The sequence below is a fragment of the Companilactobacillus zhachilii genome (assembly GCF_003606365.2).
Classification (GTDB): Bacteria; Bacillota; Bacilli; order Lactobacillales; family Lactobacillaceae; genus Companilactobacillus; species Companilactobacillus zhachilii.
Genome location: NZ_CP031933.2, coordinates 1,728,720 through 1,786,390 on the forward strand (window position 1 = coordinate 1,728,720; position 57,671 = coordinate 1,786,390).

The 57,671-nt window shown below is 36.6% G+C and carries 62 protein-coding genes, 2 tRNA genes and 1 pseudogene (2 of these 65 cut by a window edge); 20 read left to right on the forward strand and 45 right to left on the reverse strand.

From position 1 onward, the window contains the following. From D1B17_RS07820 to D1B17_RS07830, 3 genes are all read left to right on the forward strand, one after another. A protein-coding gene (locus D1B17_RS07820) for a replication-associated recombination protein A (RefSeq protein WP_120142221.1) crosses the window boundary here: on the forward strand, positions 1 to 524 show its 3' portion. 781 nt of this gene lie to the left of the window's left edge; 524 of the gene's 1,305 nt are visible here — the last part of the coding sequence; its start codon lies beyond the left edge, outside the window; it ends in the stop codon at positions 522 to 524. Next, positions 514 to 792: a hypothetical protein gene (locus D1B17_RS07825; protein WP_120142220.1), complete on the forward strand. Its 279-nt coding sequence runs from the start codon at positions 514 to 516 to the stop codon at positions 790 to 792. The genes D1B17_RS07820 and D1B17_RS07825 overlap by 11 nt, the downstream gene beginning before the upstream one ends. An 87-nt stretch (positions 793 to 879) precedes the next feature. After that, the gene (locus D1B17_RS07830; RefSeq protein ID WP_120142219.1) at positions 880 to 1,353 is read left to right on the forward strand and encodes a universal stress protein; all 474 of its coding nucleotides are present in this window, start codon (positions 880 to 882) and stop codon (positions 1,351 to 1,353) included. A gap of 551 nt (positions 1,354 to 1,904) precedes the next feature. Here D1B17_RS07830 and D1B17_RS07835 read toward each other — a convergent pair. The 22 genes and pseudogenes from D1B17_RS07835 to D1B17_RS07940 form a co-directional block, all read right to left on the reverse strand. Then, on the reverse strand, positions 1,905 to 2,762 hold the full coding sequence (locus D1B17_RS07835; protein WP_120142218.1) for a helix-turn-helix transcriptional regulator: 858 nt from the start codon (positions 2,760 to 2,762) through the stop codon (positions 1,905 to 1,907). Positions 2,763 to 2,865: 103 nt separating this feature from the next. After that, positions 2,866 to 3,159, reverse strand: a complete 294-nt coding sequence (locus D1B17_RS07840; RefSeq protein ID WP_120142217.1) for a glycine cleavage system H family protein — start codon at positions 3,157 to 3,159, stop codon at positions 2,866 to 2,868. 8 nt (positions 3,160 to 3,167) lie between these two features. Continuing rightward, the gene (locus D1B17_RS07845) at positions 3,168 to 4,370 is read right to left on the reverse strand and encodes an FtsW/RodA/SpoVE family cell cycle protein (protein ID WP_120142216.1); all 1,203 of its coding nucleotides are present in this window, start codon (positions 4,368 to 4,370) and stop codon (positions 3,168 to 3,170) included. 12 nt (positions 4,371 to 4,382) lie between these two features. Beyond that, complete coding sequence (locus D1B17_RS07850; RefSeq protein WP_057892684.1) at positions 4,383 to 4,604, reverse strand: DUF2969 family protein; 222 nt, start codon at positions 4,602 to 4,604, stop codon at positions 4,383 to 4,385. Positions 4,605 to 4,616: 12 nt separating this feature from the next. Further along, positions 4,617 to 4,907, reverse strand: coding sequence for a membrane protein insertion efficiency factor YidD (gene yidD / locus D1B17_RS07855; protein ID WP_120142215.1), 291 nt, complete (start codon positions 4,905 to 4,907; stop codon positions 4,617 to 4,619). Between the two features lie 4 nt (positions 4,908 to 4,911). Then, entirely contained in the window at positions 4,912 to 5,094 is a 183-nt protein-coding gene (locus D1B17_RS07860; RefSeq protein ID WP_057892682.1) for a DNA-directed RNA polymerase subunit beta, read from the reverse strand. Positions 5,095 to 5,102: 8 nt separating this feature from the next. Then, complete coding sequence (gene mreB / locus D1B17_RS07865; protein WP_120142214.1) at positions 5,103 to 6,092, reverse strand: rod shape-determining protein; 990 nt, start codon at positions 6,090 to 6,092, stop codon at positions 5,103 to 5,105. A gap of 105 nt (positions 6,093 to 6,197) precedes the next feature. Continuing rightward, entirely contained in the window at positions 6,198 to 7,520 is a 1,323-nt protein-coding gene (gene murA / locus D1B17_RS07870) for a UDP-N-acetylglucosamine 1-carboxyvinyltransferase (RefSeq protein WP_120142213.1), read from the reverse strand. A 25-nt stretch (positions 7,521 to 7,545) separates the two neighbouring features. After that, positions 7,546 to 7,779 (reverse strand): DUF1146 family protein, encoded by a 234-nt coding sequence (locus D1B17_RS07875; RefSeq protein ID WP_120142212.1) that lies wholly within the window; start codon positions 7,777 to 7,779, stop codon positions 7,546 to 7,548. Between the two features lie 621 nt (positions 7,780 to 8,400). Further along, entirely contained in the window at positions 8,401 to 8,832 is a 432-nt protein-coding gene (locus D1B17_RS07880) for a F0F1 ATP synthase subunit epsilon (RefSeq protein WP_120142211.1), read from the reverse strand. Positions 8,833 to 8,849: 17 nt separating this feature from the next. Further along, positions 8,850 to 10,301 carry a F0F1 ATP synthase subunit beta gene (gene atpD, locus D1B17_RS07885; protein WP_120142210.1) on the reverse strand — a complete coding sequence of 484 codons (1,452 nt, stop codon included), beginning with the start codon at positions 10,299 to 10,301 and terminating at the stop codon, positions 8,850 to 8,852. Positions 10,302 to 10,321: 20 nt separating this feature from the next. Then, a complete protein-coding gene (locus tag D1B17_RS07890; RefSeq protein WP_120142209.1) occupies positions 10,322 to 11,239 on the reverse strand; it encodes a F0F1 ATP synthase subunit gamma in 918 nt (305 codons plus the stop codon). 17 nt (positions 11,240 to 11,256) lie between these two features. Further along, complete coding sequence (gene atpA / locus D1B17_RS07895; protein ID WP_120142208.1) at positions 11,257 to 12,804, reverse strand: F0F1 ATP synthase subunit alpha; 1,548 nt, start codon at positions 12,802 to 12,804, stop codon at positions 11,257 to 11,259. A 15-nt stretch (positions 12,805 to 12,819) separates the two neighbouring features. Next, a complete protein-coding gene (atpH, locus tag D1B17_RS07900) occupies positions 12,820 to 13,368 on the reverse strand; it encodes an ATP synthase F1 subunit delta (protein ID WP_120142207.1) in 549 nt (182 codons plus the stop codon). Then, complete coding sequence (gene atpF / locus D1B17_RS07905) at positions 13,355 to 13,876, reverse strand: F0F1 ATP synthase subunit B (RefSeq protein ID WP_420022532.1); 522 nt, start codon at positions 13,874 to 13,876, stop codon at positions 13,355 to 13,357. Before atpF ends, atpH begins: the two co-directional genes overlap by 14 nt. Positions 13,877 to 13,957: 81 nt before the next feature. After that, complete coding sequence (gene atpE / locus D1B17_RS07910; protein WP_010020175.1) at positions 13,958 to 14,170, reverse strand: F0F1 ATP synthase subunit C; 213 nt, start codon at positions 14,168 to 14,170, stop codon at positions 13,958 to 13,960. Positions 14,171 to 14,193: 23 nt separating this feature from the next. Then, positions 14,194 to 14,904: a F0F1 ATP synthase subunit A gene (atpB, locus tag D1B17_RS07915; RefSeq protein ID WP_120142206.1), complete on the reverse strand. Its 711-nt coding sequence runs from the start codon at positions 14,902 to 14,904 to the stop codon at positions 14,194 to 14,196. 87 nt (positions 14,905 to 14,991) lie between these two features. Continuing rightward, the gene (gene upp, locus D1B17_RS07920; RefSeq protein ID WP_120142205.1) at positions 14,992 to 15,621 is read right to left on the reverse strand and encodes a uracil phosphoribosyltransferase; all 630 of its coding nucleotides are present in this window, start codon (positions 15,619 to 15,621) and stop codon (positions 14,992 to 14,994) included. Between the two features lie 11 nt (positions 15,622 to 15,632). Beyond that, the gene (locus D1B17_RS07925) at positions 15,633 to 16,643 is read right to left on the reverse strand and encodes an L-threonylcarbamoyladenylate synthase (RefSeq protein ID WP_120142204.1); all 1,011 of its coding nucleotides are present in this window, start codon (positions 16,641 to 16,643) and stop codon (positions 15,633 to 15,635) included. Positions 16,644 to 16,645: 2 nt separating this feature from the next. Next, positions 16,646 to 17,527 (reverse strand): peptide chain release factor N(5)-glutamine methyltransferase, encoded by an 882-nt coding sequence (prmC, locus tag D1B17_RS07930; protein ID WP_120142203.1) that lies wholly within the window; start codon positions 17,525 to 17,527, stop codon positions 16,646 to 16,648. Then, positions 17,472 to 18,569, reverse strand: coding sequence for a peptide chain release factor 1 (gene prfA / locus D1B17_RS07935; RefSeq protein WP_120142202.1), 1,098 nt, complete (start codon positions 18,567 to 18,569; stop codon positions 17,472 to 17,474). The genes prmC and prfA overlap by 56 nt, the downstream gene beginning before the upstream one ends. Positions 18,570 to 18,593: 24 nt before the next feature. After that, positions 18,594 to 19,174, reverse strand: a pseudogene (locus D1B17_RS07940) (thymidine kinase). A gap of 690 nt (positions 19,175 to 19,864) precedes the next feature. Here D1B17_RS07940 and D1B17_RS07945 point away from each other — a divergent pair. Then, positions 19,865 to 21,208 carry a Mur ligase family protein gene (locus D1B17_RS07945; RefSeq protein ID WP_120142201.1) on the forward strand — a complete coding sequence of 448 codons (1,344 nt, stop codon included), beginning with the start codon at positions 19,865 to 19,867 and terminating at the stop codon, positions 21,206 to 21,208. An 87-nt stretch (positions 21,209 to 21,295) separates the two neighbouring features. Here D1B17_RS07945 and D1B17_RS07950 read toward each other — a convergent pair whose 3' ends face one another. The 4 genes from D1B17_RS07950 to D1B17_RS07965 all read right to left on the reverse strand — a co-directional run bounded on the left by D1B17_RS07950 (position 21,296) and on the right by D1B17_RS07965 (position 27,213). Beyond that, positions 21,296 to 21,916 (reverse strand): sugar O-acetyltransferase, encoded by a 621-nt coding sequence (locus tag D1B17_RS07950; protein WP_120142200.1) that lies wholly within the window; start codon positions 21,914 to 21,916, stop codon positions 21,296 to 21,298. Between the two features lie 32 nt (positions 21,917 to 21,948). Then, on the reverse strand, positions 21,949 to 22,917 hold the full coding sequence (locus D1B17_RS07955; protein WP_120142199.1) for a serine hydrolase domain-containing protein: 969 nt from the start codon (positions 22,915 to 22,917) through the stop codon (positions 21,949 to 21,951). Between the two features lie 700 nt (positions 22,918 to 23,617). Continuing rightward, positions 23,618 to 25,492, reverse strand: a complete 1,875-nt coding sequence (locus D1B17_RS07960) for an ABC transporter ATP-binding protein (RefSeq protein WP_120142198.1) — start codon at positions 25,490 to 25,492, stop codon at positions 23,618 to 23,620. Next, positions 25,492 to 27,213 carry an ABC transporter ATP-binding protein gene (locus D1B17_RS07965; protein WP_120142197.1) on the reverse strand — a complete coding sequence of 574 codons (1,722 nt, stop codon included), beginning with the start codon at positions 27,211 to 27,213 and terminating at the stop codon, positions 25,492 to 25,494. The genes D1B17_RS07960 and D1B17_RS07965 overlap by 1 nt, the downstream gene beginning before the upstream one ends. A 96-nt stretch (positions 27,214 to 27,309) precedes the next feature. Between D1B17_RS07965 and D1B17_RS07970 the strand changes: the two genes are divergently transcribed. From D1B17_RS07970 to D1B17_RS07980, 3 genes are all read left to right on the forward strand, one after another. Further along, positions 27,310 to 28,008 (forward strand): CPBP family intramembrane glutamic endopeptidase, encoded by a 699-nt coding sequence (locus D1B17_RS07970; RefSeq protein WP_120142196.1) that lies wholly within the window; start codon positions 27,310 to 27,312, stop codon positions 28,006 to 28,008. Beyond that, on the forward strand, positions 28,005 to 28,223 hold the full coding sequence (locus tag D1B17_RS07975) for a hypothetical protein (RefSeq protein WP_120142195.1): 219 nt from the start codon (positions 28,005 to 28,007) through the stop codon (positions 28,221 to 28,223). Before D1B17_RS07970 ends, D1B17_RS07975 begins: the two co-directional genes overlap by 4 nt. Positions 28,224 to 28,295: 72 nt before the next feature. After that, positions 28,296 to 28,367: transfer RNA gene (locus tag D1B17_RS07980), tRNA-Glu, on the forward strand. 136 nt (positions 28,368 to 28,503) lie between these two features. Here the strand turns inward: D1B17_RS07980 and D1B17_RS07985 are convergent. After that, a complete protein-coding gene (locus tag D1B17_RS07985) occupies positions 28,504 to 29,919 on the reverse strand; it encodes an MDR family MFS transporter (RefSeq protein ID WP_120142194.1) in 1,416 nt (471 codons plus the stop codon). A 109-nt stretch (positions 29,920 to 30,028) separates the two neighbouring features. Here D1B17_RS07985 and D1B17_RS07990 point away from each other — a divergent pair, with 109 nt between their 5' ends. Then, positions 30,029 to 30,628 (forward strand): TetR/AcrR family transcriptional regulator, encoded by a 600-nt coding sequence (locus tag D1B17_RS07990; protein WP_166806647.1) that lies wholly within the window; start codon positions 30,029 to 30,031, stop codon positions 30,626 to 30,628. Positions 30,629 to 31,109: 481 nt separating this feature from the next. Here the strand turns inward: D1B17_RS07990 and D1B17_RS07995 are convergent, their stop codons facing one another. The 3 genes from D1B17_RS07995 to D1B17_RS08005 form a co-directional block, all read right to left on the reverse strand. Next, positions 31,110 to 31,796 (reverse strand): hypothetical protein, encoded by a 687-nt coding sequence (locus D1B17_RS07995; protein WP_120142192.1) that lies wholly within the window; start codon positions 31,794 to 31,796, stop codon positions 31,110 to 31,112. 293 nt (positions 31,797 to 32,089) lie between these two features. Beyond that, positions 32,090 to 32,914: a hypothetical protein gene (locus D1B17_RS08000; protein WP_120142191.1), complete on the reverse strand. Its 825-nt coding sequence runs from the start codon at positions 32,912 to 32,914 to the stop codon at positions 32,090 to 32,092. 69 nt (positions 32,915 to 32,983) lie between these two features. Continuing rightward, positions 32,984 to 33,307 (reverse strand): VOC family protein, encoded by a 324-nt coding sequence (locus D1B17_RS08005; protein ID WP_120142190.1) that lies wholly within the window; start codon positions 33,305 to 33,307, stop codon positions 32,984 to 32,986. A 199-nt stretch (positions 33,308 to 33,506) separates the two neighbouring features. Here D1B17_RS08005 and nfsA point away from each other — a divergent pair, with 199 nt between their 5' ends. From nfsA to D1B17_RS08020, 3 genes are all read left to right on the forward strand, one after another. Then, entirely contained in the window at positions 33,507 to 34,244 is a 738-nt protein-coding gene (nfsA, locus tag D1B17_RS08010) for an oxygen-insensitive NADPH nitroreductase (RefSeq protein WP_120142189.1), read from the forward strand. A 442-nt stretch (positions 34,245 to 34,686) separates the two neighbouring features. Beyond that, positions 34,687 to 35,511, forward strand: a complete 825-nt coding sequence (locus D1B17_RS08015; RefSeq protein ID WP_120142188.1) for a helix-turn-helix domain-containing protein — start codon at positions 34,687 to 34,689, stop codon at positions 35,509 to 35,511. 80 nt (positions 35,512 to 35,591) lie between these two features. Beyond that, the gene (locus D1B17_RS08020; RefSeq protein WP_120142187.1) at positions 35,592 to 36,218 is read left to right on the forward strand and encodes an NUDIX hydrolase N-terminal domain-containing protein; all 627 of its coding nucleotides are present in this window, start codon (positions 35,592 to 35,594) and stop codon (positions 36,216 to 36,218) included. A 9-nt stretch (positions 36,219 to 36,227) separates the two neighbouring features. Here D1B17_RS08020 and D1B17_RS08025 read toward each other — a convergent pair whose 3' ends face one another. The 4 genes from D1B17_RS08025 to D1B17_RS08040 form a co-directional block, all read right to left on the reverse strand. After that, positions 36,228 to 36,746, reverse strand: a complete 519-nt coding sequence (locus D1B17_RS08025) for a P-loop NTPase family protein (protein WP_120142186.1) — start codon at positions 36,744 to 36,746, stop codon at positions 36,228 to 36,230. 146 nt (positions 36,747 to 36,892) lie between these two features. Next, positions 36,893 to 38,665, reverse strand: coding sequence for an oleate hydratase (locus D1B17_RS08030; RefSeq protein ID WP_120142185.1), 1,773 nt, complete (start codon positions 38,663 to 38,665; stop codon positions 36,893 to 36,895). 192 nt (positions 38,666 to 38,857) lie between these two features. Then, complete coding sequence (locus D1B17_RS08035) at positions 38,858 to 39,682, reverse strand: aldo/keto reductase (protein ID WP_120142184.1); 825 nt, start codon at positions 39,680 to 39,682, stop codon at positions 38,858 to 38,860. A 240-nt stretch (positions 39,683 to 39,922) separates the two neighbouring features. After that, a complete protein-coding gene (locus D1B17_RS08040) occupies positions 39,923 to 40,999 on the reverse strand; it encodes a serine hydrolase domain-containing protein (protein WP_120142183.1) in 1,077 nt (358 codons plus the stop codon). Between the two features lie 191 nt (positions 41,000 to 41,190). Between D1B17_RS08040 and D1B17_RS08045 the strand changes: the two genes are divergently transcribed. The 4 genes from D1B17_RS08045 to glyA all read left to right on the forward strand — a co-directional run bounded on the left by D1B17_RS08045 (position 41,191) and on the right by glyA (position 45,134). Continuing rightward, positions 41,191 to 41,739 (forward strand): LemA family protein, encoded by a 549-nt coding sequence (locus tag D1B17_RS08045; protein ID WP_120142182.1) that lies wholly within the window; start codon positions 41,191 to 41,193, stop codon positions 41,737 to 41,739. Positions 41,740 to 41,751: 12 nt separating this feature from the next. Beyond that, positions 41,752 to 42,660, forward strand: coding sequence for a zinc metalloprotease HtpX (gene htpX / locus D1B17_RS08050; protein ID WP_120142181.1), 909 nt, complete (start codon positions 41,752 to 41,754; stop codon positions 42,658 to 42,660). A gap of 412 nt (positions 42,661 to 43,072) precedes the next feature. Further along, a complete protein-coding gene (locus D1B17_RS08055; RefSeq protein ID WP_120142180.1) occupies positions 43,073 to 43,885 on the forward strand; it encodes a DNA/RNA non-specific endonuclease in 813 nt (270 codons plus the stop codon). 4 nt (positions 43,886 to 43,889) lie between these two features. Continuing rightward, positions 43,890 to 45,134 (forward strand): serine hydroxymethyltransferase, encoded by a 1,245-nt coding sequence (gene glyA / locus D1B17_RS08060; protein ID WP_120142179.1) that lies wholly within the window; start codon positions 43,890 to 43,892, stop codon positions 45,132 to 45,134. 50 nt (positions 45,135 to 45,184) lie between these two features. Here glyA and D1B17_RS08065 read toward each other — a convergent pair whose 3' ends face one another. The 6 genes from D1B17_RS08065 to D1B17_RS08090 form a co-directional block, all read right to left on the reverse strand. Then, positions 45,185 to 45,997 (reverse strand): hypothetical protein, encoded by an 813-nt coding sequence (locus D1B17_RS08065; RefSeq protein WP_120142178.1) that lies wholly within the window; start codon positions 45,995 to 45,997, stop codon positions 45,185 to 45,187. A gap of 80 nt (positions 45,998 to 46,077) precedes the next feature. Further along, positions 46,078 to 46,695, reverse strand: a complete 618-nt coding sequence (locus D1B17_RS08070) for a hypothetical protein (RefSeq protein WP_120142177.1) — start codon at positions 46,693 to 46,695, stop codon at positions 46,078 to 46,080. A 24-nt stretch (positions 46,696 to 46,719) separates the two neighbouring features. Beyond that, on the reverse strand, positions 46,720 to 47,766 hold the full coding sequence (locus D1B17_RS08075) for an SLAP domain-containing protein (protein ID WP_240704474.1): 1,047 nt from the start codon (positions 47,764 to 47,766) through the stop codon (positions 46,720 to 46,722). Between the two features lie 227 nt (positions 47,767 to 47,993). Continuing rightward, positions 47,994 to 49,514, reverse strand: a complete 1,521-nt coding sequence (yjeM, locus tag D1B17_RS08080; RefSeq protein WP_120142175.1) for a glutamate/gamma-aminobutyrate family transporter YjeM — start codon at positions 49,512 to 49,514, stop codon at positions 47,994 to 47,996. Between the two features lie 44 nt (positions 49,515 to 49,558). Next, the gene (locus tag D1B17_RS08085; protein ID WP_120142174.1) at positions 49,559 to 50,989 is read right to left on the reverse strand and encodes a C69 family dipeptidase; all 1,431 of its coding nucleotides are present in this window, start codon (positions 50,987 to 50,989) and stop codon (positions 49,559 to 49,561) included. Between the two features lie 8 nt (positions 50,990 to 50,997). Next, positions 50,998 to 51,324: a heavy metal-binding domain-containing protein gene (locus tag D1B17_RS08090; protein ID WP_120142173.1), complete on the reverse strand. Its 327-nt coding sequence runs from the start codon at positions 51,322 to 51,324 to the stop codon at positions 50,998 to 51,000. Positions 51,325 to 51,597: 273 nt separating this feature from the next. Between D1B17_RS08090 and D1B17_RS08095 the strand changes: the two genes are divergently transcribed. From D1B17_RS08095 to D1B17_RS08105, 3 genes are all read left to right on the forward strand, one after another. After that, complete coding sequence (locus D1B17_RS08095; protein ID WP_137432119.1) at positions 51,598 to 52,188, forward strand: Ltp family lipoprotein; 591 nt, start codon at positions 51,598 to 51,600, stop codon at positions 52,186 to 52,188. 70 nt (positions 52,189 to 52,258) lie between these two features. Beyond that, a tRNA-Gln gene (locus D1B17_RS08100) sits at positions 52,259 to 52,330 on the forward strand. A 392-nt stretch (positions 52,331 to 52,722) separates the two neighbouring features. Next, positions 52,723 to 52,995 carry a type II toxin-antitoxin system HicB family antitoxin gene (locus D1B17_RS08105; protein ID WP_120142171.1) on the forward strand — a complete coding sequence of 91 codons (273 nt, stop codon included), beginning with the start codon at positions 52,723 to 52,725 and terminating at the stop codon, positions 52,993 to 52,995. 192 nt (positions 52,996 to 53,187) lie between these two features. Here the strand turns inward: D1B17_RS08105 and D1B17_RS08110 are convergent, their stop codons facing one another. Then, positions 53,188 to 53,415, reverse strand: coding sequence for a hypothetical protein (locus tag D1B17_RS08110; RefSeq protein WP_166806649.1), 228 nt, complete (start codon positions 53,413 to 53,415; stop codon positions 53,188 to 53,190). Between the two features lie 137 nt (positions 53,416 to 53,552). After that, the gene (locus D1B17_RS08115; RefSeq protein ID WP_120142169.1) at positions 53,553 to 53,837 is read right to left on the reverse strand and encodes a hypothetical protein; all 285 of its coding nucleotides are present in this window, start codon (positions 53,835 to 53,837) and stop codon (positions 53,553 to 53,555) included. A 307-nt stretch (positions 53,838 to 54,144) separates the two neighbouring features. Between D1B17_RS08115 and D1B17_RS08120 the strand changes: the two genes are divergently transcribed. Continuing rightward, entirely contained in the window at positions 54,145 to 55,059 is a 915-nt protein-coding gene (locus D1B17_RS08120; RefSeq protein ID WP_120142168.1) for a hypothetical protein, read from the forward strand. A gap of 106 nt (positions 55,060 to 55,165) precedes the next feature. On the opposite strand, the gene D1B17_RS08125 is transcribed toward D1B17_RS08120, so the two are convergent. After that, a complete protein-coding gene (locus tag D1B17_RS08125; RefSeq protein WP_120142167.1) occupies positions 55,166 to 56,197 on the reverse strand; it encodes an SDR family oxidoreductase in 1,032 nt (343 codons plus the stop codon). A 131-nt stretch (positions 56,198 to 56,328) separates the two neighbouring features. On the opposite strand from D1B17_RS08125, the gene D1B17_RS08130 reads away from it, so the two are divergent. Continuing rightward, positions 56,329 to 56,898 (forward strand): TetR/AcrR family transcriptional regulator, encoded by a 570-nt coding sequence (locus tag D1B17_RS08130; protein ID WP_120142166.1) that lies wholly within the window; start codon positions 56,329 to 56,331, stop codon positions 56,896 to 56,898. Between the two features lie 122 nt (positions 56,899 to 57,020). Here D1B17_RS08130 and D1B17_RS08135 read toward each other — a convergent pair whose 3' ends face one another. Together D1B17_RS08135 and D1B17_RS08140 are read right to left on the reverse strand one after the other, a co-directional pair. Beyond that, a complete protein-coding gene (locus tag D1B17_RS08135) occupies positions 57,021 to 57,266 on the reverse strand; it encodes a GlsB/YeaQ/YmgE family stress response membrane protein (protein WP_120142165.1) in 246 nt (81 codons plus the stop codon). 135 nt (positions 57,267 to 57,401) lie between these two features. Then, positions 57,402 to 57,671, reverse strand: the end of a protein-coding gene (locus D1B17_RS08140; protein WP_120142164.1) for a tRNA dihydrouridine synthase. Its footprint extends 726 nt past the window's final position; only the last 270 of its 996 coding nucleotides appear in the window; the start codon falls outside the window, past its right edge; the stop codon is at positions 57,402 to 57,404.

Here is a 57,671-nt window from a genome sequence, read left to right on the forward strand (position 1 = left end):
TATATTTAGCCCGACTACTCGAAGCCGGTGACCTAACCTCCGCAATTCGACGGCTTATGGTCTGTGCGTACGAAGACGTCGGTCTAGCTAATCCGCAAGCTTGTGCCCGAGCGGTACAGGCTGCTCAAGTGGCTCAAATGGTAGGACTACCTGAAGCTCGAATACCATTGGCCGATGCCGTGATCGACCTTTGCTTGTGTCCTAAGTCTAATTCAGGCATGGTCGCTATTGACAGTGCCTTAGATGATGTTCGAAATGGAAAAGCTAATTCAATTCCTGATGACCTTAAAGATGCACATTACTCAGGGGCTAAAAAGTTAGGTCATGGTATCGGTTATAAATTTCCTCATGATTATCCCAACGCCTGGGTTGATCAGCAATATTTGCCTAATAATTTAGTTAATAAAAAATATTACCAACCAAATAATACCGGCAAATATGAACAAGCCTTGAATCTACGAATGCAACAAATACACGAATGGAAAATGAATTCAAAACGGAGTCAGAATAATTATGATAATTAAAGTTTTAATGATCTTCTTTATTATTTTTTTATTAGCCCTTGCCTACATTCTCTGGAGTCACAGTAGTGGAAAATTTCTCATTTACTCGCCAGATGAAAACCTCACATTAAAAAACGTTATGCGTTTTACCGCCGGTTTATTGATTTTAGTCGCAATAATGGGAATTGTCATTGCCTTCATAGGTAGCAAGGAAGCCAACTTTATAACTTTGTTGCTTGGTAGTTTAATTGCAGCAGCTTTTTCAATTTATTTAGCAAATATTCGTTAAATCTTAACTGATTACTGTATTTATTAGCCTGAATCAACTAAAATGAAGATATAAAAGCAGTAATATTACATTAACGGGGTGATACTTATGTTACAACAATATAAAAACATTCTCGTACCAATTGATGGTTCTTTTGAGGCTGAGCTAGCTTTCAAGAAAGCAGTTGAAGTAGCTAAAAGAAACAAAGCGGCCATTCATTTAGTTCACGTTATTGATACTAGAGCTTTTCAAAACGTTTCTAGCTTCGACTCAACAATGGTTGAACAAATCACTGAAAAAGCCAAAGAAACAGTTAAGAGCTATGTTAAAACAGCTAAAGAAGCTGGACTAGAAGATATCGACTATAGCATCGAATACGGTGCACCTAAAGCAATCATCGCAACCGACTTCCCTAAGAAGTTAGGCGTTGATTTGATCATGATCGGTGCCACAGGTTTGAATGCGATGGAAAGATTATTAATTGGTTCAGTTACTGAATACGTTACAAGAACAGCCGCTTGCGATGTCCTAGTCGTAAGAACTGACCTTGACAACAAAACAATTAAGAAACCAAGAAAATAGTTTTAGTAAAATAAATGGCATTAAAAGTAGCGATAGGGATATTTCCTTATCGCTATTTTTTTCGGTTAAAATTACCCTCTCCAGAGTTGCAAAAGATTATCCTATCTAACTAATTCATCATTTAATTCGATTACAAAACAAAATGGCAGCTAGCTATTGTTGTCCCTTGAACCAATCGAAATTTATTATTTAACCATGCCTTGTACTAGCTTATATATTTAATGCTTTTAAAAAGTATATTCTGAATTTTATTGCACGGTAACAACTAATCATTAATTCCTATCAAAAAAACTAGCCGGAAAGAGCAAGAAATTTAGGTCGCTATGCAGGTGGCGTTAGTGCTTTAGCACTTACACCACGGGACGACTTTTGAAATTCGCGTACCTTGCGAAGTTCAAAATCGAGGTTGGAGACCTTGGCTCCAACCGGTCCCCATAGCGGCCTAAATTTCTTGCTCTTGGAGGCGGCATATCTAAAAGCAACAAAAAAAGGATCAACCCCGAAGAATCAATCCTTTTTTAAGAAACGGAAATTAATAAATTGTTTTTTTATTAAAAGATATTCAAATGCATATCTTTCACTTTAGCTTTTAATTTTTCAAAAACTGGTTTATTCTCACTGATGCTTGAAATCACATAGGCTTTAATGTAGTCCTCATCGGTCTTTTGACCTTCACGAGTACCAGCATCGGCTAAGTAACAGTACATTTCATCAAGCTTGAAAAGTGTTTGTTCTTTTCTTGCGATGAAAATACCTTCGTTAGCATATTCAATTGCCTTTTGATTATCATCAAGTTTCAATGACAAATCAGCCATATTAGCATAGATCAAAATACTATCGTGATAATTTTCGTCGCCAATCTTATCAAGGCTTGACTTAATCAAGTCTTTAGCTTGATTATAATAAACTCTAGCCTCGTCAACTGACTTCTTATTAATGTAGGCTTTGGCTGTAAAGACATCGATTAAGATATCATACATGTCAACGTTAGCGATGTTAACGTTCATAGCCCGGTTAAAGTCAAAGATGGCTTTGTCATAATTTTTACTTGTGACATATTCAATCAAACCATTGAAGAAGTGAATCAATTTGATTTCTTGTTTGTTATTGACATTGATGTTTTTAAGCTTACCCAGTTTATCGCTAATGCCATCAAAATCATCTTGATAGAACGACTTCTTAATGTCACTGATGATGGAATAAATTTGACTATCGTCATTGACGATAACGAGGTTCATTGTGATACCCAGTCTTTCACAAATGCGAACCAATATTTCCATACTTGGAATCTTGTCTTTTTTTTCAATCAGGCTGACAGTTGCCTGTGTACATATGCCATCGGCCAACTCAGATTGCGAAATGCCTCTGAGTTTTCTGTAATGGCGAATCTTTTCACCTAAAATTTTCATTCTAAACTATCCCCATTCATTTATTAATTCCAAGGATAATTTAAACAGTTATTAAAAAATGTTGCAAGAAATAAGCAGCGATAAAAAGATAAATTTTAAAAATTTAATTATTTACTTCAAAGAACCATGCGTCTTTTTCAGTACCATTTAATAATTCAGGATTATCATTTAATTTATCATTTACCTTAACAATTTTCCCACTAACTGGTGATTCCAGCTCAACCACAGCCTTTTGAGCTTCAATCTCACCGCTAGACTCGCCTTTTTTGATATCAGAATCTATATCAGGTAATTCGACATATTTGACATTACCTAAAGCGTCTTGACCCTCTTTTGTTAAACCTATACGAGTTGTATGCTCGCCTTTCTTAATCCAGTAATAATTTTCATCACTCATAATAATTCCTACCTTTGTTTAAACGTACCATTTTCAAACATATAACTCTTATGATGGAAGCGCATTGACATTATCAAGCCAATACCAATCATGTTACCTAATAAGGCTGAACCACCTTGTGAAATAAATGGTAATGGGATACCTGTCAGTGGTAATAAACCGACACTCATACCAATATTTTCAAAAACGTGGAACAAAATCATCATAATAACACCAGTTGATACATAGGCATAAAATTCATTTTTAGTGTCAAAAGTAACTTGAATCATTTGATAGATTAATAAGAAATACAACAAAATTAATACACATGAACCGATAAATCCAAAATTCTCACCGATAACAGAGAAAATCATATCGGACTCACGAACAGGAACATAGACATTGGAAACATTAAAACCTTTACCAAAAAGCTTACCTGAACCAATGGCCTTCATATTCTGCCAAATCTGATAGCCATTTTCTGACGTATCAGCAGAAGGATTGAGCCAACTATCAATCCGTGAAAATTGGTAAGCTCTAAATCCAAAGTGTCCCAGGATCTGACGGCCCCAATCGGTTGTCGCAAATAACAGAGCTGTCCCTCCAATAATAGCAACAATCAGGAACCCAGTTAACAAGATTCGCCAATCAATTCCTGATACTAAAATCATGCCACCAAGGATAGCTACGAAAACCAAAATAGTACCAAAGTCATTTTGAAGTTTTAACAAAACCATAACTGGAACAGTCCACAAGAATAACTTTCCAAGTAAAATAAAATCGGTTTTGATTGTATGAGACTGGTACTCACTATTGTGATTTGTAATGACTTTTCCCAGCATTAAAATAAACGCCGGCTTCATTACTTCTGATGGCTGAAAGGTAAATGAACCAATGGCAAACCAACTTTTTGCACCGGTACTAGCCGCATAAGAACGACTATAAAAAATTAAAACTAAAAACAGCAACGCTATCCCGGCAAAATATGCATAATTAGCCACTTGCCACAATTGCTCTGCATCAAACTGCATGATTACAGCAATAATCACCGCTCCAATCACATACCAAGCAACTTGCGAGACAACGTTCTTTAATGGATTTTGAGAATCTTGAATCGTTGCAACATAAATCGACATCAAGCCAATTATTGCCAGCATCATCACTGAAAAAATAATGCCGTAATCGATTCTTGAATCTACATCATTCTTTCTCTTATTTTCTCTTATTTGCATGTTTTACACCTGCTAATGATTATGTAAATTATATTGCATTAGCAATTCATTAATTGCATCGTCCAACTTTACAGATTTAAATGGTGTGTCATTACTTTCGACATATGAAAGATAACGTTCACCATCTTTTTTAATTGTACCTACATACTTCTTGCCATCCCATAATTCGTATGTTTCGGGATCACTACTAATATCTTTTAATTTAATTTCAACTGCTCTTTTTCTGCTAGACATTGAATCTTTCCTTTATTTGTTATGAAATTTTTTTGCGATAATTTCATCTTCATAATCTTCCGGATGAGGATTACGAAAAATCGTGAAATTATCTGGGACTGGATCTACTCCACCACGGACAAAGGGATTACAACGCAAAATACGTGCAATCCCCATAATGGCACCCAAAATTCCACCGTGTTTTTTGACCGCATCAATAAAATAAGTCGAACACGTTGGGTAGTAACGACAACTCGGTGGCAATACTGGAGAAATAAATTTTTGATAGAATCTAACGATTCCAATTAAAATCTTCTTAAGCATATCGCTACCTTAAAAAGTCGAACATATGCATCCAAGTTCCTGGCCACAATACAGCTAGTGGATTAGAACCACCTAAAGCCGAACCTATCAACATGCCCAAAACTAAGAAAATTAGCATCAACAAGAGTACCCAACCTATCTTTTTGAAAATATCGCGACGATATTCTTTACCAAAGTCTCTTTTCATTTTTCATCCTAGTATTTTTTATGTTTTTCAATATTTTCTAACAAGACACCAGTTCCTAAAGCAACGGAATCCAATGGGCTGTCAGTTAGTAAAACAGGGACTTGAAGTTTCTCAGACAATAATTTATCCAAGTTCTTCAATAGTGCTCCACCACCTGTAAGCATGATACCACGATCGATAATATCACCCGATAGTTCTGGAGGTGTTTGTTCCAAAACGCTTTTAGCGGCGTTAACAATTTGTTCTATGCCATCTTTCAAAGCATCTTGAATCTCAACTTCATTTGTTGTGATTTCTTTTGGCAAACCACTAACAATATCAATACCACTAGCAGAGAAAGTCTTGCTTTCATCTGCATCCATAACACAACCAATCTCCATCTTAATTTGTTCAGCAGTTCTTTCACCAATGATCAAACTATGATGTTGCTTAATATATGCTTGAATGGCACCGGTCATCTTATCACCAGCGAAACGTAATGATTGGCTTGTGACAATGTCACCCATTGAAATAACAGCGATATCACTTGTACCACCACCAATATCAATCACCATGTTACCTTGTGGCTTAAAGATATCTAAACCAGCACCAACAGCGGCAACTTTGGGCTCTAATTGCAGATAAACCTTGCCACCACCAGCTTGTTCAGCAGCTTCAATAATTGATTTTTGCTCAACTGGAGTTACGTTAGTTGGTGCACAAATCATAATCGTTGGTTTGGAGAAGCGACCGCCAACGTTCAACTTTTCAATAAAATATTGAAGCATTTTTTCAGTAATATCAAAGTCGGCAATAACTCCGTCTTTCAAAGGACGAATGGCCTTGATGTTAGCTGGTGTTCTACCAACCATCATATAAGCATCCTTACCAACAGCGACTACATCATTATTATTTGTATTAATTGCCACAACGGAAGGTTCGTTCAAAACAATACCTTCACCTTTGACATCTATAAGTACATTTGCTGTACCCAAATCAATTCCTAGATATTTCGACATACTATATCCTCCAAGACTTAAACACAAAAAGTATATCATAACCAGCTTAATCATTAAATTGCCAATAAAAAAAGAAAGTGGAAATTCCACTTTCCTAAGCTAATATTAAGCCAATTTTATAGCGCTTGATACTGTATTTAATACTAAAGTTTCACGACCTGCTTCATCAACAGAAACACGTCTGATTTTAGCACCTAATTTTCTTAACTTTTCAGTGAAATGATAATATCCACGATCCAAATATTGAAGATTTGACACACGAGTCTCACCTTCAGCGACTAATCCTGCTAAAACAAGTGCTGCAGCAGCACGCAAATCAGTAGCAGCAACATTAGCACCACTTAATTGAGCTGGACCAAACATAATAACTGAATTACCTTCGATCTTATAATCGGCTTTCATCTTACCCAATTCTGGGAAGTGCATGAAACGATTTTCGAAAACTGTTTCTGTCATAACAGTTGTACCGACACTCAACAGTTGAATCAATGTCATTTGTGCCTGCATATCTGTTGGGAAACCTGGATATGGCAACGTTTTAACGTCAACTGGTTTTAGTTGATTAGTTCCAATAACACGAATACCTTCATCCGTTTCGTCAATCTTAACGCCCATTTCAATTAATTTTGAAATCAAAGGACGATTGTGAGCAGCAACGGCATCCTTAATAAAGATGTCACCATTAGTAACAGCAGCGGCCACCATAAAGGTACCGGCTTCAATACGATCTTGCATGATTGAGTGTTCACAGCCATGGAGCTTTTCAACACCATTGATACGAATAGTATTAGTACCCGCACCAGTAACATCAGCACCCATCTTACTTAAAACATTAGCAAGGTCGACAATTTCAGGTTCTCTAGCGGCATTATCAATGACAGTTTCACCATCTGCCAAAGTTGCTGCCATCATAATATTTTGTGTTGCACCAACACTTGGGAAATCCAAGTAAATATTAGCACCATGCAAACCTTCAGTCTCAGCATCAATAAAACCGCCATTTTGACTGAATTTTGCACCCATAGCTTCTAGACCCTTGATATGAAGATCAATTGGTCTTGATCCAATAGCACAACCACCGGGCATTGCAACGTGAGCCTCTTTGTTACGGGCCAAGAGTGGTCCTAAAACAACGATTGAGGCACGCATCTTATCAACTAGATCTTCAGGAGCAGTTGTTTCTGTTCCCTTACTTGTATCAACAGTTAACACTTCATCCACTTCATTATATGAAACATCGGCATTTAAAGCCCTTAAAACTTTCGACATAGTAATTACATCTGATAACGGAGGGATATTCGTTAATAAGGTCTTACCCTCAGATGCTAAAATTGTCGTTGCCAAAATTGGTAGAGCGGCATTTTTAGCACCTTCAACTCTAACTGTTCCCTTTAATTGCGTAGGTCCATTTACGATTATTTGTTGCACAATATTCTCCTCCAAAAACCTGGAATCATTTAAAAAGCAAGGCTATATTTTGAGATAGACTGAAAATGCTCATAAAAAAAGAGCTTACTGTATAACCAAGAGCGATTGCAATAAACGCTACAAGTAATTGTAACATTTTAGGATTGGTTTTGTTATATATCTTTTTCCAATCTACCACTTGCAATAAATTAAAACTTAGCCAAATAAATATAACATGACTTATAAGGGCTATTATCGCATTTATTCCAACATTTATCATTTTATAAACCTCTCTTTTCTAAATAATAACATTTTCTTAAGAAATTCGCTGGAGATTCTTTGATTGTTAAATTAAGTATGCCGCCTCCAAGAGCAAGCAATTTAGTTCGCTGTGGGGACCGATTCGAGCCGAAAGGCGGTCTCGAATCTCGATTTTGAACTTCGCAAGGTACGCGAATTTCAAAAGTCGTCCCGTGGTGTACGCCACCTTCACAGAGAGCTAAATTGCTTGCTCTTTCCGGCTAGTTTATAATTTTTGAACGAATTGGAGTATTACCGTTTAGTCAGTACTCTTCCATCAATAATGGCCAGATTAACAAAATATACGGCATGTTTTGAATCCTAAGTACTCAACAATACATTTACCATGTAGCATAATAATTCAACTCAACACATCATAAAATATACTAGCTGGAGGGAATGAGAATGTTTTTCTGCCGTGAAATTGTAGTTAGAGCTTCAGCTCTTACTACAAGGACGTATTTTGAGATTTGCGGTCTGGGCAAAGCTCAAAATCGAGGTTCGAGACCTTGGCTCGAGCCGGTCCCATGGCAGGAAAACATTCTCATTCCAGCAAGCGGCATAAAAAAAGAAGCCTAGGTCTCCCTAGTCTTCTTAATTATTATACGTTTCGATGTGAACTTACGTTAATTCTGTTTACAGCTTTACGCAAGGATACCTGAGCACGAGCCAACTCATCAACGTTGTGTTTCTCTTCCGCAACTTTGATAGTTTGTTCAGCTCTTTGCTTAGCATACTCTGCACGTCTTAAATCAATGTCTCTAGCTCTTTCGGCACTATTAGCGACGATTGAAACTAGATCATTGCTAAACTCCAAGAACCCGCCATTTACAGCAATTGAGTCTTCATGGTGAGGTTTGTCCACACGACGGACACGAACTTCATCAATGACCAATGGGGCAATGATTGGAGCATGGTGAGCCATGACACCAATTTCACCATCAATGGTACTCAACACAACGAGTTTTGCATGATGATCATAAACAACACCATCGGGAGTAACAATATTGACCGTCATAATATTTTCAGCCATATTATCTCCTCCTATCCTTAATTGGCAACAGCTTGTTCAGTATTTTCATCTTGTCCATCAGCTGGTTCCCAGCCCATCTTCTTGGCTTTAGCAATAACATCCTTGATACCACCAACACCGTTGAAGGCATCTTCAGGAATATCATCGTATTTACCATCTAAGATAGCACGGAAATCTTTAACTGTTTCTGCAACAGGAACATATGAACCTGGCACACCAGTAAATTGTTCAGCAACACTGAAGTTTTGTGACAAGAAGAATTGAATACGTCTTGCACGGGCAACGACAGTCTTTTCTTCATCAGACAATTCGTCCATACCCAAGATAGAAATAATATCTTGTAGTTCGTGATATCTTTGAAGAACCTCTTGAACCTCTGTAGCAACATCATAGTGTTCTTGTCCAATAATATCTGGATCAAGGGCTGATGATGATGAAGCAAGTGGATCAACGGCTGGATAAATACCTTGTTGTGTCAACTTACGTTCCAAGTTAGTTGTTGCATCCAAATGGGCAAAAGTTGTAGCAGGAGCAGGGTCAGTATAATCATCGGCAGGAACATAAACGGCTTGAATTGAAGTGATTGAACCCTTCTTTGTTGAAGTGATTCTTTCTTGCAATTGACCCATTTCTGTAGCCAATGTTGGTTGATAACCAACGGCTGAAGGCATACGACCAAGCAAGGCAGAAACTTCTGAACCAGCTTGTGTAAATCTAAAGATGTTATCGATGAACAATAGCACATCTTGACCTTCAACATCACGGAAGTACTCAGCAATTGTCAAACCTGTTAAGGCAACACGCATACGAGCACCAGGTGATTCGTTCATTTGACCATAAACCATGGCTGTTTTAGCAAGAACACCAGATTCCTTCATTTCATAATAAAGGTCATTACCTTCACGTGTTCTTTCACCAACACCAGTAAATACTGAAATACCACCATGCTCTTCGGCGATATTATGGATTAACTCTTGAATCAGAACGGTTTTACCAACACCGGCACCACCGAACAAACCAACTTTACCACCACGAACGTAAGGTTCGAGAAGGTCGATAACTTTGATACCTGTTTCAAGAATTTCAGTTGATGTATTTAATTGATCATAAGCAGGTGCTTGACGGTGAATACTGTTTCTTGGGAAGTCAGCAGGAAATGCCTTTCCTCCATCGATTGATTCACCTAAAACGTTAAACACACGACCCAAAGTCTCTTTACCAACTGGTACAGAGATAGGACCTTCAGTGTTAATAACTTCAGCACCTCTTTGAAGTCCATCGGTAGAACTCATGGAAATAGCACGCAAGGCGCCATCACCTAATTCTAGGGCAACTTCAAGGGTAATATCAGATCCGTCGTTTTTCTTAACTTTTAGCGCATCGTTAATTTCTGGTAAGTCTTCATCTAATGAAAACTCAACATCGACAACCGGACCGATTACCTGAATAACTTTACCTTTGCTACTCATTAATTTGGCTCCTTTCTAAACTATTCAAGTGCAGCAGCACCACCGATGATTTCAGTGATTTCTGTAGTAATTTGAGCTTGACGAGCACGGTTATAATGCAATGACAAACTTGAAATAAGGTCGTCAGCATTATCAGTCGCACTCTTCATAGCTGTTACAGAAGCAGCATGCTCTGCTGTTTTTGCATCCATCATTGCTCCTAAAACTAAACACTCAATATATTGAGGCACAATTGCAGATAAAACTGCTTTAGGGTTTGGTTCTGTGATGTATTCAGTAGCAACTTGTTGTTCTTCAGCAGTAACATCATCAGGTTCTGTCAATGGCAATAACTTATCTGTTGTAAAGTTAGAAACCAATGAATTGACGTGATGATTATGACAAATATCAATTTCATCAAACAACTCTGCTTGATACATTTGCAAAATTGTCTTCATGATTGGAGTGATATCTTTAACTGTTGGAATATCTGGTAAACCACGGTATTCGTAAGAAACGTCAAAGCCACGTGCTTTAAAGAATTCTGTTCCAGTAGCACCTAAGGAAATAATAGTAAATTTACTCTTGTCGCCATTATATTTCTTTTGGAAAAGATCCATCATAGCTTTCAAGATATTACTGTTATATCCACCAACAAGACCACGGTCTGATGTAATAACAACATAGGCAGTCTTTTTGACTTCACGAACTTTTAGAAGACTGTTCAAACTTAGCGGATCAGTGGAATCATCAGCAATTGACAATTCTTTGAACACATCGGCCGCTGTTAAATGTCTAACAATATCTTCAACCTTTTTTGCATACAATTGATAAGCAATAGATTTCTTTTCAATACGAGAGAGTTTAGCACCAGAGACCATTTGCATGGCTCTTGTAATTTGACCGGTTTTCTTAGTAGAAGAAATTCTTCTTTTAATATCCATAAGGGACTCAGCCATTATTTAAACCTCCTGTATTAGTTTGCTTGCTTACTATCTGAATTATCAGCACTGCCTGACTTAGAAGCTAAGAAGTTCTCTGTAAATTCTTTTACAGCAGCCTTAAACTTATCCTCATCAGGTAATGTACCTTTATCTTTGATTGTTTGTAAAAGATCTGAATGATTTGCATCGAAATATTCAGAAAGTGAAGCTTCATATTCTTTAATGTTTTCAACATCGATTTTATCTAGGAATCCTCTTGTCAAAGCAAACAAAATCAAAACTTGTTTTTGAACAGGAACTGGTGAGTGTACAGGTTGTTTTAGAACTTCTTCTGTACGACGACCACGATCTAGTTTTGCCTTTGTTGCTTCATCAAGGTCAGATCCAAATTGAGCGAATGATTCCAATTCATGATATGAAGAAAGATCTAGACGCAAAGTACCAGCAACTTTCTTCATAGCCTTAATTTGGGCATCCCCACCAACACGAGAAACAGATGTACCAGCATCAATAGCTGGACGTGTACCTGAGTGGAACATATCACTACTCAAGAAAATCTGTCCATCAGTGATAGAAATAACGTTAGTTGGAATATAGGCTGACACATCACCGGCTTGTGTTTCAACGATAGGTAGAGCGGTCATTGAACCACCACCTAAATCGTCACTCAACTTAGCAGCACGTTCTAGCAAACGTGAATGCAAGTAGAAAACATCACCAGGATATGCTTCACGCCCAGGTGGTCTACGAAGCAATAGCGAAATTTCACGATAAGCATTAGCTTGCTTGCTTAAATCATCATAGACGATCAAAACATGCTTGCCGTTATACATGAAGTATTCACCCATTGCAGCACCAGCATATGGTGCAAAATATAGCATTGGGGCTGGTTGACTAGGACCAGCTTCGACAACGATTGTGTAATCCATAGCGCCATGTTTTCTCAAAGTTTCAACTTGTGCTCTGATAGTTGATTCCTTTTGTCCAATAGCGACATAGATACAAATCATGTCTTCATCTTTTTGATTTAGAATTGTATCAATAGCGATTGATGTTTTACCAGTTTTACGGTCACCAATGATCAACTCACGTTGACCACGACCAATAGGAACAAGAGAGTCAACTGATTTCAAACCTGTTTGTAAAGGTTCGAAAACTGACTTACGTTGCATAACACCGGGTGCAGGTGATTCAATAGGTCGTGTTTTGTCAGTCTTGATTTCTCCAAGACCGTCTACTGGTTGACCCAAAGAATTTACGACACGTCCAATCATTGCATCTCCGACTGGAACTTCCATGATACGACCTGTTCTCTTAACAGTATCGCCTTCACGAATTTGATCGTAATTACCTAAAATGATGATACCAACATCATCACTTTCAAGGTTTTGAGCCACACCAAAAGTACCGTCTTCGAATTCTAGCAATTCACTTGCCATAGCATTTTCAAGGCCATTAGCACGAGCAATACCATCACCGACGTATGTAACTGTACCTACTTCATCAACTGAGAGTTCATTTTTATAGTTCTTTAACTGCTCTTTGATCAGCGAACTAATCTCTTCAGTTTTGATGCTCATTCTTTTCACCTCGACTTAATTATTAACCAATAGCGTCTTCTTAATGTCATTAAATCTCTTAACAACACTACCATCGACAACTTGATCTCCTACTCGGATTATAACGCCACCGATGATAGATGGATCAACTATTTTCGTTAAATTTACTTTATTTACTGAAAATCTTTGTTGGATCACTGACTCAAGTTTCTTAGCTTGATCTTCGTCTAAGTCAATCGTAGTAGTAACTGTAGCTTCAACAATTGCATTCTTCTCATCATATTTTTCAATGAAAGCATCAGCAATTTCCACAATACAGTCCATACGATTATTATCAAAAACTAAACCTAAGAAATCTTGCATTAATTCGCCAAATTGGCTCTTCAAAGTATCCAAAACTTTAAGTTTTTCAGTGCGAGAAATAGAACGTCCTGCAAGAGCAAAGCTCAAGCTAGGATTTTCTTCATAGACTTGTTTTAAAGATTTTAAATCTTCAAGCATTTCTTCTACAGAGTTTTGTTCTGTGGCAACTTCGTAAAGTGCCTTACTATAACGCTTTCCCACTTGAATGTTACTTAGTTTCATTTACCGTCAACTCCTTAATGTAAGAGTCGATTAGTGACTTCTGATCGTCTGCATTAAGCTCCTTAGAAATAACTTTAGAAGCAATTTCCAAAGACAAGTTTGCTATGTCATTTTGTGCGCCTGCCATAGCATCTTCTCTAGCTTTAGCTGCATCAGATTTTGCTCTTTGTCTTAATTCTTCAGCTTCGCTATGAGCATCGGATACGATAGACTTCTTTTGAGTCTCACCGCTTTCCTTAGCTTTATTAACAATTTCCACTGCTTCAGCACGTGAATTCTTAAGAGCATCTTCACGTTCTTTTGCCAACTTTTCAGCACGTGTGCGTTCCTGATCCGCATAATCAAGATCACCAGTAATCTTTTCAGATCTGGCATCCATCATCTTTGTTACAGGACCCCAAGCAAAATGCTTCACTAACAGTGCTAAAACGATGAAAGAAACAAGAATGAAAAGCATGTCACCCAAAGCTACTTGATTAGCTCCGAGAACTAATAAACCTGCCAATATTCTTCACTCCTTCCTTTCTAATAAGTACATAAAACATAAAAAGGCGATTATTTTATATCGCCAAATTTTTGGTTGTATGTATTAAACGAAAAGAATAACGAACGCAATAGCAATGGCAATGATAGGAACAGCTTCGATAAGACCAACACCGATGAACATTGTTCCTCTTAACTTATCAGCTACTTCTGGTTGACGGGCCATTCCTTCAAGAGTTTTAGAAATAACAAGTCCGTTACCGATTGATGCTCCAAGAGCAGCGATACCAGCTGCAAGAGCTGCCGCAATATCCTTCATAATTTAAAATCCTCCAATAAATGTTATTCTTGTTCCAGTTTACGTGAAATATATACCATTGATAATGTGGTAAATACATACGCTTGGATGGCTCCAATAAATACAGAAAAGCCTTGCCATACCATCGCTAATGGCATAGCTGCAACAAATGTCACAGCGCCAAGACTCTTCGCAACAGTTCCAATAAGTGCAAGAAGTACTTCACCGGCAAATATATTACCGTAAAGACGTAGTGACAATGTTAGGAAGTTGGTAAATTCTTCCAGAAGGTTAATTGGTAGCAAAAACTTTACCGGTCTCGCATAATTGGATAAATAACCACCGAATCCAAATTTCTTCACTGCATAGTAGTGAGAAATCAAAAGTGAGACTGTCGCAAGTCCCATTGTGATCAAGGGATTAGACGTTGGTGACTTAACATATGTGAAACCGCCAACCTTTACTTGGAAGAATAATCCTAATTGGTTAGAGACAAAGATAAATAGGAATAATACAAACGCATAAAGATTGAATTGTTTACCTGAACCGTCTGGCATTGCCGATTTTACAATACCGTTTGTAAAATCAATCATCCATTCGAGTACATTCTGTGCTTTGCCTGGTCTCATTGTGACTTTACGAGATAATGCAAACACCAAAATGAAAACAAGGACTGCAGAGACTAGAACTGACAAGTCATTTGCAACATTGAATCTTAAGCCTAAGAATTCAACAAACTTATACTTATCATCCAATAATAACCCTCCTTTCTTCGCTTATTGAAAACAATTGATACCACAAAATAATAACACTAAATTTTATATATTCAAACAATGAAATTGTTATTTTGTCCCAAACAATCTGTCACCAGCGTCACCCAAACCAGGGAAAATATAACCACTATCTGTAATCTTATCATCGAGTGAAGCAGCATAAATATCAACATCTGGATGAGCTTCTTGAACGGCCTTAACACCTTCTGGAGCGGCAACCAATACGACTAGACGCATGTGTTTTGCACCACGTTTCTTCAAAGCCTCAATGGCCATATTAGCAGAACCACCAGTAGCAAGCATTGGATCAACGATGAATAATTCACGTTGGTCGATATCGCTAGGGAGTTTTACAAAATATTCATGTGGTTTCAAAGTCTTTTCATCACGGTACATTCCGATATGACCAACTTTAGCAGCAGGAATCAATTCAAGCACACCATCAACCATACCTAGACCGGCACGCAAGATAGGGATAACAGCTAGTTTTTTACCAGCTAAAACTTTTTGAGTTGATTTACCCATTGGTGTTTCCACAACAACATCTTTTAGTGGCAAGTCACGTGTAATTTCATAAACCATTAATTCACCAATTTCGTTGGCTACTTCACGGAATACTTTAGTCCCAGTGTGCTTGTTACGAATGATTGTAAGTTTATGTTGGATCAATGGGTGATTTAATACTGTAAATTTAGACATTTTAAGTCTCCTTAGTTTTTATAATGTGTGTTTCCGGCGGATTTATTCAAACGATTGCTGTATGCAGCACCGTGACCTTCATCTGAGAAGCCTTGAGCTAAAATATATTGAACGTGATCATTATCTAACTGACGCAAACCAGCAAATAATTCTCGTGAAGCACTGATAACATCTTTACCTAGAGAAAAAGTTTCAATATTATCTGGTACTTCTTTCAAAATTTCATCTGTAGCCATGACTCCCATCGGAACATCCTTAGCGACGTATTCAGCGATGGCTTGTTTAAAATCATTTACATCATCAACAATGATGACTTGTGCGCTTGGTGCATAGTGCTTGTACTTCATACCTGGTGCCTTAGGAACTTCATTTGCTGTAACCTTGTGGTGATCGGAGTTGACATTGTCGATTACTTTCAACAAGTCATCTGAATCGATCATTCCGGGACGTAAAACTGTTGGTATATCGACCGATAAGTCGATTACAGTTGATTCAACGCCTAATTTTGTTGGGCCATCATCCAAAATAGCTGCAATTTTACCATGCAAATCATGATAAACATGCTTAGCTAAAGTTGGACTTGGTTTACCACTCGTATTAGCGGATGGTCCCACAATTGGTTTGCCAAAAGTCTTGATAAGATTCAAAGTAGCCTTATTATTGGGCATTCTAAAGGCAGCAGTCGTTAGTCCCCCAGTGACTTCCTTGGAAAGTTTGCCAGGTTGAATTGGCATAATGATTGTCAATGGTCCTGGCCAAAATGCCTTCATCAGCTTTTCAGCCAATGGCTTGTAGCTATTGTCAGCATATTCCCAAACCATCTCTGGTCCTGAAACATGGACAATCAAGGGGTTGTCACTAGGGCGACCCTTAGCTGCATAGACATCTTTGACTACATCAGGTCTTGTTGCGTCAGCTCCTAAGCCATAAACGGTCTCAGTTGGAAAAGCCACTAATTGACCTTTAGCAAGAAAATCTGCCGCTTCTTGAATCTGTGTACTCTCTAGTATCTCAGTATCCAATACTACATCTCCTTTTTAGCTTTTAGATATCGGTAATTCCCACTTATATCTTTATGAAATTCTACAACATAATTGGGTAAATTATCACAAAAAATTTGTTTTATTGCATTTTTTTGTCGAAATCCGAATTCCATATACAAGATTCCATCATCAGAAAGATAATTATTTATCTCCTGAGTAATGTTCTCATAGAATTCTAACCCATTATCTTGACCGTATAAAGCCAAATCTGGTTCGTATTTAATAACACTGGCATCCATATCTACTTTTTCTGCTTCAGAAATGTAGGGCGGATTAGAAACGATGATATCAAATTTTTGCGGGTCAATATTATCAAACAAATCGCTCTGCCTAAAAAAGACATTATTTGTTTGATAATTGTCCGAATTAAGTTCAGCTACCTGTAAAGCATCTTCCGAAATATCGGTTGCTAAAATATCATCTTCCGGAAACTCTAATCCAAGCGTTACGGCAATGATGCCAGAGCCTGTGCCGATGTCACAAATACTCTTTTGTTTAGGACCATGCTCATCGATAATTTTTTGAACCATTTCTTCCGTATCTTGGCGCGGAATTAGTACGTTTTGATTAACAGAAAAGTTTCGATTCATAAAATATGCATAGCCTAAAATATATTGAACCGGCTCATCCATCATTAAACGGGCCAACCCATCACGAAATTTTCGCCAAATGTCATTTGGAACATAATCATTTCGATGAAGTTGTAATTGCGTATAATTGAATCCGCTTAATTCTTCCATTAAGTACTGTGCGTCCTCAGGAAATTTACCTCGGTCCTTTAACATAGAAAAAGCCCTTTTCAGGGCCTTAGAATAACTTAGCTTCTCCACTTTGAATTTGCTCCAACTTCTTGGTTTGGTCATCAACGATTAAGGCATCGATGATTTCTTCCAGATCGCCGTTCATAATGCGGTCAAGTTTATTCAATGACAAACCAATACGATGGTCTGTCACACGGTTTTGTGGATAATTATATGTTCTAATACGTTCAGAACGGTCACCTGTACCAACAGCTGACTTGCGTTGTTCATCGTATTCACTTTGATTTTGTGATTCATAGTAATCATAAACACGTGATTTCAAAATTTGCATAGCTTTTTGACGGTTTTGTTGTTGTGAACGTTGGTCTTGCATAGCAACAACGATACCTGTTGGTAAATGGGTCATACGAACAGCTGATGAAGTCTTGTTAATATGTTGACCACCGGCACCAGATGAACGATAAACATCAGTTCTGATATCCTTTGGATCAATATCAATATCAACCTCATCGTATTCAGGCATAACTGCAACTGTTGCAGTTGATGTATGAACACGCCCCTGTGATTCAGTAGCGGGGATACGTTGAACACGATGTGCCCCATTTTCATACTTCAATTTTGAATAGACACTAGTACCAGTAATCATAACGGCAACATCTTTATAGCCACCAACTTCGGTATCAGTTTCATCAATAATATCAAAACTCCAGCCTTGTTTTTCAGCATATTTACTGTACATACTCAATAAATCAGCCGCAAATAAACTAGCTTCATCACCACCGGCGGCACCACGAATTTCCATGATAATATTTTTATCATCATTAGGGTCTTTAGGTAGCATCAAAAGTGTGATGTTATGTTCAACTTCATCAAGTTCTTTCTTGGAAGTCTCCATTTCATCTTTAGCCATAGCTTGCATTTCAGCATCGTCAGTTTCACGAAGAATTTCGTCACTGTCACTGATACTTTGTTTCAATTCTTTATATCGTTTGAAAGCCGCAACAACGTCACGCATATCAGCTTCTTCTTTGGAATAAGCCATATAACGTTTGGTATCGTTGATAACTTCAGGATCACTCATAAGTTCTTGAAGCTCTTGATATCTTTCAAGCAATGTTTCTAGTTGTTCAAATATTTTATCCAACTTAACTATCCTTTCTTCTATTTATTAATCTTGATTGAGCATTGGAGGATGGTTATAGTGTCGACGGCAAACTGGGTAATACATTTCATTTCCACCAATTGCAATCTGATCACCCTCATAAACTGGTTTACCATCAGCCATACGCATATTCATTGTAGCTTTTTTGTACAGAACCAACAAATTGTCTTCATTTCTTCCAATTTATCAGCGTACAACAATAAGTATTTAGTACCTTCGAACAATTCATTTCTGAAATCATTCTTCAAGCCAAATGCCATAACAGGAATTCCTAATTCATCAACTACTTGAGTTGCTTGCAAAACTTGATCCTTAGTCATGAATTCACATTCATCAATTAAGACACAAGCAGTATTGGGATCCTTTGATTTAACAATGTCAAAAACATTTGAGTCATCTTTCAAAACGATTGCATCACGAGTTAAACCCATCCGACTTCTTATTTTCCCAGCACCGGAACGAGTATCTAAAATGCTAGTCATTAAAATGACTGACTTGCCTTGTTCTTCATAATTATGTGCCACTTTCAAAATCTCGATAGATTTTCCGCTATTCATAGCACCATACTTAAAAAATAATTGAGCCAAAATTCCGCCTCCAAAAATATGTCCTACAAGATTATAACGAAAAAACACCTGCTTGAACACATTAGGTTGAAAGATATTTTAGATGCCGCCTCCAGGAGCAAGAAAATTAGGTCGCTGTGGGGACCGGTTGGAGCCAAGGTCTCCAACCTCGACTTTGAACCTCGCAAAATACGCGAGTTTCAAAGTTCGTCCCGTGGTGTAAGTGCTAAAGCACTAACACCACCTTCACTGCGATCTAATTTTCTTGCTCCTTCCGGCTAATTGGTCCGTTTTTTTGAAATTATAAATAGGCTCTAGTACTTATCTTAATAAATTCAAAAAATGATATATTCTAAAAAATATTTCTATCCATCAATGATTTTCAGCGAGGCAAATTTCTTATCTAATAATAATTGCTGCATAACTCAATACCCTAGTCGGAGTAGCTGAGAAAAATAAACCAGCAGTGAAAGTGGCGTTAGTTCGAGTGCCCTTCTCGGACTTACACCACCGGACGTGTTTGGAGACTTGCCGAATTTGCAAGGCTTCAAACCGAGAGACGAGACCTTGGCTCGGCTCGATCCGCACTGCTGGTTTATTTTTCTCAGCTCTGGAGACGGCATTTTACCCAAACATTAACCATTTTCAAACAAAATAGGCCTTAGGTGTGATAATATTAATTTTAATTAATTTAAATTTGGGGTTTTAGTAATGACATTTAAATCAGGAATTGCAACATTTACAGGTAAAACATCTTACTTTATTTTAAGTAAATTTTTCAACGGTGGTTCTTCATACCCCGGTAAAATTGCTTACAAAATCGATCCAGACATTCTCAAAAGTCTTGGTAAAGATTACGACTTAATCGTTGTTACTGGTACTAATGGTAAAACTTTAACGACATCTTTGATCAATAAGATGTTAGTTCAAAAATTCGACGATGTTCTAACTAATCCAACTGGTTCTAACATGATTCAAGGAATTGTTACTAGTTTTGTGACTCATCACAAGAAAAGTAAGCGTCCTCTAGCTGTTTTGGAAGTTGATGAAGCTAATGTTCCTATCATTTGTAGCTACATCAAGCCAAAATACTTTGTTTTAACAAATATCTTCCGTGATCAAATGGATCGTTATGGTGAAATTTATACAACTTATCAAAAAATTCTTGATGGAATCAAAATGGCACCTGACGCTACAATCATTGCTAACGGCGACGCTGCTATCTTCGCTTCCAAAGACTTACCTAACAAAGTCGTTTCTTACGGTTTTTCCGATAAAGGTCACGAAAAAGAAGATTTCAAAGCTCCTACTAATACTGACGGTGTTCTTTGTCCTAAGTGTAACCACATTTTGCACTACCATATGATTTCTTACGCTAACTTGGGTAGCTATTTCTGTCCTAACTGTGGTTTCAAGCGCAGTGAACTCAAATATCAAGTCACTAATATTTCAACTTTGCTACCTAACAAAACAGAATTTGAAATCGATGGCAATAAATTTACCATGAATATTGGTGGCAAATATAACATTTACAACGCTCTAGCTGCCTATGCAATTGCTTCTGAAATGGGTATCAGCGTTGAACAAATGCAAAAAGCTTTTGCCTATGATGAAAAAGTCTTTGGTCGTCAAGAAACCATCAACGTTGATGGAAAAGACGTTAACATTATCTTAGTCAAGAACCCGGTTGGTTTGAATCAAGTCATCGAGACGGTCTTGAGTGATAAGGATCCGTACTCACTAGCCTTCTTGCTGAATGCTAATTATGCTGACGGAATTGATACTAGTTGGATCTGGGACGCCAATTTTGAAGACTTCGATTACAGCAAGTTACCATTAGTTATTACAGGTGGTAAACGTGTCAAAGATGTCACATATCGTTTCAAGATTGCCGGTCTTGATATGAAAAAGAATATTGAAACAGTCGAAATTGATGATTTTGTTAAAGAAATTCCCAAGGTTCCAACCGAAAAAATTTACGTTTTAGCTACATATACAGCGATGTTAGGCTTACGTAAAGCTTTGATGGAAAAAGGATATATTAAACAAAAATAGAAAATGGGATAAGTCATATTCCGTTTTTCAATAATTACTATAATGGCTCCAGCAATCCAAAAGCGGATTACTGGAGCCATTTTTGTTTTAAACTAAATTTTCTGAAATCAATTTACCGTGATTATAATAAATATCATCATCAGGGCCAATCTCTCTTAATACTTTTGCGGGCGTACCGATTGCCAAAACATTAGAAGGAATATCCTTTGTTACTACTGAGCCGGCACCAACAACTGAATTATCTCCAATATGTACACCTGGCAAAACTGTAACATTAGCCGCTAACCACACATTTTTGCCAATGTACACTGGCTGATTACAACCATATCCTTCTGATCTTAATTTAGGGGAAATCGGATGCGACGCGGAAATAATCGTAACATTAGGGGCAATCATAGTTTTCTCACCAATATAAATATTTGCATCGTCAATCAAAGTACAATTAAAATTTATATACACATTCTTCCCCAAATAGACATGCTTTCCTCCCCACATGGCATGATAAGGTGCTTGAATGTAAGTGTCTTCCCCTACTTCAGCAAAATTCTTTTTTAAAATCATTTTTTTCTTCTGAAGACCTTCAGATGTATAACCAGCGGCATTATAATCCTCCATATTTTGAAGGTACTCATTATAATTCCCCTCTCCATCCGATACCTGACCAACTTTATACAACTTTCCCGAATTCAATATATCTTCACTATTCATAATCTACCCTCCAATTAAAATATCATTAAGCATTACTTACTTTCGTTCAAAAAAGAATTCAAAATAGTTTCTCGCCGTTCCAAAAATAACTGATTATTTTGAATTGGGTGAACTCGATTTGTCATGACGACCATGGCCGTTTGTTGTTGATAATCAACCGCAATAAATTCACCAGTATAGCCCGTATGGAACAAAACATGACCAGAACCATCGGGTTTTACATCCCATCCCAATGACCGACCAGGATTTAAAGTTGTAAAGTTATGATACAAAAATTTCTTGTCCTTTTTCAACATATCTTGAGCAAACTGCATGACATCATCCAAAGTAGCAAACATCCCTGCTGATCCACAATGCTTTCCCAGTTGACGCGCCTTAGGGTCGTTTGCAATCCCTTGCAACATTTTCCCATCAACGACGTATGTTGGTACACAACGATTAGGGTCTGGGTCAAAAGTAGCATCTTTTAAACCTTCAGGCTCAATAATATATTTCATAATCGCATCCTGAACCGGCATGTGATAAAACTGTTCAATTATCAGCCCTAAGAATATTAATCCAGTATCAGTATAGACGACCTTTTTATTAAACGTATCAGTCACAGGTAATTTTAATAACGCTTGAATCAATTCATCGCTATTAAGAGAGTCCCGATTTGGAATATAACCATGAATCCCAGATGTATGGGTTAGCAAATGAAACAACTCTACTCGTTTATCAGAAAATTTTGGCAAATACTTCTTAACCGGATCATGTAAATTAATTAATTTTTCATCTAACATTTTTAAAATCAACGGAACTGTCCCCATGACCTTAGTTAATGAGGCTAAATCGTGCAATTCATCACCTTTAAGCGGTTTTATTTCCGGAACCCATTCCCTACTACCAAAAGTGAATTTTTCCGTCTGAGCCGAGCTTATAAAGCCAAAACTGGCTCCTGGAACGATTCTTCTATTAACCAAATCAATAATTTGTGCTTTAGTCTCTTCAAAATTTGCCATATTACTTTTCCCCTTCATAATTTTAAAATAAGTTTTATTTATAAACGTTACGCGTGATGCAAGTTAATTTTTTGACGATGAATTTAGAATTGTTTTTTAATCAAATATGTCGTCTCCAGATTCGGACAGTGGTCACTGACAGTGCGGAACGGCCCGAGTCACGGTCTCGGACCTCGGTTTAAGCCTTGCAAGTTCGGCAAGTCTTAAACGCGCCCGGTGTTGTAAGAACGACAAAAGCGGTCGTCCTAACAACACTTTCACTGCCAATAACCACTGTCCGAATCTTCCGACTAGTTCTTTATTAACTCAAGAATGGCTTGACGTCTCAAACATTTTTCATGACTTTTATTACTGCCTTGATAGTATTCTGGAACAACCATATCCTTAAAAAATTTATCCGTAGCAGAATAATTTTTATAAGACTACTTTGAAGACACACCCTAGCCGGAAAGAGTAAGAAATTTAGGTCGCTGTGAAGGTGGTGTTAGTGCTTTAGCACTTACACCACGGGACGAGTTTTGAAACTCGCGGTCTGTGCGAGGTTCAAAATCGAGATTCGAGACCGCTCCTCGGCTCGAATCGGTCCCCATAGCGACCAAAATTACTTACTCTTGGAGGCGGCATGTCACCATTAACACAGCATTTTAACTCAAAAAAAGAACGTGCCAACCGACACGTTCCAATTATATATCTATCCATTTTACAAAGCGACGTTTCCGGCAAATTGTGAATTGTAAAGATCAGCATAGAAGCCGTTCTTAGCCATCAATTCTTCGTGGTTACCTGTTTCAACGATTGAACCATGATTCATAACAATAATCTTGTCAGCATCTTGGATTGTTGAAAGTCTGTGAGCAACAACGAAACTTGTCCGATTCTTCAATAAACGTTCCATCGCATGTTGAATATGTAATTCAGTTCTTGTATCAACAGATGAAGTAGCTTCATCAAGAATCAAGATTTCTGGGTCAGCTACGAAGGCACGAGCAATTGTAATCAACTGTCTTTGTCCTTGAGAAATATTTGAAGCTTCCTCATTCAAGACTGTGTCATAACCCTTAGGTAATTGACGCACAAAGTTATCAACGTGGGCCGCCTTAGCAGCTTCGACAATCTCTTCTTTAGTAGCATCTTCTCGACTATACTTCAAGTTATCATAAATTGAACCAGTGAATAGCCAAGTATCTTGAAGTACCATTGCATAATGGCTTCTGACTTCTTCACGGGTCATATTACGAATATCTTTTCCACCTAACTTGATGGAACCACCATTAACGTCATAGAAACGTTCCAGCAAGTTGATGATAGTTGTCTTACCAGCACCAGTAGGTCCAACAATGGCGACCATCTCACCTGGTTTAACACTTAAATTGTAGTCTTCAAGTAAGGTTGGACGTCCTTCATAACCAAACTTAACGTGATCAAGTGTAACTTTATCATCACTTTCAACATCAGGCACATCAACTTTGTCATTTTCCATTTCAGGTTCGTCCAAAATTTCAAAGACACGTTCAGCTGAAGCAACTGTTGCTTGAATAGTATTTGTTAAGTTAGCTAGTTGAGCAATTGGTTGTGAGAACTGGTTCATATATTGTAAGAATGCTTGAATATCACCCAAAGCAATATGACCATTAGCAACTTGAATACCACCGTACATGGCAACGAAAACATAACCTAAGTTATTAACAAAAATCATCAATGGCATAACGATACCAGAGATCAATTGTGCCTTCCATGAAGCCTTGTATAGCTTAGCATTTTCCTTTTCAAATTCATCAATTGATTCTTGCTCATGGTTAAAACTTTTAACAACAACATGACCAGAATAATTTTCTTCAACTTGATTATTCAACAAACCAAGTGAAGCTTGTTGACGTTTGAAAAACTTTTGTGACTGTGGAGCAATGATACCAACAACGATTAAACTCAACGGCACAGTTGCTAAAGCAATCAAGGTCATTTTCCAACTAATTGTGAACATCATCCAAATAACACCGACAAATGTCACCGTACTAGTTACAAATTGAGTCAAACTTTGTTGCAATGTTCCGGCAATATTATCCATATCATTGATAGCACGTGACATGATATCACCGTTTGAATGTGAATCGTAATAACTGATTGGTAGTCTTTGCATCTTTGACTTCAAATCACGTCTTAGTTTATAAACCGTTCTTTGTGAGATTCTCGTCATCACAAACTGTTGAATAAAACTAAAGGCGGCTGAAGCTAAGTACATCAAAATAACAATCATAATAATATGTTCGATCTTGGTGAAATTAATTGGTAAGCCGTTGATCTTTAAACCAGCTTTTTGTTGGGCAATACCCGTCATCAAACCTTTATAAATTTCGGTTGTTGCTTCACCCAAAATCTTTGGAGTCTTAATTTGGAAAACCGCGGAAGCAATCGCCAAGGCCAAAACGACGATTAAACCAACGATATAAGTCGACATGTATTTAGCCAAACGACCAGTTGTCTTCCAAAAGTTCTTTGGTTTCACCACAACTGCTGGACCATGACTACCAGGACCATGTCCAACTGAAGGTGAAGATTGAGGTTTTTTCTCAGCCATTACTTACCCTCCTTTAATTGTGACTCGATAATTTCTTGATAAGTCTTATTATTTTCTTTTAGTTCTTGATGAGTACCAAGACCAACCATCTTACCGTCATCAAGGACGACAATTTGGTCGGCATCAGCAACTGTGGAGATACGTTGTCCAACAATAACAACAACTCCCTGACTGATTTTGGCATCATTCTTCAAGGCCGTTCTTAAGTTAAGGTCAGTCTTGAAATCAAGTGCTGAGAAGGAATCGTCAAAGACATAAATTGAAGCGTCCTTGACCAAAGCTCTAGCAATTGCCAAACGTTGCTTTTGACCACCAGAGAAGTTGTCACCAGCTTGTTCAACTTCACCATCAAGTTGTCCATCTAGTTCTTTAACAAAATCAGCCGCTTGAGCAATTTCCAATGCATGCCAAATCTCATCATCAGTCGCATCGTCTTTACCGTAGGCCATATTTTCACGAATTGTTCCCTTAAAGAGAAAGGCTTTTTGTGGCACCATTGAAACGATACTGTTAATATCTTCAGTACTCAATGCTTTAACATCAGTACCATTAACACTAACGACACCAGTTTCCGCATCATAGAATCTTGGAATCAAGTTGATCAATGAACTCTTACCAGATCCAGTACCACCGATAATGGCCAAGGTTTGACCCTTAGTAACTTTAAAGTTCAAGTTAGCTAAAGCTAAATTCTCAGCACCATGATATCTAAAGTTCACATCATTAAAACTCAATGATGCTTCATCCCCTACCTTGGCAGGTTTAGCAACAACATCAAGCTTACTTTCAGTTTCAAAAACTTCTTGAATACGAGCTGCTGAAGCTGAAGCACGGGGCACGAACACGAAGACCATTGATAGAATCATGAAACTCATCAAAATTTGCATAGCATAAGTCATGAAAGCAATCATATTACCAATTTCCATTGATTGGTTGGCAATATAATGAGCACCTAACCAAGTAATACCAACATTAGTACCACTCATAACCAAAGTTACGACTGGGAACATTACAGCAACAATCGTAAATACCTTGACCGCATTGTTTGTGTAGTCAGCATTGGCATCCTTGAATCGGTCTTGTTCGAACTTATCTTGTCTGAAAGCCCGAATAACACGCACACCAGTTAATCCTTCACGGAAAACTAAGTTTAAACGATCGGTTTTCTTTTGCATTGCTTTAAACAAAGGCACAGCAAAATACATTACCAGTCCTACAACTACAATCAATACAGGAATCGAAATCAAGAAGATTTTCGTCATTTCAGCATTCTTTTGATAAGCCATAAAACTAGCACCAATCAACATAATTGGCGCCATGATCATCATACGTAACATCATGATCATAACGTTTTGAATTTGAACCACATCATTAGTCGTTCTAGTAGTAAGTGATGAAGTTTCAAATTTATCAAATTCATCATGTGTAAAGTTTAATATTTTTTTAAACAAATCAGATCTTAACTTTTGTCCCAAGCCCTGTGAAGCTTGAGAAGCCATCAAAACATTTCCAAAAGCGGCGATAACTGTAATAAGCGATACAATAACCATCTTTATTCCAGCTTGTACGATATAATTAGTATCACCAGTGATAACACCTTTGTTAACAATGTCAGATGTAATATTAGGTATATATAACGTTGCAACGACTTGAAAGACCATAAAAATGACCGCACCAAGAACTTGCCAGTTATTGATTCTACCTCGAGCAATCTTAAACATTTATTCACTCCCTTTAAAACTTTTCATAGCATTATAGTATTAAAACACTTATTATCAAAAAATTCTAATAATTATCTCAAATAAGGTGGTATTTTCATGAAGAATATAAAAAATACTTATCATCCCATCAAAGTTATACTTCTTATTATATCCTTTTTAGGATTATTTATACTGGAACAATTGCCATTAAGTATATTAACGTTATCAAAAAAACAATTAGGAACAAAATATTCCTCTTATTTAAATTACGCGCCAATTGCTACTATTGTATTACTAATCATTGCAGCAATCATAATTATTTTAGTTTTTAAACGTGCCCAAAAATTTCCAACACAAAAATTCACTAAAAGCACTTGGCTCGTCATCGCCATAGGTTCAATTTTGACATTGCTAATCAACGTTGCTACTGTCCCATTTATGCGAAATACCAATGATAACGTTGAAGCTTTAAAACTAGTTGCTAGTAATAATATAGTCATTTTAATCATTTTTACCATCTTTGTGGCACCAATATTGGAAGAAATTATTTTCCGAGGCATATTTATGAATTGGTTTTTCGTAAACCGACCATTTTTATCAATTCTTTTTAGTGGTCTATTATTCGGCTACGTTCACGCCCCATTTGCTGCCGACACAGACTGGATCTATGCTTTATCGAAAATATTATTAGGAATCGTCTTAGCAGGCGTATACTATAGAACGAAAAATATCAAAGCCGATATTACCGTCCATTTTCTAAATAATTTTTTAGCCATTTTAAGTGGTGCACTTATGTCAGGAGTAATTTTATTTTGAGAAATAATCAAAAAAAGTTCAATGAAGTTTATCAGGATTTATTACGACGCATCGTCATGTTTGGAGTCTTGTCGATGTTATTAATCGCTAGCGCCCGCATTACTGGTTGGATCATTATGGAATACGCAGGATTTGCTAGTGCCGTTTATACAATTGTTCTAATCGGCATGTTGATTTATGTTTTCATAATCAAAACAAAGGATGCTAAAAAATAATTAATAATAATAACAACATTCGTATTGACAGAAAGACCTGTTTACAGTTAAAATTATGAGTGTTGTTTTAATTGCCCGTTGGTCAAATGGTTAAGACGCCACCCTCTCAAGGTGGAGTTGAGAGTTCGATTCTCTCACGGGTGATAATGAGTTAACTTATATAGAAAAAAAGCTGTGGGCCTAGAGTCTACAGCTTTTTTTTATTATTTTTGAAGGCTAAAATACTCTAACCATTATTGATACAAAAATAGTCAGAAAACGATATATTTAACTTTAAATATTATTCATGTTTATGATGGCTCAAAAACCAAGCTGGAATAACCGCCAAAATAGTTACAATTACCGTTACACCAAATGCTCCCTGATAAGCAGAATTAAGTCGCTCTGGTGTAATCATCTGACCATTTAACTGCGTTTGAATCCAAGTTGCTAACAATGCTGTTCCGAAAGCTCCACCAATATTTTGCAACATTCTTGAAGCAGTTGTTGCTTCTGATACCAATTCTGCTGGCACTCCTGAATAAGCATCGGACATGATTGGAATCGTCATACCACCTTGCGCAATACCTCGAACAAATAAGGTCAACAGAATAATCCAAGTAGCCGTCTTAGCGTTAAAAAAGGCAAATGGCAACGTACCGATCACTGCAATTAAGATAGAAACTAGTACGACCCAACGAGCACCGATTCGATCAGTCAATTTGCCGATTTGACTACGAGCGATTAACAAACCAACACCTTGGGCGATTAGATAAACACCTGACATCACAACACTTAAACCACGAATGTTTTGTAAATAAAGTGGCAAGATAAACATGGCACCATTAACTGTTAATCCAGACATCAATAATAAAATACTCGATGCCGTAAAGCTTGGAAATCTAAACAATTTCAGACTAACCAAGGCTTTTTGGGGAAATAATTTTGCGTAAACCACGTATCCAATTAATAAAGCGATTCCTAGTAACACGGGACCAAAAACATTGAAGTTAGTAAACTTACCGGTGGTACTTAATTTAGTAATACCTAGAATCAAACTGGTGAACATCCCACCCAATAATAACAAGCTGATCCAATCAAAAGTCTTCTTACCACCAAGCGGTTTGAATTCTGGCATCATAAAATATAACAATCCTAATGAAGCTAAAACAACTGGAATATTAACGTAGAAAATCCAATGCCAATTTAACGATTTAATAATGAAACCACCAAACGTTGGGCCAAGAATTGGTGCTAGAACGGCTGGCAATCCAACAATTGCCATAATACTACCCAATCCTTGTGGACCAGTTGCACGCACTACCAATGTTGTAATTATAGAAATAATGACACCAGCGCCGGCACCTTGAATAATTCGGCCTACGATTAACATATTAATATCAGTAGAAATTTCCGAAACAATTGAGCCTATTAAAAAGACTAATAATGCGGTCAGATAAATTTTCTTCCCACTGAAATGGTCGACCAACCAACCTGCCACCGGTACAGCGATTCCTAATGCTAAAATATAACTAGTCGTGACCCATTGCACCATATTGACTGAACTGTGAAGTTCTTTCATGATAGTATTAATGGCAACATTTGTCATTGTCGTATCAAGCATCGGAGCAATAGCACCCAAAACTAAAATTATGGCTATTTTAACAACCGATGAATGGGTTTTTGATACTGTTTGCGTATTATTTGAAAATTGCATTTCACTTACCTCAATACTTTTTTTATCAAATAAGATACTGCGGTTTCTTATTTGATAAATCGAATAGTATACCCTAGTATCTTAAAATGCAAGTAAAGGAGTGTTTATTTTGTCAAAATTTGATTCAAATGGTCAAAAACGCCGCCGCGGCGCTGATTTGGAAAATGCTGTTTTAAAAGCCGCTTGGGAACTACTCCAAGAAGTTGGCTACCAAGATTTCACAATGGCTGAAGTTGCCCATCGTGCTAATGCAGCTAAACCGGTCTTATACCGCCGCTGGCCTGAGAAATCTAGCTTGGCCGCTCATGCTATCCTCAAATTTGGCCCTAAACTAGATTTCACAATTCCCAATACAGGATCATTAAGACAAGATCTAGTCGACTTTTTCAGCCAATTAATTAAAATCTTTGACATGTTTGGAACTGACAAACTAAAGGGATTAGTGACTGATCGCTTAAAATCAATTCCAATGGAGAAACTTTTTTCTGCTCCTAATTCAAAAAATGAACTACAAACAGCCGTTGAACAAATTTTGAGACAAGCTGAAAATCGTCATGAATTATCATTCGATAAACTTTCACCAAGAGTTCTTCACCTACCAAGCGTAATCTTCGTTAATGAAGTGGTCAGCCAAGAAGTTGTAACGCAACAAGTTATTATCGAAATCGTGGACGATATTTTAATGCCAGTCTTTACAGCAAAGCATTGAAAACTACGAAATTCTTGAGCATTAAAAAATAGCTCCAGCAGTCCGATTTTGGATTGCTGGAGCTATTTACGTTAAAAGAGTAAGGTTCCTACCTAAACCAAATATACTTTTAATTTTATTTCTGGAACGACATATCAAAAAAACGAGCGGTGCTAGTTGATTTCAGACCGTAGGAATAAAATCACTTTCAAAAATCCATACCCCTTATCCTATAACTTTAGCTATCAGTGACATTATAATATTGAAAGTTATTCACTATTAATTTAGAAACAAAGAATAAACTAGCCGGAAAGAACAAGAGATTTTGGTCGCTGTGCAGGTGGCGTTAACACTTTAGTGTTTACACCACGGGACGACTTTTGAAACTCGCGATTTGTGCGAGGTTCAAAATCGAGACAAAAGACCTCGGCTTTTGTCGGTCCCCATAGCGACCAAAATTTCTTGCTCTTGGAGGCGGAATATTTAACTAGAGAAACGCGTATCACAGAGTTTTATTATTGATATCTTTCACAACGACAACTGTCTTGCCATCTTTATAACCAGTAAAACTAATTTGATCACCACTTTGAATAAACATATTACGTGGATAATCTTTAATTGAAGCATAGAACACATTCTCATTTTCATTTAATAAGAATGCGACTTCACTATTATTTACTTTCACAACTCGTTTGACAGTCCCATTAAACCGTTGTTTCTTACCTGAATAGGAAGAACTGGCCGTTCCCAAGTCGGTATTAAATAAATTACGGTATTTCTGCAAAGTTGATTTAGCATCTGTTCCAACCGCTACAGTATCTTGGGTACCGTTACCATTTGCCAATAAATAAACGTAAGACATGAAGGCACCGTTATCATCAATCATTGAAACAACCCAAGTTGGTTTACCATCTATCCGATAAAGTAGCGGCATATTGGCTTTCCACTGTGTTTGTTTCATACGATTTTCGGCTAAGCTGTCGGCCCGATTAGGCGTCATAGCGTCGGCTTCTTCACGATAATAATAGGTCTTACCCGTTTTAGCATTTACGTACATATATCCTAAAACAGATGTCTGTTTCTTATTGTTACTTGTCATTGAAGTAAAGTAGTAAATATTATTCTTGTAGGCAATCGGTGTAAAAACATCATCATGGCCTTCTGTTCCGACCTTTTCAACCGACTTCATAACGCCGAGACGGGAACCTCCAAAACCGTGAGCATTCCACCAACCGTTACGTTCAGCCGCATAAGAATAAATTTTCTCACTCGCAATATTAGGATCAAAAGTTACGTCAATCCATTTAGGCTCAGTCCCTTGCTTATAAACTTTTACTTTACCAGAAACTGAATCTAATACCGCTACATAAATCTTGCGATAATTCTTCCGGTTCGATAAACCATACTGCTTATATAACGTCTGAACGTAGTATGGATGACCGGATTCATTAATTTCTAATTGCGGTGCACTGCCTGATACAACTAACCCCGACCAACTATTGATGCATAAATTTTTCTCGATGCATCATGACCAAAGTAAGCTGATGGCGTATAACGCATACTTTTACGCACAAATTTGGGTTTTGCATTCTTAGAAGTTGCATCAACTATAAAGTAACCTGGAACTTTCTTATAGTGGTTGTAACGGAAAAATGAACCATCAAAATCTAACGGTGCTATATAAACTAATTTACCATGATAAAACTGCACCCGAGCATGATTCAATGAGTAAACGTTGGAATCAGGTACATTGGATAATGAGTTCTGCATCTGATTACGAACCGTTTTATATGAATTAACAACTGGTACTTCCTTACTCTGCGAATTAATCACTGGCATAGGAGCATTCTTAGTTGTTGAATTCTCCGTTACATCAGTCATTCTAGCGACCGCTTTAGTTGTTGCAAAGCCAGCCGCCATAATAACTAAAATCATTGCCGCTAAAAGTAATAATGATCCGACTGTGGTGCCTAGAAACTTACCTGCTAACTTAAATCCCGGTTGGTTAACTTCACGTCGACCTTCTTCTCGATGCGGAATTATATGGTTGGAAAACGTCAGAACAATTCCATGTAACGCTGCCGCAACGGCTAACCAAAGTAAATTGAACCCTATTACCATTTTCCAAGTTTGATCAGGATTCATGAAGTAAAGAAAGAATAGCGCTACTAAAAATAAAACCACTTGCACAAAAACATGAAATTGAACTCGTAAATGTGTACTGTGATTTTTAGCCAACGCGTAACCAAATGGTACAAATGATAACACTGTAAATTCAAGTGTCAGTAATAAAAATAGTAAAAGCATGCTTCATCCCCCTTATTCTGCTTGATAGACCATCCATTGATAATTATCAGTATCTTTTAATAACATATACTACAAGCCTTCATACGGCTCTTGAGTAATTGGAATTGTTAATTCAAACCCCGCTGAAACAGCCGCATCTCTAATTTTGTGAATGTCATCGACAACTACATTGACCCACATTGATTCTGGTGTGACTGTGGGTACCTTAAAACCTACGGCCTCGTTCTTACTAAGAAAGTGAATTTTCATCCCTTCCATATCAACTAATACCGTGTCATCCTTTTCAACTGTGCTCTGAATCTCCAAAATTTTCACATCAAACACTTGGCTGAACGTTTGAGCAGCCATCAGTGCATTAGAAACAACAATATCTAGTTCAATTCCCTTTTTCACAGAGACTTCCTCCGAACATATATGTCATAATTTAAGTTTAACAGAGGGGCAATGGATAAAAGAAGAAAATTAAATAGTTTTTGAATCTTTCAACTTTTTGTTATTAAATTAATGTATGTTACAAAAATTATTTAAAATAATAATCAAACGAACAACTAGCATTATGCGTTAAATTAAAAAAATTAAATGAGGTTTTAAAATGAATCCAACGATTGAAAACATGCTCCAACACGTTTCTGTCCGAAATTTTACCGACCAACCAGTTACTACTGATCAAAAGAATGCCTTAATAGCAGCCGCTCAACACGGTTCTTCAAGTGAATTTGTACAAGCTTTTTCTATAATTGAAATAACTGACCCAACGCTTCGTAACAAATTGTCTGATATAACCATAAGTTCACCACATGTAAAAAAAGCTAACACTTTTTATATCTTCATTGCTGATTTACATCGTCAAGCTACCATTTTACGAAATAATCAGAAAAAATTAGATAGCATCAAAAATATGGAAGCCCTGCTAGTAGCCACAATCGATACAACCATCGCCGCACAAAATATGGCTACTGCGGCAGAATCAATGGGACTAGGAATTTGTTATATCGGAAGTTTGCGCAACAATATCAAGCAAGTGGCAAGCCTACTAAATTTGCCAGATTTCACCATACCACTTTTTGGAATGACCATCGGCGTACCAGCTACCAAGAACGAACTAAAACCACGACTACCTCAAACAAATCAAGTTGCCACTAACTCTTATGACAACCAAAAGTTCAACGATTTAGCAGCCTATGATAAAAAGGTAAAAGATTATTACACTAATCGAAAAACTAATCCCAGCAACACATCTTGGACCGATAAAAACCTAGCAATCTTCAAAGAAGTTCATCGTCCTGACGTAGCAGAGTTCTTGAAAGCACAAGGCTTTTCACTGAGTTAACGATAAATATTAATACATAATAAAAACTAGTAATGAAATTACCTCAATTATGAGATTTTTTTATTACTAGTTTTTTTAAATCATCGTGACAATTCAAATCCTCAATAAAACTAACCGGAAAGAGCAAGAAAAATTAGGTCGCTGTGCAGGTGGCGTTAGAGCTTTAGCTCTTACACCACGGGACGAACTTTGAAACTCGCGGTTTTTGCGAGGTTCAAAGTCGAGGCCTGAGACCTTGGCTCAGGCCGGTCCCCACAGCGACCTAATTTTTTCTTGCTCTTGGAGGCGGCATATTAAAAAAAACAACCCTTTTTCTGTAAATTTACACAACTATAACAAAAATTTACATTAATTGAACATAAAATATACACTACTTTTATATCATCTAATTATAGTAAATTAATAATTTGTTTCGCTGAAATAAAGATAGTAGGTGTAAAAAATGGATAATTTAGGTGATATTTTAAAAGAAGCGCGGCAGCAACAAAAGCTTTCTCAACTTGAGACTGCTGAAGACATTTGTTCCCAATCAACACTTTCTGAAATTGAACACAACAAATACATCCCCAATACGCAACTATTAATCAACCTTTGCGAACGTCTCTCAGTTGTTTTTGATGATTTGACATTAGCAAGCAATTTCAAGATTTGTAAGGAAAAATACTTTAACCAAAAAGTCAGTTATTTTTACAAGCACCATGAATTCGACGAATTACGCATATTCTTAAATCGACCAACCGTTTTAGAAACAGTCCAAACTAGCAAGCAAACTCAAGCATATTACTTTTATTTAGCCGTTTGTTCCCTCAAACTCGATCATAAATTCGATAATGCTAAAGAACTTCTCAAATTATCATTAGCCAGTGCCGGTCATAGTCGTAAACAGACTACCCTGACTCGCTTGGGTAATATTGCTTTAGGTTACGTCTACGCTAGACAAGGTTTAAAAACATCAGCCTTACGTCAAATTGAGCTTTCCTTGAAGAATTTTCCTAAAAACACATATGAAGAAAATCTTAATTTGATTTTTTACATGGCAGCTCTTTCTTATTTTCAACTTTCACAGTTTGATAACGCTATTGAAGCTATCGAACAAGGTATTCATTATATTACTGAAAATGAATCACATTTCATGCTAATCAACAGCCTTTATTTGATGGCTAATATTGCTAAAATTGTTAAACAAAAAAATGCTCAATTGGCAATTAAAAATTATGATCTTTTCAATATCTTCATTCACGAAAGAGCTTATGAACAAGTTAACTAATAACCCGTCAAATCACAATCGAAAGCGTTTTTACATTTATAAAAAATGTTATAATTTTCACTAAAGGAAGGTTATAACTTATGGCAGATATCGAACAACTTTTAGAACAATTACAAGCAATCGCTCAAACCGGCAAACATTACAGCAAAGATGTTTTTGACCGTGAACGCTACGATCAACTCGAAGAGGTAGCTAAAAAATTGACTGCACAATTAGTAAGTAATGCTTCTCCAAAGAAACTAGATATTTATTTTGACCAAGATACTGGCTACGTAACTCCGAAAGTCGATATTCGTGCCGCCATCTTTAAGGATGATAAGATTTTACTCGTTCGTGAAAAAAGTAGTGGTCAATGGTCAATTCCCGGCGGTTGGGGTGACATTGGTTATTCAGCAGCTGATATTGCCGTTAAAGAAACCTTTGAAGAAGCCGGAATCAAAGTTAAGCCCTTAAAAATGATTTCAATTAAAGATATGCAAAAAAATCACTATCCCAAAAAGAATCTAAATTATGTTTATAAACTTTTCTTTGAATGTGAGCCAGAAGAAAATGGTATTCATAGTGGCGTCGAAACATCCGATGTTAAATACTTTACTCCAGATGAAGCTTTAAATTTGGACTTATCATTAGCACGAAATATGCCCGATGATTTCAAACGAGCTTTTGAATGTCACCATTCAATTAATTGGCAGACTTATTTTGATTAGAAACTATATCTACAAACGAGACATCTTTTTTAAAAGATGTCTTTTTGCTCTAGTATTAGTGATAATAAAAATTTGTGCATCATCCTTTTTATATTTTTCAATTAACCTAAGTATTTTGTCATCATCATAGACAAAAATCGTTCTCAAAAAATCAAGATAGTCGGAGTCTAAATGTTCACTAAACTGTTCTGGCATCTCGGCTCTACTACTTTTATCAATTCTCCACAATAGAGAACGTTTTAAAACTCTAAATAATGACTTTATTCTACTTACTTTGAGCCAAATAATAATATCGGCTTGAGGTATTCTTAAATTCATCGTTCTAGCATAATTACCGTCAATAATCCAGTTCACTTGATTCATGAATAGTGTCTGCTGGCGGTCAAACCAAATCTTAGCATTATCAGAATAGTCGGTCGTATGCCACAAACTATCAAGGTGCATTAATGGATAGCCAGTAATTCTTGCAATTTTTTTCGATAAAGTCGACTTACCTGTCCCAGAATTTCCAACAATTATAATATGCATCGTTATTACTACCCCCAAACGCTTTTATCATTACAATAGCATACTCAAATATAGTAAAAGTACAATTCTACGTTTGGTCTAACAAAATATTCAAAATTCACAAAAAAACACGAAATCTGTAAAAGGATTTCGTGTTTTTCTATTTTCTATAGCAAATGTGCATCTTTCAATAATTCTTCAATATATGTGCCATGGACTTTCTCCATAACCTTCTTTTCAATCATTCTTTCCTTAAATGGCAACTTGATATCTTCAATCTTTTGCTTACCATCCAAGTAGTAAATTGCTCTCAACAATGTCCGTACATCAAAGGCTGAGCCAAATACTTCGGGAACCGCACGATCAACATTTAGCAAAGTATAGACAGCTTCCATAGCTGTTCTGACTGAGTATTCGGTTGTAAAGACGGTGTCACGTTCTGTTTCAGCAAAGTTACCGATAAAGGCCAAGTTCTTTGAACCTTCTGGAACTACTAATGGACGATCGCCCACTTTTCTTGGCATAAAGTATGAAGTGATGTAAGGCATGTGTGCTGGAATTGTGCTGGCATGATTTTCAGCAATATCCTTGATTTTGTCTGTAGGAACACCAATATGGTATAGCCACTCTTCACAAAGTTCATCACCGGTGCACTCAGTAATCTTCTTATTGACGAAGTTACCTGGTTTATCTGAGAATAGTCCATAAACCCAAACGACTAACTCATTATCCTTTTGTCTCTTGAAGTGTTTTTGACGACTAATTGAGTAACCGTACAACCAGTTAGAATCCTTAATACTTACAGGACCACTTGTGACAATTGAACCACTGTGTGGATCCTTTTGACTGATTTTTTCAATATATGGTGTTACTTCATCGTCTGTCAAAGTAATTGTTCCTGAAATTGTCCAGTTAGCTTCAGGAATATTCTTGCAGAAGACGTCTGGATTACCAAAGGCTTTATCTTGTTTAGCCAAGTTTTCCCAAAGTGACCAACTGCTACCTAATTCATGCTCAGTTGGTGCTGGGTGAGTCTTGTCACCATAAGTTGTACTTTCAGTAATTGAACCATTTGTAACAAAGACAAGATCATTTTCGGTCAAAGCAATGGTGCTGTCCTTGCCATCAGTTGTCATGTCAATTTCTGTGGCAACTTTTGAACCATTTGAAGTATCAACTTTTATATTGTTGACGTGTGTATTATATGTAAATTGAACGCCCTTATCTTCCAAGAACTTGATCATTGGTTGAATCAATGATTCGTATTGATTGTATTTTGTAAATCTCAACGATGATAGATTTGAAAGTGAGTCGATATGATGACAGAAACGCATCAAGTAACGTCTCATCTCCATAGCACTGGCCCATGGTTCAAAGGCAAACATTGTTGACCAATAGAGCCAGAAGTTAGAATTCAAGAAGTCTTCTGAGAATACTTCATTGATCTTCTTGTCACCCAAATCTTTTTCAGGTGTCATAACCAAATCAATCAATTCTTTAACAGCTTTAGGTGTCAAAGTTAATTGACCTTCAGTTGGCAATTCCTTACCTTGATCTTGGATAACTCTACCATGTGAGAAACTTGGATCTTTCTTGTTTAACCAATAAAATTCATCCAAAACTGATGCATCTGGATCTTCCAATGAAGGAATTGATCTGAACAAATCCCAAAGCGTTTCGAAATGAGGTTCCATCTCTCTACCACCACGGATAATATAGCCCTTTTGCTCGTTCCAAATACCGTCCATACTACCACCGGGTAGAGCGAGTTCTTCGAGAACATGAATCTTGTCGCCTTTCATTTGACCATCACGTACAAGAAATGAAGCTGCAGCCAATCCAGCTAAACCAGATCCAACAATGTAGGCCGACTTATCGTCAACACCTTCTGGCTTCAAAGGTCTTGCAAATGCTTCATAATTACCATTACTTCTATACATAAGAACCACCTCTTGATTAAATTAGCTTTCGTTTTGTAACTGCTTACACGTAAAATATAGTTCTATTGTTTAGGATATGCAATAGTAAAAGTGTGATTTCTTTGTGAATTTTAGATTTGTTTTTAACTACATTTTGAGACAAAATATAAAAAGAGTGGTATTTGAGACAATCTCAAATATCACTCTCATTTTTTAAAACTCTTCATAAACCGCTGGATCTTGGTTTTTGGTGCGACCATCTGGCTTAGTCAATGCGTTAATTCTTTCCATATCAGAATTTGAAATTTCAAAATCAAATATGTTCATATTTTCGCGTTGTCTCATTGGAGAACTTGATTTTGGAATGGGAATCGTATCTAATTGATGTTCCCATCTTAAAATAATCTGACCAACTGATTTATGGTACTTGTTTGCAAGTTCAACTAACAACTTATCTTCTAGAACAGAACTTGCTCTTCCCAATGGACTCCAATCCATCGTTACAATACCGTTATCCTTGTCAAATTTACGCATCTCTTCTTGGTTAAAGTATGGATGCAACTCAATTTGATTAACAGCTGGTAAAATACCAGTTTCTTTTTTCAACTTTTCTAAGTGTTCTGGTAAAAAGTTGCAGACACCAATCGATTTTACTAAACCAAATTTTTGTGCATCGATCAAAGCTTGCCAAGCTTCAACATACATGCCGCGTTTAGGATTAGGCCAATGCAAAAGGTACAAATCAAAATAATCTAGATTTGTCCGGTAAAGTGATTCTTGCAAGGCGGCAATAGCATCATCATATGCGTAATAACGTCCTGGTAGTTTGGAAGTAACCGTAAGTTTATCACGATCAATGCCACTTTCAGCAATGGCTCGACCAACTGCTCCTTCATTTTCATAATTATAGGCTGTATCAATCATTTTGTAGCCATTATTTATTGCTGAAACAATACTCTGAATACCCTTACGACCATTCAATTTATATGTTCCAAACCCAAAGTTGGGAATTTGTTGACCGTCATTTAATTTATACATAAATATATCCCTCCTCAATAAACATTATTACCATACAACAGTTTGTACGAGCAAACAATTATCTAATTTAGGGCAAAGAAAAAGTCCTACATCAATCCGTGATGTAGGACTTTAGGCCACTTTACAGTAAATCTTTGGAATGTGCAAAGCGGTCATTTTTAAATCACAGGTAGGCTACCTGCACAACTAATCATACAGTTTTTTAAACCAAATAGCTAGCTTTTCTTTTTTGACCCTTGTCTATTCATCCTCTATCATCCCGTATATTTGTTTGACAACCGGCTTAGCGTCAGCAGCAATCCGTGAATAATTCTCCAACAAGATAACTGCATCTTTACCATTATTCGAAATATGTACGACACCTTGGAAGCCATATCCCCAACCATTAGCAAAATTATCATTCTTTCCGTGATACATACCGCCGCCATAAGTGCTGATGCTGCCGCGTTTAAATAAGATTTTGCGTGATTTCTTACTCAACATCTTTCCACGCATAATATATTTTTCAACTTTGTATAAATCCCTAGCACTCATATAAACTTGTCCAGTTCCTAATTCATCGAATTCAAAGAACTTCCTCGTATAAAAGGCATTTTTATAATCCAAGCGTGCTGACAACGGATCAATGTTATTATATCCAGCCGCTTTATCAATTTTAGGATTTTCATCATAGGCAAAAATCGTATGTTTCAAATGCAATTTCTTAATATAAGCTTTCGTAAACAGTTCTTGGTAAGACTTACCAGTTACTTGCTCCAAAATACCACACAATAAATTGAAGTTAACTGGTTGATAATTCCACTTTTTATATGATAATTCCGAAAAATGCACATTATGGATATCAGCATCAATAATTCCTGAATCTGGCAAAATTTCACTGGGACCAACTTCACTCAAGACTAATCCCGACGTCATATCAAGCATCTGCCTGATTGTGATTTTTTGACTGCCAGGAATAGCTGGATAAAATTTACTCAGCTTATCTGATAATTTCAAATGTTTCTTTTGGACTTGTTTCATCACCAAAGCCGCTGTCAAATTCTTTTGCACTGAATCAATTTCATAAGCAGTATTTTTGTCATTGCTAAGACCGTTAGCATAGTTTGAATAGCCACGACTAGTCTCATAAACCGTTTTGCCATTCTTGATAACGAGCAATGTCCCCGAAATACCCTTTTGGTTAAGTACACTGTCAATGTTTTGATCCAATTGACTACCTACAGTTGGGTCTACGGTATCGTCTGCTGAAGCTGTAACGGGCATTGTTCCCAAAATTGCAGCCAAGAGCATTAAAATTAGTAGAAAGATTTTCTTCATAATATATTCACCTATGAAACCTACAAATAAGTGACCTTCCTCATTTATTAATTATAAATTAATTTCCAAAAAAATTATAATAATACGCATAGTGACAGTCGCTTTTTAACTATGATTTTGCATCATCCTATTTTTAGCTCCCTTTCAAACGATATGGTAAAATATAGCCATCAAGAGAAGAGGAGATTTTAATGAATACAATAATTATAATTGTTGTCATCGTAGTGCTAATCGGTGCATATGCTGGCATGTACAACAGTCTTGTAAAATACCGCAACCGCGCCCGTGAATTTAGTTCACAAATCGATGTTCAATTAAAACGTCGGACTGATTTAATTCCTAATTTGGTTGAAACCGTTAAGGGTTATGCTACCCACGAAAAGGAAACCTTAGCCCACGTTGTGGAATTGAGAAACAGCGTTACTAGTGCTAATTCTCTCCAAGATAAAGTTGATGCTGATAATGAATTGACTGGTGCTTTACGTCAAATTTTTGCATTAGCTGAAAACTATCCTGACCTTAAAGCTAACCAAGAATTCTCTCAATTAATGGAAGAACTTTCAAACACTGAAAATAAAGTTTCATACGCACGACAAGCTTACAACAGTCAAGTACAGGCTTACGATACCGCTATCCAAACGTTCCCTCGTAACATCATTGCTGGAATTCATGGCTTCAAGGAAATGAATTTCTTGCAAATCCCTGATGTTGACAAAGAAGCACCTAAGGTTAAGTTTTAATCGAGGTAACTTATGATTTACGAGCAAATTGATCGTAATAAACGTAAAACCTACTTGATATTTTTCATTTTCTTTTTGATACTAGCAGCTATCGGTAGTTTCCTAGGACTTTATTTTTTTGACAATCTCTATACAGGAATCGTAATTGCCTTGATTATTGCGATTGTTTACACACTAATTACTTATTTTCAGTCTACTAGTATCGTAATGCAAATGAACGGTGCAAGAAAGCTAAATTCAGCGAAAGATGCACCAGATCTTTGGCATATTATTGAAGACCTTTCCATGGTTGCCGATATCCCTTTACCAGATATCTATATTATTGACGATCCTAGTCCCAATGCCTTTGCAACCGGACGAGATCCTCAACATTCAGCTGTGGCTGTAACAAGTGGCTTATATAAAATGATGGACCGTGAAGAGCTTGAAGGCGTATTAGCCCACGAAATCTCTCACGTAAGAAATTACGACATTCGAGTCTCAACAATTTCAGTTGCTTTATCATCAGCCATTATTTTAATCTGTTCAATTATCGGTAACGCCTATCGTTGGTGGATTCCGATGCGTGATGATGACCGTAATAATAATAATTCTGGCGTCATTAGATTAGTCCTGTGGGTCGTTGGTTTAATTTTCGCAATTATTGGACCATTGATCGCCAGCTTAGTTCAAATGGCAATTTCTAGAAATCGTGAATACTTGGCAGATGTTTCTGGAGCAGAATTAACCAGAAATCCGCAAGGATTAATTAATGCCTTAGAAAAACTCGAACAAAGCACCAAACCAATGAAACGAGTCGACGATGCCAGTGCTGCCTTGTATATTGATGATCCAACTAAGAAAAAACATTTTTCTGGGTTATTCGACACTCACCCACCACTGGATAAAAGAATTGAAGCATTGAAAAAGACATTTGAATAAAAAAGAAGCTGAAAAAGTCAGCTTCTTTTTTTCAGCCCATTTTTTAAAATAGGCAGTTTTTAACTGTTTACAATTTGTCTATTAATACCAATCCACTGCAGCAGACAAATAACTTAGCTTCTGGGTGTGCGTGCTAGAGTCCGCAGTGGCAGTGGTGTTAGGACGGTGGTTTTCCGTTCTTACAGCACAGGGCGTATTTTGAAATTCGCGTTCTTTGCGAAGTTCAAAATCGAGGGACGAGACCTTGGCTCGGCCCGGTCCTCACAGCAGACTCTAGCACGCACACCCAGAAGCGGCCCCCCAATATACGAATAAAATTTAGACACTTCGCAAATATTGTTCAAGATTTCTGAAAAATTATGATAGAATCAAACTTGAAGATATTTAATCTTCGTAGTGAGGGGATATTTATATGTATATGTTGTTACTAGTAGTTTTGGGGGCGATTTTCCTATTTACCACTTTTATGGTCAAACCCAAACGTCGGATTCATCGACGCTTAGTTTCCCTAGGACTTCTGCTAGTTGTCGTTGGCGGTTCAGGTATTTACGAATCGTATCAGAACAATGGTCAAGTAACTGGTGATAATCCGCGACAGTCGGAAAAGACCACGACCTCTGCCAGTTCTGATTTAGCCAATCTAAATTATCAGAATAATCAGGAAATTGAGGTTAACAACAATACGCCTACTTTCACAAAAGCCGAACTAAATGTCTCGGATGGTCCTTGGCAACGTTTCGCTGACTTGGACAATCTCAACCGAGCCATTCAGGCCGATGCATTATTGAGTAAAAGCTTGATGCCTACCGCAAAGCGCGAACCACTTTATGTCAATCCAACTGGCTGGCATAATAAGAGAATCAAAGGTGGCTGGCTATATAATCGCTCACATCTAATTGGTTATCAGTTGACCGGACAAAATAACAATCCGAAAAATTTGATGACTGGGACTCGCTCACTGAACTCACCAGAAATGCTAAAGCACGAAAACGATATTGCTTATTATCTCAAGCAAAATCCTAATAATTATATTAGGTACCGGGTTAAACCGATATATCGTGGTAATGAATTAGTCGCTCGAGGAGTTCAAATGATGGCTGAATCGTTGACAAATAACGGTCAGCCGGATAATGGAGTTTCTTTTAACGTTTACATTTTCAACGTTGAAAAAGGTGTGAAGATTAATTATAGTGATGGTACCAGTTTAGTTAATAATAATTATTGAGGAGATGGTCGTAGTGCAATACAGTACAGGTGATAAGGAAATTTTCGATCTAATTAATAAGGAAGAGAATCGTCAAAATAGAAATATTGAGTTGATTGCTTCTGAAAATATCGTTTCTGACAATGTTAGAAAAGCTCAAGGTTCAGTTTTAACTAATAAATACGCTGAAGGATATCCTGGGCACCGTTACTATGGTGGCTGTGAATACATCGATCAAATTGAACAAATTGCAATTGATCGTGCCAAGAAGCTTTTCAACGCTGAATATGTTAATGTGCAACCACATTCAGGTTCACAAGCTAATGCTGCCGCTTACCAAGCTGTTTTAAAACCTGGTGACTCAGTTTTAGGTATGGATTTAAATGCTGGTGGTCACTTAACACACGGTTCTAGAGTTAATTTCTCTGGTAAGATGTACAACTTCCATTCATATGGCGTTAATGCTGAAGGATTGATTGACTACGATAATGTTCAAAAGATTGCTGAAGAAGTTCAACCAAAACTAATCGTTGCTGGTGCTTCTGCTTATAGCCGAATCATTGATTTCAAGAAATTCCGTGAAATTGCTGATTCAGTTGGTGCTTACTTGATGGTCGATATGGCTCACATTGCTGGACTCGTTGCCGTTGGTTTACACCCTACTCCAGTTGGCGTTGCCGATATTGTTACTACAACTACTCATAAAACTCTTCGAGGCCCTCGTGGTGGTATGATTTTAGCTAAAGAAGAATTAGGTAAGAAACTTAATTCAGCTGTCTTCCCTGGTACTCAAGGTGGTCCATTGGAACACGTGATTGCTGGTAAAGCTGTTGCCTTTGGTGAAGATCTTCAACCCGAGTTCAAAACTTATATGGAACAAGTCGTTAAGAATGCTGCTGCAATGGCTAAAGTTATCAACGACGCTGACAACTTGTCAGTTTTAACAGGTGGTACTGATAATCACTTGCTAAACGTTGTTCTAACTGAATGTGACTTGAATGGTATGGAAGTCCAAAACTTACTTGATACAATTCATATCACAACTAACAAAGAAGCCATTCCAAACGACCCATTGCCTCCTAAATTTACATCTGGCCTTCGTCTAGGTTCTCCTGCTATTACATCAAGAGGATTTGACGAAGAAGACTGTGAAGAAGTAGCCCGTATTATTGTTGATGCAATCAAGTATCACGATGATCCAGAAAAACTTCAAGAATTGGATGCACGTACAAAAGCTTTGACTGACAAACATCCAGTTGAATTTAATTAATAGAATGTATAAAAAAAGTCGATTTCTCGTTGAGAAATCGACTTTTTTCGTTATTCTGGAACAGCATCTTTTGAAATAAAGTTTGTGTTAGGATTTGAACCAGTGTAATTAAAAATGCTATTGAATCCATCTAGGTCTTCTGGCCATTCAGCACTCATAGCGGTTGCGTTATCTGACATACCTAATGAGACTGGATTGCCTGTATAAATCAAAGCAGCTCGATGACCGAAATGTCCTATTTGACCATTTGAGGCAGAAACATTATTACTATCATCATACCAACCCTTCAAAAGTTCAAATGCAACATCCCTATCAGACATCATATCTTCTTGTTGGCCCCACTTTAAAATATAATCATAACCAAAATTATAAAGATTTTCCTCTGTATCTCTTGGTCTAGTTGAGTGGTTCATTGTTCTTCCTACTTGTTGATAGGCACGATGATTAGCATACTCAAACATTTCAGGTGTTGTCGTAGTCATTGGGGTGCCATTAGCAGCATGTAACGCATTAAGATATTTAATAAAATATTGATTAATGCGTTGAATACTAGGCGTGTAATTTAGAGAAGGATTTGTATTATCATACAATCTTTTAGAATCATTAGCCTTTAAATATTCCTTAGTGGCTACCTGATAATAGGTTTCATTGTTGTGAGTAAAAATTCTTCCAACTAACCAATTACTGTTTGGTCCTAAAGCACGGTCAGTAATCAGCTTTCCATCTTCACGATAAAGCCGAGCAATATTATTATCAACGCTAGCAACTTTAGCTGCATCAGCATCCTTCTGAGAAAGTATCATTGCACCAGTTGCAGAAGCTAGCAATGCCATCCCTATAATTAAACTTTTTACGGTTTTCATTAATTTAAATCCCCTAGAATTATATTTTGTGTAATTCAGTTGCTTTTAAAAATAAAATTCAGTAAACAATGATTTTATTTTTAAACACTGCCACCACCATGGAAATATATATCTTTAACCCATTCATTTGTTGCGACACGGTAATATTGGGCACCATCATATGTTTTTATTTTATCGGAGTACCAATCAGTATTATTTCCTAAAGCTCTATCAGATAAATTGTAAATTTCTCCTGTTGTTGTGGAAAAAGCTACTAAAGGACAAAATTTTCCATTATCGTTCCAAACAGTAATATTTTCTTTATTTTCCTTAACCGTAGCTGTTTGAGGAGCTAACTTAGGATCACTCGGAGTATAAGTTGGAACTTGTAATAATCTATATCCTGTAGCAGTTCTTAAAAATGTAATGGTACTTGGAGTTGCAACATGTTTGTCAACTAATGGTGCATCCTCTGTTTCAGTTTCACCAACTTTTGATATCCAAATAGGTTCTGTCCAGACATGTTGATACTTTCCGTCTACGTTTACATACATCCCAATATTAGAAGGACCATTTTTATCCGGATCAAAGTTATAATCAAGAGACTCAGCGTTAACTGTCTGTACTTCCGCTAAAACAGGACTTAGAGCTCCTAACAAACCTAAAGACATCATGAAAATAGTCAAGTTTCTTTTTAAAATTAAATTAGTATACTTCATAGTTCATTCTCCCTTAAAACAATTTTATTTAAGATCGTCGAATGAAACCCATTCATCAGTAGCAACACGACGCATATGAAGTCCATTAATTGTAGCAACTCTATCCGTATACCAGGCAGTATTTGGAGACAAAGCACGGTCAGTAACTTGCTTACCAGTTGATGTATAAAGTTTTGCCTGTCTTCTAGTTGTTATAGTAGTAACGTCTGGATAAACTTGAACACTATCTTTTTCAGAGATCCATTCATTATTAGCAACACGATAGTATGTTGTACCATTAACGCTCATTTCTCTGTCAACTTTCCAAATTGATGTCTTTGGCAATGCAGCTGTTGATGTAGCTTTACCGTTATCATCATATACTTTGGCATTAACCGATGGTGAGAATGTTGCGTCATAATATTTACCTGGAGCTGTAGTTGCTGGCTTTTGATTATTTTGGCTATTAGAATCATTTGTGCCATTTCCGAGTGTCACAACAACATCCTTTTTAGCTACTTCAGTTGTAACTCCCTTATTATCGACATAATCTTGTAAAAAGTCATTTCCGGTCAATTGACCTTCAGCTGTATATCTCAAAGAAGTGTGGAATGTTACACTTTTTCCATTTTGTAACATGTGATTAATTCCCTTTGGATTCAAATTCCCAGAAACACTACCATCACTTACAGTAGCATTCATAATTACATGATAATGACGATTACTAAAGAATAAATTACTTTGATCTGCATTATCATTAAAGTGAGTGAATAAATCATCTTTATTTACATTTTCAGCATTAAATAAATCAAAAATTGAACTATCAGGTGTTAACTCTTGTGGTGTAATACTCCAAATATTATTAGTTCCTATACCCCAGTAAAGTTCCTCATCTTCTTTAGAAATAAGTGCGCTTTCATTTATAGTAACGTTACTCTTAACTTGACCTAACCATTTTTGAACGTCAGCTTGATTAACCCCACTAGCTGCGTCAGCCTTAACAGTAGTTTCTGTAGCTGAACTCATGGCTGGCATTGCGATTGGTGCGACGGCCAACAAAGTAGCAGCAGTAATCCCCATATACTTAATCATTTTCTTCAAAATCGTATCCTCCGATAACATTTAATTTACGAATAAATATTAGCAAACTCATGCGTCACTATTTGGCAAAACTCAGGAATTTAGAAAATTTCTCAAAAAAATTTTTATGAGCAGAAAAAATACCATAATTTAGCAAATTTTTGTTCAATTAATAACTAAAAAAACAGACCTTATCAAAACTGATAAGATCTGTTTTTAAAATAATATTATTTGGTAGCTTAAGCATCAACACTAGCGGTCTTTTTACCATGTTTACGTTCATATCTGTCATACAGAATGAAGCCAACAAGTCCGAAGACAACTGGTCCAATAAGTGTCCAAAGAGCATCTGTGTAAGCACCCTCCATGATTGGTTGGATCACTGTGAAGATAATTGCGAAAGCTAGAACTAAGAAGACAATGGATGTAACTGTCCACATAGCTTTTTTATTTTTATAGAATAAATATGGTTTTTCAATATCTTTATTCAAGTTAAAGAATGGATATGCCCCTACTAAGAACAAGTAAGGTACGGTTGTTGAAACGTTGGCCATCAATGTCAAAACATTATAAAGTGCTTTAGCATTTTTACCACCCATATCAACAACTAAAATAAGAACGATAACAATAATAGCTTGTACCCACATTGCATAAGCAGGCATACCATGTTTATTTAACTTAGTAACCTTTTCAGGCCAGAAATCTTTTGGTGTACCCAAAACGAAAGACTTCAATGGTGAGTAGATCAAAACAAAGAATGCACCCATATAAAGGATGAACATATCAAAACCAGTAAAACGAGCTAGCCATTCACCTAATGAAATAGCTGCTGCACTTCCTAATCCGATATGAGTACCAAAGGTATAACCAAGGTTACTCATCATAACATAAGTAATATTACCCAAGTTAACGTTACCTTTGGAAACAACTGAATTCCAGTTGGCACTCATTGCCCAGCAAAGAATTGTTAGTGAATAAAGCACTGTAATTGCAATTGCTGAAATCAAAACACCACGTGGGAAATCTCTCTTAGGATTCTTCATACTATCAGTGACACCACCGACAGATTCCATACCACCATATGCAAAGATTGCATAAACGATAAATGAAACCATCCCGATTGGTGATGCAAAGGCTGGATTAGCTGAATGAATAAATGTATCTAATCCGTGAATTGGTTCTGCAGTGTGAAAGCCTGACATGAACAAAACTGCCAAGCTCAAAACGAAGAACAAAACTTGTAAAACAATCATCATAATTCCACCAAAGTTAGAAACTTTAGCGATTTTATCCATACCTTGAGTTGCTGTATAAGTAACAAAGACAATCCAAAGTGCAGCTAGAACACCGATAACTTGCGTTGCTGAAAGTCCCAATAAACTCCAAGTTTGCGTTGTATCATGTCCAGCAAACATTGTTGATAGAGGAATCCAAACTTTTGAAGAAGTTGATACTAGCCAAACTTCCCAAGAAGCTAGCCACATAAATGTACCGATAAAGGCCCATTTAGCACCCACTGCTCCGTCGATCCAAGAATAAATTCCACCTTTTGCTTCGTTAAAAGCAGAACCATATTCTGCCATCATAAATCCTGCTGGTAGGAAGAAGAATACCGCAGCGAATACATACCATAAAATACTTGCTAAGCCCATCTGTTCGTAAGCAACAGTTGTGTTAGCGAATCCAAAGATTGCCGTAAAAATCATCATTATTAAACTAAATAATGTGATTGTTTTTGTCGGCGCATTACCATCATCCATTTTATAAAACCCCTCATTTAATTTTCAATGTACATTTATAATTTCTATAAATTCATATCTGTCTTAAAGTTTAGAGGTGAAAAATCAGTCGAGTCCGTAATTAATTGAGCAATTAGCTCTTTATAGCCATCAAGAGAAATTTTAGCCATTTCAAATGAAGCTTCGGTTAAATAATTAGGTAATTTATCATCATCTTTGCTCAAGGCTTCCCGATCAAAATCATTTAACTTCTTGCGAAGTGTGATATTGATGTCCTTTTGCTTGGCTTGGAAATCTTTTCCAAGTTCTTTGTAATGACCATCTAACAAAACTCCGGCCAATTTATAAGTCCAATAAGCTGACTTACTGTCATATGGTAGTTCACCAAGTTTATACTCATCAGGAGTATCGGTCATCCCCATATAGAATGGCACATAAATACTCTGTGATGCGACACCCATGGCTAACCATTGAACACAGGCAATTTCAGGGGCCATATTAGGTCTGATCTGCAAGACGTGTGACTCCTGAGTTTTAGCTAAACTAATTGGACGATAACGTTTACTATTAGCTGACTTATTCAAAGGATCGAACTCGGTCTTTTGATAATGAGATGCTAAGTAGTCTTGTGCGTCATCAACACTCAACAAGCGATTGGCTTTCTTAATGAATTCCAAATCTTCACTCTCAGGACTCTCATCTGTCTTACCCGAAAATTCTTGTTGACCCCACCAAACACGGGGCGTGCTGTAAATCTCATCAGATAAATCATGTGTTCCAAAGATTTCTCTGAAGTTAAAACTATTAGGTCTAGCATTCAAGTGATTCTCAGAAACAAACTTTTGAATATCTTTTTGATATAAGAAGTTGTCTGAATCATTGAAATCAATTTCTTGAATTGCTAGTTGGTTGGCTACCACGGCGTAACTATCGTCGGGGATACGTTGCGCTACCCAATAGTGACCTGATCCACTTTCGAAGTACCAAACTTCATCTTTATCAGAGAAAAGTACCCCATTAGTTTCACAAGTTCCATAATCTTCAATAATTTTACCTAGTCTTAAAACACCTTCCCGAGCGGTTTTGACATATGGTAAAACAACTGTGATCATAGCTTCTTCGCCAATACCATTTTCATCAAGAGGATCAACGCCTAAGACACGTTGGTTTGAATAAGCACTTTCAGTCGCACTCATACCAACACCATATTCGTTAAAACCATCCTCTTCAAATAATCCTTCTTTGAAGGTCCATTCAGGAGTGGCAGAATATTTATATCGTATTTTAGGCAGCTCCATTTGAAAGTCATTGGCTTTAGAAACGAATTTTTGATCATCAGTAAATTCTTTATGTTCATGAATAACAAAGTGCTTGGGCCAAGATGGCTTGGCGTCTTCGTTTCTTCCGATAATGGTTGAGCCATCAACGGTTGCTTTCTTACCAATTAAAATACTAGTACAAGCTGATAATGAACTTTTGTTATATTCTAATGCCATACAATCACCTACTTAAATTTTACTGCGGTACCATATGCTGCAACTGTCTCCATGTCTGCACTGATAGAATCCGAGTCAAAACGCATCATTACCACCGCGTCAGCTCCCATGTCCATGGCATTTTTACGCAAACGCTCAATTGCAATATCACGAGCCTCAGTTAGTAGTTCTGTATAAGCCTTGATCTCTCCACCAACAATGTTTTTGAATCCAGCACCGATATTCTTGACGACATTTTTCGACTGAGTTGTTAAACCAAAAACCTCACCGATAATTTCGTAGTCACGTCCTGGTACATGTTCAGTTGTAGTCACTAATATCTCGCTCTTCTCCATTGATTCACCTCACAAAAATAATTATTTCACTCCATTACATAATGTAACACATTTGCCCTATATTATGGTCATATCTTGAGAAAATTTGAGCAATAATTTTGACATTTTGTTGGAATTGTAAAATCTGCTGTTTCCTTGTGGTTGTAGGGATAATTGGTATAGATATTTTTATAAATTTTATAATAATGTCATTAATTGATAAATATCTCTCATGAAGTTTTTATTATATTTTTGCTATACTTAACTTAGATAATTGCATTGGAGGTAATCAATTTGAGACATCAAAAAAGAGCTAGTTCGAAACACAAACAAATTTTAACTTTAGCAATTATTGGCTTGCTTTTTTTAATCGTTGGTTCTTTTGCCCTTTTGTCTTTCAAATCATTTCAAGAGAAAAACAATGAAGTTTCAGTGACGATTAAAATCCCTAAGGAATACACCCAAGCACTAAAACACGCAAAAAACTATTCAGAAGTTATGTACATGTCTAAAGCCGAAATCTCCAAACAACTAAAAATTGATTACTCAAATAAGGCCACACAATATGCCTTAAAACATCTAAAAGTTGACTACAATCGCAACGCCTTAAAAAGGGCACAAGAATACGCTGAATCACAAAACATGTCTCGACAAGCGATTCACAATCAGTTGATCAACAAAAATACTTTTTCCGTCAAACAAGCACAGTATGCTGCCGATAACGTCCAAGCTGATTTTAACTATAATGCTTTGGTTACGGCTAGGAAATATCAACGTGATCTGGGATTGTCACCAGCTAAGATTCGTGAGATTTTAATCTCTGATGACAATGAAAGTTTCACTCGGGAACAAGCTGATTATGCAATTGAACATTTGAATGATTGAAATAAATTAAATTAATTATTTTGAATGCTATTGACAATATACGTAATCTTTTATAACATTTTACTGTTAATGGGCATTCGCCAAATGGTAAGGCAGCGGACTCTGAATCCGCAATTTATTGGTTCGAACCCAATATGCCCAATTGAAGAACTTCTATGTAATCCTATATGTTGCTAAATGGCGGTATATAGGCATTCTTACAAATTTAGTTTTCTATGAATATCAATGAAATTCAACCAAACCGGACCCTTAAATGTGTCCTAAAAAAATATTGCGTGGGAGCAAATTTTAAGCTATCAGTCATAACCGACTGGTAGTTTTTTTAAATACATAATCAATATTATCAATGTAATACATTATACTAAAAAATAATAAGGGAATTTATGTCATGAAAAAAACTTATAATGGCAAGCACACAACGATGACTTTAGAAATCAATAAACCAACAAAAGCGTATCAATGGCTAATAATAATTTTATTAATTCTTAGTATGGTATATTTATTCATAAGATAAACAACATTAGGAGATAAATAATGAAATTAATTTATCCAATAGTAATAACCCAAACTGCTGATAAAGCAGTTCCCTATCTTGTAGAAATTCCTGATTTCAATGGTAAAACTCAAGGAACCTCTATTTTTAACGCCATTCAGATGGCACGAGATTATATTAATTTGAAAGTAACAGACTTAGAAGATAATCATAAACCAATACCAGATTCTAATTACTATTTGCCCAGTATAAACAAACCCGATATTGCAACTCTTATTGATGTTGACACTACAAAATATAGTAAATTCGAATGATAGAAACTTTCAGGTATCTTTAAATTGACATAGCCACAAAATTTATATAATATTCTTTTTAGGAAAGGACGGATAGACCGTTCGCTAAGTTTTTAGCTAGTCTACTAACTTGGTTATAAGCATCACAAAAAACCGACACAGTGAAAAACTGCAGTCGGTTTTTTGATTCCAATCGAATTGGACCTTTTAAATCTATCTAAGTGAAAGCAACAAAATCATCGCAACAATCACAAACAAACAGATTTTCAAATTATGACGATTACGAATTGAAACAATAATTTCTTCATCCCCATTAAACAATTGTGTTCTCACTGGCCAGAAAACACGGACAACATATAATAATGCCATGATCAATAATAATACTTCTAAAGTAACTAAAACCATCATACAAAGATAACCCCATTCGTTAAGATATTTCATAAGTATAGCTTATTGTTTTTATAATTTTAAGGTTATCTATATTGTTATTTGATATACTCAAAAATAATTAATTCAATTCTATCAAGACAAATTAAAAACCACCCTGATTTTCACCAAGATGGTTCCCATTAAACAAACTAATTAATCTTTTTTCCACCCTTATGTTGTGCATCTAAAATGCTAATCGCCTTATCCAATGACTCAAAAATATCGGTGTTCAACAATTCCATAATTGGACTGAGACGACTATATTCATGTGACATCAAATTCTTATTAACTTGTTGATCATTCAAACGGCGCAACTTCAAATTGTAATCCATGAGGGCATTGATACGAATTTTGGCATCATCTAATTCACATAACACATCGTCAATTTTGTCTAAATCGTAAGTTCTAGTACCCTTATCAGTTTTATTTTCCACTGTTTTATCCTCTTTTATATACATTATTTTCAACATGATTCTCTGAAAAAACTTTAAATCACCATAGCCTCCTCCCACTTTGGTCTACACCATTATTTTAGTATCTTTTACTATTAAAGACAGCATTTTGTCCAAATTGTATATATTATTTTCTTGTATTTTGATAACGAAAGATTAATTAATTCCATTAATATATATTTCATTTATATTTTAGTATATACGAAATATTTTCAGAAATTATCATCATGTGTTACACTTATCTAGTTTTTCCAAAACAATAACTTAAAAAGGAGCTATCAATTACCACATGCATTTATCTACTATTGAGAAACGTAATTATTTGATTGGCTTTGTTTTCATAATTTTTATGGTAGCAAGTGCCACATTTCTAAACGATATGGAAATCATTCTTCCAGAAATTGGGGCCTTAACTGCAGGGACTTGGATTTATCAAAATGGCGGTTGGATCAATCAACCCACGAAAATCTTTTTAGCACCTTCAGGTACGGCTATCATTGGCTTTGTAATCAACCAATTATCTATTACGTATGCAGAAAAAGTGTTGTTGGGATTACTGTTGATGCTTATTTTACTACGCGTGCTTCATTCAAACTTAGCACCATCGTTTGCGACCGGGCTACTACCTATCATTATTAATGCCACCCACTGGTCATTTATCGTCGCTATTTTATTGTTCACGTCATTTTTGATGATTGGCGTTTTCCTACAAGGTCGTTACAAACATACCAATCCCAGTGAACCTATTCGAAATGAACATATGGTTATTTTCACAATTATGGCAATAGTTTGGGTCGGCGCTGTTTGGTTCTTCGGATTCTCACAAATGGCCGCTATTCCACCAGTCATGGTTGTTTTCTTCGAAGTTTTGCAAAAAGAGAATTATGGCTGGCGAATGGCAAGTAAACACTTTATTGCACTCGTTGGAGCTGCCACAATTGGGGTATTAGTTCATTTAGCAATTGCTTCATGGTTACTTTCAGCTATCATTTCATTACCAGTAGTATTTGTTTTATTACAAATCTTAAAAATCAAATTACCCGCTGCCTTTGCCTTTCCACTTCTAGCTTTAGTTTTACCATCAAGCATGTTTCATATGTTGCCAATCACAGCTATTATCGCTTCAACCTTTTTCTTAGGAACAATTGTTTTATTAAAGAAATTTGTGACTCCATATAAAGTAAGTTCAGAAACCAACGACTAAAACGTTTTAAGTAAAATATATTTTTTAGCTAAATTAAATGGCTCCAGCAGCAATCCAAAATCGATTACCGCTGGAGCCATTTATGTTATTTCACTTGTACAGCCAGCTATTTTACAATCTCCAAGTCAATCATCGACTGCGCTGTTGCAATGATGGCAGTCTTAGCTGAACGTGGTTGCCATCCCAACAATAACTTGGCCTTTTCATTACTAGTTTCAGCATATTCATCAACGATTGAAGCTATCATTCGCAATTGGGGTTGGAAAAATGCTGCCGTTTTGACAATAAAGTTTGGTAACAATTTTGTAGGCAACTTTTTCGCATACTCTGGAAAAGCCTCTCTTAAAATATCAGCTACTTCCATCATGGACAAAGTTTCACCTGTTGTCGCTAAAAATCTTTCACCATTAGCCTTAGCAGAGGTCATAGCCAAAATATGTAAACTTGCTACATCTCGAACATCCACATACCCAGAATCTATCTTAGGTAAAGCGTTAATTTTACCTTCTAGCATTTCTTGAATTTGAATATTGGAATGTGAATACTTGGCAGAAAGGACTGGTCCCATGACTCCCACAGGATTGACTGCTGCTAATTCTAACCCTTGACCTTCTGTTTTAATGAAGTTCCATGCAGCCATTTCTGACATTGTTTTAGACTTTTGATATGGATGAATATTCTCAGCGTTCAAATTAGTCCAATCCTTTTCTGTATAAGGTGTTGCTCGATTTTTATGGCCAGCAAAAATGGCACCATAAGCCGAAGTCAGAACAACACGTTTTACACCATTATCACGAGCAGCTTTCAAAACTCGTAAAACACCATCAACCGCAGGACGAATCATTTCAGCTTCATTTTTAAAATTCAACTTAGGCGTTGGCGAAGCAACATGAATCACGTAACTTGCTCCGGTCATTGTCTCTTCCCAGTTAGCATCAGAGTTTAGATCAGCCAATGAAAGTGATAAATTGGAAAAGTCAGTGATTCCACCGTTCGTTAACATTTCCTTAACAACTTCTTTTTTAGTCTGAGAACGGATGGTTGTTCTAACCGCATAGCCCTGTTCGAGTAATTGCAAAATAATATGAATCGCTATGAATCCACTACCACCTGTTACGACAACTAATTGTTTTTTCATAATAATCTCCTTGGGAATCATTGATTTATTTAACTAACGTTTCACTTGTAACTCATGTGTTGTATATTAATAGCTAAGTAATCAATGCTCAAGTAAATCAGGAGCATCTGTGACAAAAAGGAGAAATTGTAATGGCAGCTACAGATCATTCCCAACAAATCAAACAGGATTCTCAAGAATATTTAATCACAGCATTATTACAACTACTACAAACAACCAACTTAAATGACATCAAGGTCACACAAGTGGTTAAAAAAGCGGGTGTAAGTCGTATGGCATTTTATCGCAACTTTGAAACCTTAGAAGACGTTTTAATTGCTTACTTCAAGCCCAAAATTGATGCTGAATTTAAACTAGTTATCAATCGAGTTCCCCAGAATGAAAAGATGACTGCTTTAGGAGAATTTTTTTCAGAAATATCAAATACAATGGCTCTAGCAGTTAAAAGAAATTACGAATTTATTATCCAAAATATTTTCAATGAGAATATGACGAATTTCTACGATGTAGTCCTGAATTGGAATGATTTTTCACCGATTCAACGTAAGTATTGGACTCGCTTTATGAGTGCTGGTGTCTATGCAATTTGGCGTGAGTGGCTCGTTGGCGGTCAAAAGGAATCACTTAATGATATCCATACTTTGATTGCCGATTTTCAAACTGCAACTTTAAAAGCTTTGGAAAATGAAAAACATAGATAGCAGATAATGTCGTGTGAATATAACTCAGGAAGTGAATCAAAATAAAAAGCCCCACAACCTAAAATCAGATTGCAGGGCTATTAGTTTTAATAATCTAAAGCTAAAATTTTTTGGTTGGTTTTCTACGTTATCTTTTTTACTACAAATGAAACAATTGCAACCAACACAATTGCACCAATCAGTGAGGGGAAAACTGCCATACCGGCCAATTTCGGACCCCATGAACCTAAGATACCTTCACCAAAACTTGAACCAATGATCCCGGCAACGATATTACTGATCCAGCCCATTGACTTACCATTATTAGTTACTGCTCCTGCAATAGCTCCAATGATTGCGCCAACAATTAAGACCCATAACCAATGCATATTTGTCTCCTCCTTTTTTTATTTATAACTAAATTTTAATAAATTCCAGAAGATTTTTCACCAAATATGATAATCTAAAAAAATAGGGCTATGACATAACTACCTTTATCATACTTTCAGGTTGTTTCTTTAGTATTATTCACCTGGGTCAATACGATCGATGATTGCTCTAGCATCATCAGTTGTCTTAGTCTGCATCAAGTCGTTTCGAATAGCTGAAGCACCCTTCATCCCTCGAACGTAGATCTTAAAGAAACGTTGTAGTGGCGCAAAATGACCTGGAATCCCTTTAGCAACAAACTCATCATAAAGATCTAATTGATAACGCAAAAGATTCAATAACTCATGACTAGAATGTTCCTTTGGCTCTTTTTCAAAAGCATAGGGATTCATGAAAATTCCTCG

What these genes read in the sequence shown, in the direction of transcription:
- D1B17_RS07825 (WP_120142220.1), top strand. Translation starts at nt 514, where the DNA reads ATGATAATTAAAGTTTTAATGATCTTCTTTATTATTTTTTTATTAGCC.
- D1B17_RS07830 (WP_120142219.1), top strand. Translation starts at nt 880, where the DNA reads ATGTTACAACAATATAAAAACATTCTCGTACCAATTGATGGTTCTTTT.
- D1B17_RS07835 (WP_120142218.1), bottom strand. Translation starts at nt 2,762, where the DNA reads ATGAAAATTTTAGGTGAAAAGATTCGCCATTACAGAAAACTCAGAGGC.
- D1B17_RS07840 (WP_120142217.1), bottom strand. Translation starts at nt 3,159, where the DNA reads ATGAGTGATGAAAATTATTACTGGATTAAGAAAGGCGAGCATACAACT.
- D1B17_RS07845 (WP_120142216.1), bottom strand. Translation starts at nt 4,370, where the DNA reads ATGCAAATAAGAGAAAATAAGAGAAAGAATGATGTAGATTCAAGAATC.
- D1B17_RS07850 (WP_057892684.1), bottom strand. Translation starts at nt 4,604, where the DNA reads ATGTCTAGCAGAAAAAGAGCAGTTGAAATTAAATTAAAAGATATTAGT.
- yidD (WP_120142215.1), bottom strand. Translation starts at nt 4,907, where the DNA reads ATGCTTAAGAAGATTTTAATTGGAATCGTTAGATTCTATCAAAAATTT.
- D1B17_RS07860 (WP_057892682.1), bottom strand. Translation starts at nt 5,094, where the DNA reads ATGAAAAGAGACTTTGGTAAAGAATATCGTCGCGATATTTTCAAAAAG.
- mreB (WP_120142214.1), bottom strand. Translation starts at nt 6,092, where the DNA reads ATGTCGAAATATCTAGGAATTGATTTGGGTACAGCAAATGTACTTATA.
- D1B17_RS07875 (WP_120142212.1), bottom strand. Translation starts at nt 7,779, where the DNA reads ATGATAAATGTTGGAATAAATGCGATAATAGCCCTTATAAGTCATGTT.
- D1B17_RS07880 (WP_120142211.1), bottom strand. Translation starts at nt 8,832, where the DNA reads ATGGCTGAAAATATTATGACGGTCAATATTGTTACTCCCGATGGTGTT.
- atpD (WP_120142210.1), bottom strand. Translation starts at nt 10,301, where the DNA reads ATGAGTAGCAAAGGTAAAGTTATTCAGGTAATCGGTCCGGTTGTCGAT.
- D1B17_RS07890 (WP_120142209.1), bottom strand. Translation starts at nt 11,239, where the DNA reads ATGGCTGAGTCCCTTATGGATATTAAAAGAAGAATTTCTTCTACTAAG.
- atpA (WP_120142208.1), bottom strand. Translation starts at nt 12,804, where the DNA reads ATGAGCATCAAAACTGAAGAGATTAGTTCGCTGATCAAAGAGCAGTTA.
- atpH (WP_120142207.1), bottom strand. Translation starts at nt 13,368, where the DNA reads ATGAAACTAAGTAACATTCAAGTGGGAAAGCGTTATAGTAAGGCACTT.
- atpE (WP_010020175.1), bottom strand. Translation starts at nt 14,170, where the DNA reads ATGAAGGATATTGCGGCAGCTCTTGCAGCTGGTATCGCTGCTCTTGGA.
- upp (WP_120142205.1), bottom strand. Translation starts at nt 15,621, where the DNA reads ATGTCTAAATTTACAGTATTAAATCACCCATTGATCCAACATAAACTT.
- prmC (WP_120142203.1), bottom strand. Translation starts at nt 17,527, where the DNA reads ATGACCAAACCAAGAAGTTGGAGCAAATTCAAAGTGGAGAAGCTAAGT.
- D1B17_RS07945 (WP_120142201.1), top strand. Translation starts at nt 19,865, where the DNA reads ATGACATTTAAATCAGGAATTGCAACATTTACAGGTAAAACATCTTAC.
- D1B17_RS07950 (WP_120142200.1), bottom strand. Translation starts at nt 21,916, where the DNA reads ATGAATAGTGAAGATATATTGAATTCGGGAAAGTTGTATAAAGTTGGT.
- D1B17_RS07955 (WP_120142199.1), bottom strand. Translation starts at nt 22,917, where the DNA reads ATGGCAAATTTTGAAGAGACTAAAGCACAAATTATTGATTTGGTTAAT.
- D1B17_RS07960 (WP_120142198.1), bottom strand. Translation starts at nt 25,492, where the DNA reads ATGGCTGAGAAAAAACCTCAATCTTCACCTTCAGTTGGACATGGTCCT.
- D1B17_RS07965 (WP_120142197.1), bottom strand. Translation starts at nt 27,213, where the DNA reads ATGTTTAAGATTGCTCGAGGTAGAATCAATAACTGGCAAGTTCTTGGT.
- D1B17_RS07970 (WP_120142196.1), top strand. Translation starts at nt 27,310, where the DNA reads ATGAAGAATATAAAAAATACTTATCATCCCATCAAAGTTATACTTCTT.
- D1B17_RS07985 (WP_120142194.1), bottom strand. Translation starts at nt 29,919, where the DNA reads ATGCAATTTTCAAATAATACGCAAACAGTATCAAAAACCCATTCATCG.
- D1B17_RS07995 (WP_120142192.1), bottom strand. Translation starts at nt 31,796, where the DNA reads ATGAAGTCGGTTGAAAAGGTCGGAACAGAAGGCCATGATGATGTTTTT.
- D1B17_RS08000 (WP_120142191.1), bottom strand. Translation starts at nt 32,914, where the DNA reads ATGCTTTTACTATTTTTATTACTGACACTTGAATTTACAGTGTTATCA.
- nfsA (WP_120142189.1), top strand. Translation starts at nt 33,507, where the DNA reads ATGAATCCAACGATTGAAAACATGCTCCAACACGTTTCTGTCCGAAAT.
- D1B17_RS08015 (WP_120142188.1), top strand. Translation starts at nt 34,687, where the DNA reads ATGGATAATTTAGGTGATATTTTAAAAGAAGCGCGGCAGCAACAAAAG.
- D1B17_RS08020 (WP_120142187.1), top strand. Translation starts at nt 35,592, where the DNA reads ATGGCAGATATCGAACAACTTTTAGAACAATTACAAGCAATCGCTCAA.
- D1B17_RS08025 (WP_120142186.1), bottom strand. Translation starts at nt 36,746, where the DNA reads ATGCATATTATAATTGTTGGAAATTCTGGGACAGGTAAGTCGACTTTA.
- D1B17_RS08030 (WP_120142185.1), bottom strand. Translation starts at nt 38,665, where the DNA reads ATGTATAGAAGTAATGGTAATTATGAAGCATTTGCAAGACCTTTGAAG.
- D1B17_RS08035 (WP_120142184.1), bottom strand. Translation starts at nt 39,682, where the DNA reads ATGTATAAATTAAATGACGGTCAACAAATTCCCAACTTTGGGTTTGGA.
- D1B17_RS08040 (WP_120142183.1), bottom strand. Translation starts at nt 40,999, where the DNA reads ATGAAGAAAATCTTTCTACTAATTTTAATGCTCTTGGCTGCAATTTTG.
- D1B17_RS08045 (WP_120142182.1), top strand. Translation starts at nt 41,191, where the DNA reads ATGAATACAATAATTATAATTGTTGTCATCGTAGTGCTAATCGGTGCA.
- htpX (WP_120142181.1), top strand. Translation starts at nt 41,752, where the DNA reads ATGATTTACGAGCAAATTGATCGTAATAAACGTAAAACCTACTTGATA.
- D1B17_RS08055 (WP_120142180.1), top strand. Translation starts at nt 43,073, where the DNA reads ATGTATATGTTGTTACTAGTAGTTTTGGGGGCGATTTTCCTATTTACC.
- glyA (WP_120142179.1), top strand. Translation starts at nt 43,890, where the DNA reads ATGGTCGTAGTGCAATACAGTACAGGTGATAAGGAAATTTTCGATCTA.
- D1B17_RS08065 (WP_120142178.1), bottom strand. Translation starts at nt 45,997, where the DNA reads ATGAAAACCGTAAAAAGTTTAATTATAGGGATGGCATTGCTAGCTTCT.
- D1B17_RS08070 (WP_120142177.1), bottom strand. Translation starts at nt 46,695, where the DNA reads ATGAAGTATACTAATTTAATTTTAAAAAGAAACTTGACTATTTTCATG.
- D1B17_RS08075 (WP_240704474.1), bottom strand. Translation starts at nt 47,766, where the DNA reads ATGATTAAGTATATGGGGATTACTGCTGCTACTTTGTTGGCCGTCGCA.
- yjeM (WP_120142175.1), bottom strand. Translation starts at nt 49,514, where the DNA reads ATGGATGATGGTAATGCGCCGACAAAAACAATCACATTATTTAGTTTA.
- D1B17_RS08085 (WP_120142174.1), bottom strand. Translation starts at nt 50,989, where the DNA reads ATGGCATTAGAATATAACAAAAGTTCATTATCAGCTTGTACTAGTATT.
- D1B17_RS08090 (WP_120142173.1), bottom strand. Translation starts at nt 51,324, where the DNA reads ATGGAGAAGAGCGAGATATTAGTGACTACAACTGAACATGTACCAGGA.
- D1B17_RS08105 (WP_120142171.1), top strand. Translation starts at nt 52,723, where the DNA reads ATGAAATTAATTTATCCAATAGTAATAACCCAAACTGCTGATAAAGCA.
- D1B17_RS08110 (WP_166806649.1), bottom strand. Translation starts at nt 53,415, where the DNA reads ATGAAATATCTTAACGAATGGGGTTATCTTTGTATGATGGTTTTAGTT.
- D1B17_RS08120 (WP_120142168.1), top strand. Translation starts at nt 54,145, where the DNA reads ATGCATTTATCTACTATTGAGAAACGTAATTATTTGATTGGCTTTGTT.
- D1B17_RS08125 (WP_120142167.1), bottom strand. Translation starts at nt 56,197, where the DNA reads ATGAAAAAACAATTAGTTGTCGTAACAGGTGGTAGTGGATTCATAGCG.
- D1B17_RS08130 (WP_120142166.1), top strand. Translation starts at nt 56,329, where the DNA reads ATGGCAGCTACAGATCATTCCCAACAAATCAAACAGGATTCTCAAGAA.
- D1B17_RS08135 (WP_120142165.1), bottom strand. Translation starts at nt 57,266, where the DNA reads ATGCATTGGTTATGGGTCTTAATTGTTGGCGCAATCATTGGAGCTATT.